Annotated in this window: 46 protein-coding genes (2 of these 46 cut by a window edge); 17 read left to right on the top strand and 29 right to left on the bottom strand. The window is 65.0% G+C overall.

Translation table 11 applies throughout. The features are described from left to right. The 11 genes from IPM18_06175 to IPM18_06125 all read right to left on the bottom strand — a co-directional run. On the bottom strand, positions 1 to 271 hold the beginning of the coding sequence (locus tag IPM18_06175; GenBank protein MBK9119175.1) for a beta-ketoacyl-[acyl-carrier-protein] synthase family protein. Its footprint begins 1,070 nt before the window's first position; 271 of the gene's 1,341 nt are visible here — the first part of the coding sequence; its start codon is at positions 269 to 271; the stop codon falls past the left edge of the window. Next, entirely contained in the window at positions 268 to 756 is a 489-nt protein-coding gene (locus IPM18_06170; protein MBK9119174.1) for a beta-hydroxyacyl-ACP dehydratase, read from the bottom strand. The genes IPM18_06175 and IPM18_06170 overlap by 4 nt, the downstream gene beginning before the upstream one ends. A gap of 11 nt (positions 757 to 767) precedes the next feature. After that, positions 768 to 1,166 (bottom strand): acyl carrier protein, encoded by a 399-nt coding sequence (locus IPM18_06165; GenBank protein MBK9119173.1) that lies wholly within the window; start codon positions 1,164 to 1,166, stop codon positions 768 to 770. A 40-nt stretch (positions 1,167 to 1,206) separates the two neighbouring features. Further along, positions 1,207 to 1,704, bottom strand: coding sequence for a beta-hydroxyacyl-ACP dehydratase (locus IPM18_06160; GenBank protein MBK9119172.1), 498 nt, complete (start codon positions 1,702 to 1,704; stop codon positions 1,207 to 1,209). Between the two features lie 178 nt (positions 1,705 to 1,882). Further along, a complete protein-coding gene (locus tag IPM18_06155) occupies positions 1,883 to 2,833 on the bottom strand; it encodes a lysophospholipid acyltransferase family protein (GenBank protein ID MBK9119171.1) in 951 nt (316 codons plus the stop codon). A 140-nt stretch (positions 2,834 to 2,973) separates the two neighbouring features. Then, positions 2,974 to 4,398, bottom strand: coding sequence for a hypothetical protein (locus IPM18_06150; GenBank protein ID MBK9119170.1), 1,425 nt, complete (start codon positions 4,396 to 4,398; stop codon positions 2,974 to 2,976). 206 nt (positions 4,399 to 4,604) lie between these two features. Continuing rightward, positions 4,605 to 5,267 carry a hypothetical protein gene (locus tag IPM18_06145; protein MBK9119169.1) on the bottom strand — a complete coding sequence of 221 codons (663 nt, stop codon included), beginning with the start codon at positions 5,265 to 5,267 and terminating at the stop codon, positions 4,605 to 4,607. A gap of 114 nt (positions 5,268 to 5,381) precedes the next feature. After that, entirely contained in the window at positions 5,382 to 5,963 is a 582-nt protein-coding gene (locus IPM18_06140) for a hypothetical protein (protein MBK9119168.1), read from the bottom strand. 115 nt (positions 5,964 to 6,078) lie between these two features. After that, entirely contained in the window at positions 6,079 to 11,010 is a 4,932-nt protein-coding gene (locus tag IPM18_06135) for an ATP-binding cassette domain-containing protein (protein MBK9119167.1), read from the bottom strand. A 129-nt stretch (positions 11,011 to 11,139) separates the two neighbouring features. Then, positions 11,140 to 14,268, bottom strand: a complete 3,129-nt coding sequence (locus IPM18_06130) for an efflux RND transporter permease subunit (protein MBK9119166.1) — start codon at positions 14,266 to 14,268, stop codon at positions 11,140 to 11,142. Continuing rightward, positions 14,265 to 15,449, bottom strand: coding sequence for an efflux RND transporter periplasmic adaptor subunit (locus IPM18_06125; GenBank protein ID MBK9119165.1), 1,185 nt, complete (start codon positions 15,447 to 15,449; stop codon positions 14,265 to 14,267). Before IPM18_06125 ends, IPM18_06130 begins: the two co-directional genes overlap by 4 nt. Before the next feature lie 362 nt (positions 15,450 to 15,811). Between IPM18_06125 and IPM18_06120 the strand changes: the two genes are divergently transcribed. Together IPM18_06120 and IPM18_06115 are read left to right on the top strand one after the other, a co-directional pair. After that, on the top strand, positions 15,812 to 17,668 hold the full coding sequence (locus IPM18_06120) for a TolC family protein (GenBank protein MBK9119164.1): 1,857 nt from the start codon (positions 15,812 to 15,814) through the stop codon (positions 17,666 to 17,668). After that, the gene (locus tag IPM18_06115) at positions 17,649 to 19,817 is read left to right on the top strand and encodes a tetratricopeptide repeat protein (GenBank protein MBK9119163.1); all 2,169 of its coding nucleotides are present in this window, start codon (positions 17,649 to 17,651) and stop codon (positions 19,815 to 19,817) included. Before IPM18_06120 ends, IPM18_06115 begins: the two co-directional genes overlap by 20 nt. Before the next feature lie 14 nt (positions 19,818 to 19,831). On the opposite strand, the gene IPM18_06110 is transcribed toward IPM18_06115, so the two are convergent. The 4 genes from IPM18_06110 to IPM18_06095 form a co-directional block, all read right to left on the bottom strand. Further along, on the bottom strand, positions 19,832 to 20,575 hold the full coding sequence (locus IPM18_06110; protein MBK9119162.1) for a hypothetical protein: 744 nt from the start codon (positions 20,573 to 20,575) through the stop codon (positions 19,832 to 19,834). Further along, complete coding sequence (locus IPM18_06105; protein ID MBK9119161.1) at positions 20,572 to 21,885, bottom strand: ABC transporter permease; 1,314 nt, start codon at positions 21,883 to 21,885, stop codon at positions 20,572 to 20,574. The genes IPM18_06110 and IPM18_06105 overlap by 4 nt, the downstream gene beginning before the upstream one ends. Positions 21,886 to 21,909: 24 nt before the next feature. Further along, positions 21,910 to 22,242: a DUF3467 domain-containing protein gene (locus IPM18_06100; GenBank protein MBK9119160.1), complete on the bottom strand. Its 333-nt coding sequence runs from the start codon at positions 22,240 to 22,242 to the stop codon at positions 21,910 to 21,912. A gap of 153 nt (positions 22,243 to 22,395) precedes the next feature. Beyond that, positions 22,396 to 23,763 carry a trypsin-like peptidase domain-containing protein gene (locus IPM18_06095; protein ID MBK9119159.1) on the bottom strand — a complete coding sequence of 456 codons (1,368 nt, stop codon included), beginning with the start codon at positions 23,761 to 23,763 and terminating at the stop codon, positions 22,396 to 22,398. A 196-nt stretch (positions 23,764 to 23,959) separates the two neighbouring features. On the opposite strand from IPM18_06095, the gene IPM18_06090 reads away from it, so the two are divergent. After that, the gene (locus IPM18_06090) at positions 23,960 to 24,688 is read left to right on the top strand and encodes a hypothetical protein (GenBank protein ID MBK9119158.1); all 729 of its coding nucleotides are present in this window, start codon (positions 23,960 to 23,962) and stop codon (positions 24,686 to 24,688) included. 179 nt (positions 24,689 to 24,867) lie between these two features. Then, on the top strand, positions 24,868 to 25,701 hold the full coding sequence (locus IPM18_06085) for a ribonuclease HI family protein (GenBank protein ID MBK9119157.1): 834 nt from the start codon (positions 24,868 to 24,870) through the stop codon (positions 25,699 to 25,701). Positions 25,702 to 25,769: 68 nt separating this feature from the next. On the opposite strand, the gene IPM18_06080 is transcribed toward IPM18_06085, so the two are convergent. Then, entirely contained in the window at positions 25,770 to 26,216 is a 447-nt protein-coding gene (locus IPM18_06080) for a hypothetical protein (GenBank protein ID MBK9119156.1), read from the bottom strand. A gap of 327 nt (positions 26,217 to 26,543) precedes the next feature. On the opposite strand from IPM18_06080, the gene IPM18_06075 reads away from it, so the two are divergent. The 3 genes from IPM18_06075 (at position 26,544) to IPM18_06065 (ending at position 29,918) form a co-directional block, all read left to right on the top strand. Continuing rightward, positions 26,544 to 27,464 carry a hypothetical protein gene (locus IPM18_06075; protein ID MBK9119155.1) on the top strand — a complete coding sequence of 307 codons (921 nt, stop codon included), beginning with the start codon at positions 26,544 to 26,546 and terminating at the stop codon, positions 27,462 to 27,464. A gap of 99 nt (positions 27,465 to 27,563) precedes the next feature. Next, positions 27,564 to 28,763: a 4Fe-4S binding protein gene (locus IPM18_06070; protein ID MBK9119154.1), complete on the top strand. Its 1,200-nt coding sequence runs from the start codon at positions 27,564 to 27,566 to the stop codon at positions 28,761 to 28,763. A gap of 270 nt (positions 28,764 to 29,033) precedes the next feature. Beyond that, the gene (locus tag IPM18_06065; protein ID MBK9119153.1) at positions 29,034 to 29,918 is read left to right on the top strand and encodes a magnesium transporter; all 885 of its coding nucleotides are present in this window, start codon (positions 29,034 to 29,036) and stop codon (positions 29,916 to 29,918) included. A gap of 17 nt (positions 29,919 to 29,935) precedes the next feature. On the opposite strand, the gene IPM18_06060 is transcribed toward IPM18_06065, so the two are convergent. Further along, the gene (locus IPM18_06060) at positions 29,936 to 31,171 is read right to left on the bottom strand and encodes a serine/threonine protein kinase (protein ID MBK9119152.1); all 1,236 of its coding nucleotides are present in this window, start codon (positions 31,169 to 31,171) and stop codon (positions 29,936 to 29,938) included. A gap of 119 nt (positions 31,172 to 31,290) precedes the next feature. Between IPM18_06060 and IPM18_06055 the strand changes: the two genes are divergently transcribed. Then, positions 31,291 to 33,558, top strand: coding sequence for a DUF4159 domain-containing protein (locus tag IPM18_06055; protein ID MBK9119151.1), 2,268 nt, complete (start codon positions 31,291 to 31,293; stop codon positions 33,556 to 33,558). Positions 33,559 to 33,719: 161 nt separating this feature from the next. Here the strand turns inward: IPM18_06055 and IPM18_06050 are convergent, their stop codons facing one another. Next, entirely contained in the window at positions 33,720 to 33,938 is a 219-nt protein-coding gene (locus tag IPM18_06050) for a DUF2934 domain-containing protein (protein ID MBK9119150.1), read from the bottom strand. 372 nt (positions 33,939 to 34,310) lie between these two features. On the opposite strand from IPM18_06050, the gene IPM18_06045 reads away from it, so the two are divergent. Then, on the top strand, positions 34,311 to 35,222 hold the full coding sequence (locus IPM18_06045; GenBank protein ID MBK9119149.1) for a phytanoyl-CoA dioxygenase family protein: 912 nt from the start codon (positions 34,311 to 34,313) through the stop codon (positions 35,220 to 35,222). Between the two features lie 38 nt (positions 35,223 to 35,260). Here IPM18_06045 and IPM18_06040 read toward each other — a convergent pair whose 3' ends face one another. Further along, positions 35,261 to 36,445, bottom strand: coding sequence for an aminotransferase class V-fold PLP-dependent enzyme (locus IPM18_06040; GenBank protein MBK9119148.1), 1,185 nt, complete (start codon positions 36,443 to 36,445; stop codon positions 35,261 to 35,263). Between the two features lie 75 nt (positions 36,446 to 36,520). Then, positions 36,521 to 37,183 carry a hypothetical protein gene (locus IPM18_06035; GenBank protein MBK9119147.1) on the bottom strand — a complete coding sequence of 221 codons (663 nt, stop codon included), beginning with the start codon at positions 37,181 to 37,183 and terminating at the stop codon, positions 36,521 to 36,523. Positions 37,184 to 37,444: 261 nt separating this feature from the next. Here IPM18_06035 and IPM18_06030 point away from each other — a divergent pair, with 261 nt between their 5' ends. After that, positions 37,445 to 39,121, top strand: a complete 1,677-nt coding sequence (locus tag IPM18_06030) for a BACON domain-containing protein (GenBank protein MBK9119146.1) — start codon at positions 37,445 to 37,447, stop codon at positions 39,119 to 39,121. Positions 39,122 to 39,150: 29 nt separating this feature from the next. Here the strand turns inward: IPM18_06030 and IPM18_06025 are convergent, their stop codons facing one another. The 3 genes from IPM18_06025 to IPM18_06015 are packed head-to-tail and all read right to left on the bottom strand — an operon-like array spanning position 39,151 to position 41,836. Then, positions 39,151 to 40,776 (bottom strand): tetratricopeptide repeat protein, encoded by a 1,626-nt coding sequence (locus IPM18_06025; protein ID MBK9119145.1) that lies wholly within the window; start codon positions 40,774 to 40,776, stop codon positions 39,151 to 39,153. Continuing rightward, positions 40,773 to 41,351, bottom strand: coding sequence for a WYL domain-containing protein (locus tag IPM18_06020; GenBank protein ID MBK9119144.1), 579 nt, complete (start codon positions 41,349 to 41,351; stop codon positions 40,773 to 40,775). Before IPM18_06020 ends, IPM18_06025 begins: the two co-directional genes overlap by 4 nt. A 47-nt stretch (positions 41,352 to 41,398) precedes the next feature. Beyond that, entirely contained in the window at positions 41,399 to 41,836 is a 438-nt protein-coding gene (locus IPM18_06015) for a hypothetical protein (GenBank protein ID MBK9119143.1), read from the bottom strand. Between the two features lie 54 nt (positions 41,837 to 41,890). Here IPM18_06015 and IPM18_06010 point away from each other — a divergent pair, with 54 nt between their 5' ends. Together IPM18_06010 and IPM18_06005 are read left to right on the top strand one after the other, a co-directional pair. Continuing rightward, the gene (locus IPM18_06010) at positions 41,891 to 42,997 is read left to right on the top strand and encodes an aspartate-semialdehyde dehydrogenase (GenBank protein MBK9119142.1); all 1,107 of its coding nucleotides are present in this window, start codon (positions 41,891 to 41,893) and stop codon (positions 42,995 to 42,997) included. Beyond that, on the top strand, positions 42,994 to 43,569 hold the full coding sequence (locus tag IPM18_06005) for a GNAT family N-acetyltransferase (protein MBK9119141.1): 576 nt from the start codon (positions 42,994 to 42,996) through the stop codon (positions 43,567 to 43,569). The genes IPM18_06010 and IPM18_06005 overlap by 4 nt, the downstream gene beginning before the upstream one ends. Before the next feature lie 14 nt (positions 43,570 to 43,583). Here IPM18_06005 and IPM18_06000 read toward each other — a convergent pair whose 3' ends face one another. Continuing rightward, complete coding sequence (locus IPM18_06000) at positions 43,584 to 44,147, bottom strand: TetR/AcrR family transcriptional regulator (GenBank protein ID MBK9119140.1); 564 nt, start codon at positions 44,145 to 44,147, stop codon at positions 43,584 to 43,586. 300 nt (positions 44,148 to 44,447) lie between these two features. After that, the gene (locus IPM18_05995; protein ID MBK9119139.1) at positions 44,448 to 45,095 is read right to left on the bottom strand and encodes a lamin tail domain-containing protein; all 648 of its coding nucleotides are present in this window, start codon (positions 45,093 to 45,095) and stop codon (positions 44,448 to 44,450) included. A 792-nt stretch (positions 45,096 to 45,887) separates the two neighbouring features. On the opposite strand from IPM18_05995, the gene rsgA reads away from it, so the two are divergent. After that, complete coding sequence (rsgA, locus tag IPM18_05990; protein MBK9119138.1) at positions 45,888 to 46,955, top strand: ribosome small subunit-dependent GTPase A; 1,068 nt, start codon at positions 45,888 to 45,890, stop codon at positions 46,953 to 46,955. Between the two features lie 305 nt (positions 46,956 to 47,260). Here rsgA and IPM18_05985 read toward each other — a convergent pair whose 3' ends face one another. Continuing rightward, positions 47,261 to 49,207: a propionyl-CoA synthetase gene (locus IPM18_05985; protein MBK9119137.1), complete on the bottom strand. Its 1,947-nt coding sequence runs from the start codon at positions 49,205 to 49,207 to the stop codon at positions 47,261 to 47,263. Positions 49,208 to 49,550: 343 nt separating this feature from the next. Between IPM18_05985 and IPM18_05980 the strand changes: the two genes are divergently transcribed. Genes IPM18_05980 through IPM18_05970 form a run of 3 tightly spaced genes read left to right on the top strand, consistent with a single transcriptional unit; the run spans position 49,551 to position 51,778 of the window. Next, positions 49,551 to 50,921 carry a thiolase domain-containing protein gene (locus IPM18_05980; GenBank protein MBK9119136.1) on the top strand — a complete coding sequence of 457 codons (1,371 nt, stop codon included), beginning with the start codon at positions 49,551 to 49,553 and terminating at the stop codon, positions 50,919 to 50,921. 53 nt (positions 50,922 to 50,974) lie between these two features. Further along, positions 50,975 to 51,448, top strand: a complete 474-nt coding sequence (locus tag IPM18_05975; GenBank protein MBK9119135.1) for an OB-fold domain-containing protein — start codon at positions 50,975 to 50,977, stop codon at positions 51,446 to 51,448. A 12-nt stretch (positions 51,449 to 51,460) separates the two neighbouring features. After that, on the top strand, positions 51,461 to 51,778 hold the full coding sequence (locus IPM18_05970) for a cupin domain-containing protein (GenBank protein ID MBK9119134.1): 318 nt from the start codon (positions 51,461 to 51,463) through the stop codon (positions 51,776 to 51,778). A gap of 26 nt (positions 51,779 to 51,804) precedes the next feature. Here IPM18_05970 and IPM18_05965 read toward each other — a convergent pair whose 3' ends face one another. From IPM18_05965 to IPM18_05955, 3 genes are all read right to left on the bottom strand, one after another. After that, positions 51,805 to 53,412, bottom strand: coding sequence for a NapC/NirT family cytochrome c (locus tag IPM18_05965; protein MBK9119133.1), 1,608 nt, complete (start codon positions 53,410 to 53,412; stop codon positions 51,805 to 51,807). Between the two features lie 215 nt (positions 53,413 to 53,627). Continuing rightward, positions 53,628 to 55,040, bottom strand: a complete 1,413-nt coding sequence (locus IPM18_05960; protein ID MBK9119132.1) for a hypothetical protein — start codon at positions 55,038 to 55,040, stop codon at positions 53,628 to 53,630. Between the two features lie 11 nt (positions 55,041 to 55,051). Beyond that, positions 55,052 to 55,933, bottom strand: coding sequence for a DUF4097 family beta strand repeat protein (locus IPM18_05955; protein MBK9119131.1), 882 nt, complete (start codon positions 55,931 to 55,933; stop codon positions 55,052 to 55,054). Positions 55,934 to 56,182: 249 nt separating this feature from the next. Between IPM18_05955 and IPM18_05950 the strand changes: the two genes are divergently transcribed. Beyond that, positions 56,183 to 57,671, top strand: the start of a protein-coding gene (locus IPM18_05950; GenBank protein ID MBK9119130.1) for a proline dehydrogenase family protein. 1,637 nt of this gene lie beyond the right edge of the window; the window shows 1,489 of its 3,126 coding nt (coding positions 1-1,489); its start codon is at positions 56,183 to 56,185; the stop codon falls past the right edge of the window.

Below are 57,671 nucleotides of genomic sequence, written 5' to 3'. Positions count from 1 at the left end.
CCTTCACCGCGTGATAGGCCGCAACCACGGCGAGCACGATATCACGGGCCATGATCTTGGCGGCTTTGCGGTAGTTCTTCGGCACCGCCTCGACCACGCTCAGTCCGTCGATTTCGCCACCGATCTGGGAGGGAAAGCGCGCCGGATCGAAGGAATGCAGGCGGCGAATGCCGGAACGCTGCTCCAGGAGGGCGTTCCAGTAGTCCGCGACGCCGGTCCCCAGTGGCGTAACGGGCCCCAGCCCGGTGATGACGACACGGCGGCTGCTCAAAACTTGATCCTCTCAGCATTATTGGGCAGGTACGTCTTCAACAGGGCCATGAAACCCTCGTTGAAGACAAAGTTCTCCTCGGGGAATTGTAACCCGCTCGCGTTCTGGTCGATATGCGAGAACACGAGATCGATGGTTCCCACCAGGCGGTCGCCCACCCACACCTCCCCACGGCTGGCCGCCCCGGTCTCAGAAACCTGCTCCAACTCGGCGACGTAGCGTAACTGGTCTCCGGGCCGCACCAGTTCGTGAAAAACGGCTTCCTTCAGCTTGGCGAGGATGACCTTTTCACGAAACCCACGCGCGTGCCCGACGAGTATGCCCGCCGTCTGCGCCATCCCCTCGATCATCAAACTGGCCGGCATCACCGGGAAGCCGGGAAAATGATCATGCAGATGATCTTCCGCCAGCGTGACGTTCTTCACGCCCACCGCGCGCACGCCCGGCACGAACTCCTCGAAGCGGTCCAGCCAGACCCACCGCACGTGTCGGCCTCTCAGTTGGCCGACGTCAGCTTCGACTCCACGAAGCTCACGATCGTGCCGACGGTGAACATTTCCATCACCTTGCCCACATCCGGATCCTGCTCGAACGCGCTCCACTTGAGATCTTTCACCCGCGCCCGGAGCGCCGCAAGACCCGCGGCGTTCAACCGGTTGTTGCTCACGTAATCGGGGTTCTGCAGGATGTCCGGCGGTGCGAGTTCCTCCTGACCTATTTTGATCCCGAACGCCTTCTCGAGCCGGAAGGCAATGTCCAGAATGTCAATCGACTCGGCTCCGAGGTCGCCGGTCAGCGTCGCGTCTTCCGTGACCTCATCTGGATCGACGCTCAGCGCTTGCACCAGCGCTGTCCGGACCTTGTCAAAAATCTCTTCCCGCGACGGTGTGGCCATGAACGGCTCCCTCCAATCGAAGGCACTTGGGGTTATTCAGCTATGGAGCGCTGCCCGGACCGGCGACCGCAGCCGACCAGATCAACGCGAACAGGGCGCGGTGACCCGCACGCAACTGCTCGTCCACTTCCGCATACGCCGGATCCTGCGCTGCCAGCCGCAAGTGCCGCAGCGTCAACGATCCCTTCACGACTTCCTGCCCGTCGATTTGGCCCCGCGCTGCGAAGGTGCTTTCGTCGGCCGACAGCGCCTTGCACTCCGCTTCGACGGTCAGAATTTGGCCGGGGGCCGCAAAGCTCTTATACCTAACGTTCCGAGCGGCTTTCAGCAACACCAAGCTCGGCTCGAAATCCAGCGCCTCGCGCACCAGCCACGCGGCCGCCTGCACCATCGCCTCCACCATCAGCACGCCCGGCAGCACCGGGAACGTGGGAAAGTGCTCCGCGAGGTACTCCTCCGCCAGCGAAACCGCTTTCCGCGCGACAATCCGCCGCCCGGATTCCAGTTCCTCAATCCGATCCACGAGCACAAACTTCACGCGCAGCTACCCGATCTCTCACGCCAAGCCGGCGAACCCGGACTTGCCGGCCACCAGCCCGCCCCGTCAGACACCACGCCGGCGCCACCGTTGGCCCGTCGGAATTGGGGCGAATTGTAGCCAGCGCCGTCCTGCCCCGCCAGTGGTCCGGGCCGCCCCCAATTTTCCGTCACCCCAGCTACACCCGACTCAGATGGTCGGGATGCTCCCGCACGTGCGCTGCAATCCCGTCCGCGTAGCGCTGCATGACCGTCGGAATCAGGTCCGCACTCGCCACGTCATCCGCCCCCGGCACATACAGCGGCGGCTTGACGATCAGCCGGAAATAGAAGTTGGGCCGCGATACGACGAACGCCTGACAGATCAGCGCCTCGCAACGCAGGGCAACCTGTAGTGTCCCGATCAGGTACTCTTTCGTTTGTCCGAAGATCTGCACCGGGCAGGTCTTGAGCGTCACACCCCGCACCCGGCTGACATCCAGCGCGCTGCCCACGACCCGGTTCTCCTGAAAACACCGGTAGATGTCGCGCGGAAAACTGTCCGCGTACAGCATGCGGATCGAGGCATACTCCGGAAACGTCTGCGCATACTTCTCCTGCATGTACCTTCGCAGCGACCCCTCATTCCGGTCACGCACGCCCGCGCACCGGTAGCCCAGCAGCGCCATCAGCACCGCCGCGACATGGTGCGAGCCGTGGTGACTCAGCATCACGTAGATTCCGTGCCCCCGGGCCAACGCGGCATCCAGATGCTGCTGGCCGTGAAACCGGATGCGCCGCATGATCTTCTCCCGCGGCAGCCGGTCGAAGATCAAGTAGAACACCTTGTCACAGCGGGTGCGCAGGAAGTAGTCGCGGATGATTGTGTTTTCCCGCGCCCGGGAAAGGCCCTCGGGAAACACACCGGCCAACTCGCGCCGGTACCGCGCCCGGCGGTTGAAGTTAACCAGGTACTCCACGTATCCGAACCACCGGCCGAACAGGTAGAGCCCCTTCAGACTGAACAGTCGCACCCACCCCGCCAGGAACGCCCGCACGAGTGCAAACTTCAGGCGATCGAGCCCTGAGACCTGCTTCTCGGTCGGGGCGACGGGCGGTGAAACCGCTGTCGAGGGCGCGTGCTCGTGCATGAAACTGATCGCATGACCTCTGGGGATCCGGATCGGCGTTACCGCTATTCACTGTCGCCATTGTGCGGGTTGACTCAAGCCCACGCAATAGGTCGCTCGGCGTCGTTCCGCCGGGCGTAGGCCGTCAGATTCAATTCGGCCTAGGCCGTCGCGCCCCCTTCGGCCACGCGCCGCTCGACCGGTGGAGCTGGCGCCGGGTTCGGCTCCGCTGCCTGCCGTGCTCGCCACGTACGAATCTCCAGGCACAGCCGATTCAGGGCTTGCCGCACCTTGGCGATAAACACGTCCAACTGGCTTTGAATCTGCCCATCCGGGTCGTCGAGGTCATCCAGCAGGGCTTCAAGCTGCAGCATCAGGCCCGTTAGCCACTCCGTGTTCAGTGTCCGGATTTCAGCAACCGCGCGCAGGTATTCCTGCTCCGCCCGCTGGTAGACCGTGTCTTCCGGCGGCAGGCGCTGCGCCAACTGGTGGAAACGCTGCACGACCGCGGCGAGGCGCTTGATCTGGGCGGCAACCGCGCGCTCCTGCGACAGCAAGGCCTGCCGCGCTACACGCGTGTCGTGTTCTTGTTCACCAATGTCGATCGCCGCCAGCAGCTTCTCCAGTTCCTGCTCCGCCAGGATGGTCGGCATGAGCATGTGCAGGGCCTGCAGCCGTCGCGCGATCCAGCCCGCTGCGTCCTCGTCCCCAGCGCGTGCGGCTTGCTTGCCCCGTTCCGCCAGCTCACGGATCTGTCGCTGATAGGTAGCGACTCGCCGCAGCAGTTCATCAAACTGCTCTTCACACTGTTGCAACTCCTGCGCCGCGACATGGACCGGATACCGTCGCCGCATGTCGCGTAGTTTATCCAGGGCATACTCCGCCCTAGCGATGTCGTGCTGCCCCACGGCCGTTTCCAGATCATGTACGAGCCGTTCACGGGCCGCCTGGACCTCCTCCGGAGTGGGATACTCGCACCCGCGCACCCGAAATCCCCCCCGTAGTTTGGATTCCTCCATCCGCAACTGGTGTTGCTCGGTTGGGCTCACGCGGCCGCGCAGCGCCGCATAGCGCTCGGCCACAAAACTTCGGACGAGCCCCGCCAAGATCGAATCCGCCGCTACCTCCGGATGGTTCATCGCCCGGGCGGCGACCGCCTCCAGGGAGCGCTCATCGACGGCCGAGCGCATGATGTCTGCACAGATCTGCTGATACACGTCCTGGCGCCGCTTATCGCGCGCGGCCAGTCCCTGCCCAGGCAGCCCGAAGACCGCCAGCCGCACGACCTCCCGCGAGGCGCCGGAAAACTCGCGCGGGCAGGCCGGACCGTCGAGCAAATCGAAGGGTAACTGTGCGTCGGCAGCCAGCCATCCCAGACGCTCCAAGCGGTGCAGCAACACCGGCCCCACGGGATCCGGGAGCGCACCCGTCACCGTTTGGGCCACTTCTTCCGGTCGTAACTCACCGCGTGCGTCGAGCTCCCGTTGCAGCGCGCAAGCGGCCCGGCGCCACCAACGGGCCCAATCCGGCGGCAGTTGCACTGGCGGTTGTAGCGATAACTCGAGCGGCAAGTTTGAATCGACCATCAGGCCTCCGGAAGACATGGATTGCAATCAGAGGCGTCGTTCATCGGAAGTTTACAACGCGAAACTCGCCTGGGGCAAAAAATCTTGCCCCGCGGGACACAACAAGGGACCGGTATCGCGCACGGTAATCAGTGGTGGAATGACAATCCGGCGGAGGAGCCCTCGCACTTTTTACGTCCAGTGTGGGGTTGCAGGCGTTGCGATCCTTACACGGAGCGGCTCAGGACACCGGTACCCCAGGTGCTGGGGTCCACGTTCCAGCCCAGTTCGTCGTCCACGGTGAGGTGCTGGCTGCCACGTTCGGTATCTTTGATCTTATAAAACAGGCCAATGCGAGGGTGCTCGGCGGGGTCCCAACCGTTCAGGCAACTCGCGGGGATCGCGATTTCCAGTTCGTAGCCCGTGCGCTCGACATGTGCCGCCACGCGGACTTGCCGCACATCGACGGGCGGTGGCGGCTCTTTGGCCCGGCTCATGCGATGGGTACCCACGACCGGCTGCAGGCCACGGTTGCCGCCGCCGAGCGGCAGCAGGTAGAAAAAGTGGCAGAAACGGGTGGCGCGTTTCAGGTCGCGGGTATCGCGCGTGTCGATGCAGAGGCGGAGGCCGTCGCCTTTCCACCAGGAGTCGAGATCGCAACGGGGTTTCGTGCGCCGCTGGGTGACTTGGAAGGCAGCGTAGAAGCCATCTTCGTTCCAGCCCCAGTAAACGTCCGCGATGGGGGGCGTACCCTCGATCTCCACAAGGGGCGGTGCGAGATAACGCAGATTCCACTTGCGGACATGGCCATCCACCCGCGGCGGCTTCTGCAGGTAATGGACCGGGAACTCGAACTGGAAGAAGGCACGACGGCAGAGAGCATCGATCATGATGCCGTGATTGTACGCCTGGTGCGCGGAATGCGTGGTATCGTGAGCGACAACCCGCTCCGCAAATCCCAACCAGTGATGCCCCCCGTGTGTTGCTCTGACCTGGCCGGAGCGTCAGTCCTGGCAAGTGAATGTGCCGAAGCCGCTGCTTGCAGGATTGCCGGCGTCGTCCGTTGTACCGAAGAACAGGGCACCGGTGGTGCCGAGCAGTGTGGCCGTGGTGCTGGTCGGTTGTGCTGCCGGAATCGGCTCTATGGCACCCGTACGCGGGTTGTTGCCAGCAAATGTCGTCATCGCGATCGTGAGCACGCCGGCGGCATCCAACGTGTACGTTCCTTCAGAAATCAGAAGAACCTGGACGCCGGTGGCACCGTTGGAAAGCAGAGACTCCTGACGCACGGTGCCGTTGCTGCGGAAGCGCAGGGCTTCGTAGACGTCCACCGTAGTGCTGGAACCGGAAACAATGTTGTTGAGCCGGACACGTGCCCAGCAACCGACAAGCCGGCCTGCGTCGGTGATCGGTGTAGTGGTGTCGTCCGGAGTATCCGCGAACTGGGCAAACAGGAAGTCGTGGTTGACGACGAAGGCGATTCCAGCGGGCAGCTCCGGGGCCACGAACGGCGCGGGGGTGGGGCACCCCCCCAGGCCGAGTGTCACCAACGTGGTACTGGCGGCGAGAGCAAGCAAATGGCGCATGACACGACCTCGCAGGGCGATCTTCAGGGCAGAATGCGAAAGTTGGACGCTGGTGCGAAACGGTAACCGCCCCGGGTCTGATTGGACAGGGCCACACCGGGCGAATGGCAGCCCGTTATACGCCAGAAGCGGTCAACAGGTCGGCGTAGGCCTGCACCGCTGTGCGAATGAAGCGGCGGAACGCGGGCGTGTCGATCTCCTTGCGGTCATGCACGTACACGACCACCGCGTCGTACCCGTCGCGCCGGGGACGGACGTCCACTCTCGGCCAATCGCCGTAGGTTTCCAGGTCGGTGCGTTCGTCGAGTGTCTTGAGACCGAGTTCGGCATTCAGCGTGGCGGCGTGAAAGACCCCGGGTGCGGATCGGAAGTAGAGCTCGACGAGCCACTCGCCGCCGGTCAGCGCGTGAAGGAACCAAACCGGTGCCTCGACGGCTGTGACTTCAACGCTGGCGCGTTCGCCCCAATGGGTCTCGGTGAAAATACTCGCCGTACCCGGCCGGCGGAGACGCCGTCCTTCCCGCTCCACAAGCTCGATCACCAGTGCGAGGGCGGACGGTTCCCAACGCCGCGGGCGCTCGGATCGGCTGCTGCGTTGTTCGAGGTGCCACTTGCGGCCATCGACCTGCCACGGCATGCGCACTTCGGTGCCGATCCTGCCGAGGCCGGCACGCTCCGCGGCGAGGGTCTCCGCGGCGTGGGTGGCAGGATCGTAAACTTCGCGTTCCGCATGGGGTCCAGCCGCGAGCACGGGCGCGAGGGCGGCGGCCGTATGGCTGGTGGTGCTGGCGATGAGAGTCTCAGGGGGGCCGGCGGCGACAAGGCGGCCTCCACCGATGCCGGCTTCGGGACCGAGATCGATGATCCAGTCGGCGCACTTGAGGACATCGAGATTGTGCTCGACGACCAAGACCGAGTTGCCGAGGTCGACCAGGCGCTGCATCACCGTCAGCAGCTTGCGCACATCGTCGAAATGGAGGCCGGTGGTGGGCTCGTCGAGAATATAGAGTGTTCGGCCGGTGTCCGGCTTACCGAGCTCCGTAGCGAGTTTGACGCGCTGGGCTTCGCCTCCGGACAGGGTGGTCGCGGACTGGCCGAGTTGCACGTAGTCGAGCCCGACATCCGCGAGCGTTTGCAGCATGCGGCGGATGCGTGGCACGTTTGCGAACATCTCGAGCGCTTCGGCGACGCGCAATTCGAGCACGTCGGCAATGGTACGACCCTTGTAGCGAACTTCGAGGGTTTCGGGGTTGTAGCGACGTCCGCGACAGGTCTCGCACTCGACCCAGACGTCAGGCATGAAATGCATCTCGATGCAGCGCTGGCCATACCCCTGACAAGCTTCACAACGTCCACCGGGGCGGTTGAAACTGAAGCGGTTGGCGGTGTAGCCGCGAACCTTGGAGTCGGGAAGGCGGGCAAAGAGCTCACGAATCCAGTCGAACACACCGGTGTACGTGGCTGGATTGCTGGAAGGCGTGCTGCCGATAGGCAACTGGTCGACGTTGATGACCTTGTCGAGGTGCTCGCTACCGAGCAGTTCGTCGTGTTCGCCGACGGTGAGGCCGGCGCGCTGCAAGCGGTTGGCGAGCGCGGGCCAGAGAATATCGTTGACCAGCGAACTCTTGCCGGAGCCGGAAACGCCGGTTACGCAGACGAAGCGACCAAGGGGGATCTCCATGGTAATGTTCGCCAGATTGTGCTGGCGTGCTCCCCGTACCACCAGCCAGCCGGCGGGTTCGGCTGGATCCAACGGCTGGGGCAGTGGCCGGCGCAAGGCAGCGCGAACCGGCCGGCGTGCTGTCTGGCTGCCGCGCGGGCGTTGGGGGCGCCTGGCGCCCGGCGCTGCCGCAGGGCGAACCTCCGGGGCACCCGTGGCGGGGACGGGTCGGCGGTTCGTGGGAATAGCGATCGCCGCCTCGCCGTTGAGGTAGGCCCGCGTAAGCGAGGAGAGCTCCTCCCCCTCGGGCTCAACGCCCGTGCCAGGGGACGGCGGCCGAGCCAGTTCGGCCGGGGTGCCTTGTGCCACGATGCGTCCGCCGAAGCTGCCGGCGCGCGGGCCGAAATCGAGCAGGCGGTCGGCGCTGGCGATCACGTCGCGGTCGTGCTCGACGAGCAGCAACGTATTGCCGAGATCGCGCAAGCGCAGCAACGCTCTTACGAGTCGCCCGGTATCGCGTGGATGGAGACCGATGGTGGGTTCGTCGAGTACGTAAAGCACGCCGGAAAGCCCACTGCCGATCTGGCTCGCGAGGCGGATGCGCTGGGCCTCGCCGCCGGAGAGCGTCGGTGCGGCCCGGTGCAGCGTGAGATAATCAAGCCCGACGTCGATCAGGAAATGCAACCGGTCGTGAATCTCCTTCAGCAGCTCGCCCGCAATCTGCCGCTCCTCGCGTGTCAGGTCAAGGTCGCGGAAAAATGACGCAACCGCATTCAGTGGCAGGTCACAGATTTCGACGATGGTGCGACCGGTGCCTGCGTGTCCGAGTCGCGTCGCGGCGGATTCGGGTCGCAGGCGCCCGCCGTGGCAGGTGACGCAGGGAATCTCCGTCACGATATTCCGCAGCTTGAAGCGGAATGACCACGAGTTGCGCGTGGCCGCATCGATCGTGGGGAAGAACCCGTTCCAACGGAAGCGGAGGCCATCACCGTCGGCGTCGATCCAGCCGCGCGCTCCGCCGCCCGAGCCGGCCGTCCCGAAGAGTAAGGCGCGCTTCTGCGCAGGAGTCCACTCGGACAGCGGGGTCTGGGGTGGGACCCCCAGCGTACCGCACAGCGCGACCAGCAGTCGGCCGAGCGGAGTGCCGGGGCCGATCTTCGACCAGCCGGCGACGGCCCCATCGAACAGGGAGCGCTCAGGGTGTGGGATGATGGCGGCGGCGGGGGCGCCGCGCTGTACGCCGAGACCCTCACAGGTCTCGCACCAGCCGAGTTGGCTGTTGAAGCTGTAGTGATTCGGACCGATCTCCTCGTAGCTGGTGCCACAGCGCGTACAAACCAGCCGTTGCGAGAAGAGGAACTCGCGCGCGGGCGTCTGTTGCACTCGGTACGCCACCGGCGCCGCTGTCCCGTCCCCCGGGACGGTTTCCGTGTCAGGGGCCGTGTCATCGTGCGGTTCGTGCGTTTCGACCGCTTCCACCAGCAGCGTGAGCAGGCCGTTGCCGAGGGCCAAAGCATGTTCGATGCTCTCTGCGAGGCGACTGCGACCGGCCTGGCGAACCACGGTGCGGTCGACCACGATCTCGACGCGGTGCTTGCGGCGTGCATCGAGGGTGGTGGCCTGGGCGGTCAGGACGATCTCGCCGTCGATGCGGACGCGCGTGTAGCCCGATGCTTTGAGCCGCTGGAACAGGCCGGCATACGTCTCCCCATCTCCGAGTTGCACGGCTGCCAGGATGATGATGGGTGTGCGTTCGCCGAACTGCAGCACGCGCTCGACGATCTCGTCCGCGGTTTGCGTGCCGATGGGAACGGCGCACTTCGGGCAATAGCGCCGCCCGGCCCGGGCCCAGAGAACCCGCATGTAGTCATAAATTTCGGTAACGGTGCCGACCGTCGAACGCGGGCTCTTGCCGGCGCTGCGCTGCTCGATGCAGATTGCGGGTGAAAGCCCCTCCACATGCTCGACGCGCGGCTTGGCGAGTTGGCCGAGGAACTGGCGGGCATAGGCGGACAGGGATTCGACGTACCGGCGGTAGCCCTCGGTAAAGACCGTGTCGATGGCGAAGCTGGTCTTGCCGGAACCGGAGACGCCGGTGCAGACAGTCAAGCGCTCGCGGGGGAACGATACGGAGAGGTCGCGCAGATTGTGCTGCCGCGCGCCGACGACCGTGACGGCGGTATGTGCGGGCGGTGCAGGCGATCGAGGTGCTGCGGCCGAATCCGGAGCGGACGTGCTCTCGGGGGGATAGCGGTCCGGCCATAGCACCGAGCGGAGTGCGCGGCCCGTGTCGGAGGCAGCGCAATGGGCCACGTCTTCGGGGGTGCCGGTGATGACGATGTGGCCGCCGCCTTCACCGCCCTCCGGACCGAGATCAATGACCCAGTCGGCCGTCTTGACGACGTCAAGATTATGCTCAATCACGACGACGGTGTTGCCGGCGTCGACGAAACCGTGCAGAACGGCGAGCAGGCGGCGGATATCGGCGAAGTGCAGGCCGGTGGTGGGTTCGTCGAGCACATAGAGCGTACCCCCGGTGGGTTTCTTGACGAGTTCACGCGCGAGCTTGATGCGCTGGGCCTCGCCGCCGGAGAGCGTGGTGCTGGCCTGACCAAGCTGGAGGTAGTCCAGGCCGACGTCATGCAGCGTCTGGAGCATGCCGCGAATGCGCGGCACGTTCTCGAAGTGCGCGAGGGCCTCCGCGACCTCCATATGCAGCACATCGGCGATGGACTTGCCCTTGTGCCGCACCTGGAGTGTCGCATGGTTGAAGCGCTGTCCCTCGCACACGGGGCAGGTCACCCAGACATCGGCGAGGAAGTCCATCTCGATTCGATTTGCGCCATTGCCTTCGCAGGCCTCACACCGGCCGCCCCCGCGTGCGGCGGGCACGTTGAAGCTGAAGCGGCCGGGCTTGTAACCGCGCAGCTTGGCATCGGGCAGCTTGGTGAAAAGCGCGCGAATCTCGTCAAAGACCTTGATATAGGTCGCGGGATTCGAGCGCGGTGTGCGACCGATAGGCGTCTGGTCAATCGCGATGACTTTGTCGAGGGCGTCTTTCCCCTCCACGGCCGTGTGCAGACCAGGTTCGAGCGAAGTCGCGGCGTTGAGTTCCCGGGCGAGAACCTTGTACAGAATTTCGTTGACCAGCGAGCTCTTGCCGGAACCCGAAACCCCGGTCACACAGGTAAAGCGCCCCAGCGGAAATCCGACGTCGATGTTGCGCAGGTTATTCTGTCGCGCACCACGAATGGTGAGCCAGCGCACGGAACCGCTGGTGGGCGTAGCAGCCGACCCGGCGGCAGTGGGTCGAACCGCGCTCGGTGCAGGAGAAGAGCCGGACCGTCCGGCGGCGGGAGCCGGCTTGGAACGTGGTGACGGTGGCATGCGCCGGGTGATCCAGGGCCGAAGGCATCAGGATGTTCGCCACACCACGGTGGCGAAACGAGGAATAATAGCACATTGTGGCGGGCGCACGCGAACCGGTGGGAGTGGGCTGTGGTGGGCCGCCCGATGTCAACCGGAAGTCGGCCCGTGGACGGCGTCCGGTGTGCCCCCGGACAGCCGCCGGAGAAAATGTGTGGCACGCATCAGCATGACATAGAGCGTTGGCACGACCACCAGTGTGAGCAGCGTCGCGAAGGCGAGCCCGTAGATGACCGCGATCGCCATGCTGGCCCACCATTGACTCGACTCGCTCCGCAGGTTCCAGGAAAGTTCGCGGAAGTCGAAACTGATCCCGACGGCCATTGGGATCAGGCCCAGAATCGTCGTCACCGCCGTCAGCAGCACCGGCCGCAGGCGCGTGGCCCCGGCTTGTATCGCAGCAGCGACCAGCGCGATCCCCTCGGCCTGGAGCTGGCGCGTGTAGGCGAGCAGCACGATGGCGTTGTTGACGACGACGCCCGCCAGACTGATGACCCCGACCCCGGTCATGATGATGCCGAAGGGCATATGGTTGATCAGCAGGCCGGCGAAGACGCCGATGAGCGAGAGCACCACCGTCATGAGAATGATGAACGGGACAATCAGCGTGTTGAATTGCGCGACGAGAATCAGCAGGATCAGGAAGACGGCGAGCAGGAACGCCTGGGACAGGAAGGCCGCCGCCTTGTCCTGCTCCTCCTTCTCACCGGCATAGTCGAGGCGGTAGCCCGGCGGAAGCGACGCGACGAAGGGCTCCAGGGCCTGCTGGACGTCCGCGAGCACGTCGGTGGAGAGACGGCCTTCGGCATCCCCCAGAAGACTGATGACGCGGCGCTGGTCGATACGGCGGATCGTGCCGAAGCCGCCGGTATACTCGAACTCCCCGAGCGAGCTGAGGGGAATCGAAGCGCCCCGCAGGTTGGGAACCCGTAGCCGGAAAAGATCATCGATCTGGGTGCGCTGCGCCTCGGGCAGGCGGATGGTGATGTCATACTCGTCGTTGAACTGCCGGTATTTGCCGACCTCCGAACCGAAAACCGCGGTCTTGAGAAAATTCCCCACAATCGCGGTGTTCACACCGAGCAGCATGGCCCGCTGCCGGTCCACGCGGAAGGCCAGCTCCGGGCGGGCCTTCTCGTGATCGCTCCGCAGGTTCACCAGGCCGGGCACGTTATCAATCCGGGTGCGGGCGGTCTCGCTCAATTCCTCCAGCAATGCGAAGTCGCGGCCGCTGATGCGCACCGTGACGGCGGCGCCGGTGGGCGGTCCTTCCTCTTCCTTCTCAACACGGATTTCGGCACCGCTGAGATCGGCGAGGGCCGTGCGGATTTCGGCGAGGGCCTCGGCCGAGGGGCGCGGACGGTGCTCGTACTCGTGGAAGATCAGTGTGATATTCGCGAGATGCTCGCCGGAAGTGCTCCCGAAATCCGCGCCGCCGCCGCTGAAGCCAACGTTCGCCACGACATTGACGAGGTCGGCCGCGAAAGGTTCGAGCCGTCTCTCGATCTCCCGCACGAGTGCATCGACCTCGGCAACATTGGTGCCCTGCGGCGTCCGGACACTGATGCTGCCCCGCCGCGGGTCGAATTCCGGAAACAGCTCCACGCCGTAGTCGCGTTTGGTGTAGAGCATGGCAATCGCCACCAGCACCAGCAGCACGGTGAGAATCGTGGTCATGCGGTAGCCCAGTACGCCGGAGAGGACCCGGCGGTAGGTGCGCAACAGAAGCGGCTCCTGTCCGGTACGCCGCCGCGGCGCCCGTGCGAGGAGAGCGCTCAGCACCGGCGTGATGACCAGCGCGATCAACAGCGAACTGAGCAGCACGATGATCAGCGTGATGGGAAGGTACTTCATAAACCCACCCATGATGCCCGGCCAGAACACCATGGGCGCAAAAGCCGCCACCGTCGTGAAGGTCGAGGTGATGACGGGCCAGGCGACCTCGCGTGTGCCGATCAGGGCCGCCTGCAAACGCTGCCCGCCCAAGGCGTAGTGTCGGTCGATGTTCTCCACGATCACGATCGCGTTGTCGACCAGCATGCCGACCGCCATGATGAGACTGAAAAGCACGATCATGTTGAGCGTGTAGCCCAGCAAGTCGATGACGATGAAGCTGAGCAGCATGGCCGCGGGAATGGCCGTGGTGACGACCAGGGCCGGCCGCCATCCCATGACCAGCACCAGCACCACGACCACGAGCAGCATGCCGGAGAGCAGACTGTTTTCGAGGTCGCGCACCATCGCTTCGACATCCTGAGACTGGTCGAGCGTCACCGCGACGGAGATGCCGGGCGGGGCCAGGCGCTCGAATTCGGCCAGCACGGCGCGCACGCGGCCGGCGATTTCGAGGATGTTCGCACCGACGCGCTTCTGCACCGTCAGCGTGACGGTGTCCTGCCCGTTGAGGCGCGAGAACTGGGTGCGATCCTTGTAAGTATCACGGATTTGCGCGACGTCGGTCAGGTAGATCGGCCGGCCGTCGCGGATGGCGAGCATCAATCCGTCCACATCACCCGGATCGACGAACTCGGCCGGCACGCGGACATTGAACCGCACGCCGGGTGTCGCCAGTCCACCCGCCGAGATGTTGACGTTTTCGGCCGGTACAAGGCCCAGAATCTCGCTGAGCGTCAGATCATAAGCCGCCAGGCGATCCTGATCCGTCTCGATGCGAATCTCGCGCTCCGGGGCCCCGAGAATCTCGACACTGAGCACTCCGGGGATGGCTTCGAGTTCTTCCTCGAGGGCGTCGGCGAGCTCCTTGAGTTGCAGCGGCGGTAACGACCCCGAAAGATTGATCATCATGATCGGAAAGTCGGCGAAGCTGACCTCCGTGATCGTGGTTTCTTCCGCGGTGTCCGGCACATCCCGCCGTGCGCGATCCACCCGGTCGCGTACGTACTGCATCGCGTCGTCGACGAGCACGTCGGGCAGGAACTCGATGGCGATGGTCGAGAGCCCCTCCGCGCTCGTCGAGGTCATTTGCTTGACACCCTTCAGACCGGCCAGCTCCTTCTCGATCTTGAGCGTGACGGCCGTTTCGATGTCGGCGGGCGCAACCCCCTCATAGGGTGTTGAAACGATGATGACCGGAACAGGCACGTCCGGCGACGCCTCACGCGGCAGTCCGATGTAGGCCTGCAAGCCGAATACGAAGATCAGCAGCGTGAGGACGCCGACGGTCGTACGGTTGTAGAGCGCGGCATCGGACAGAATCACGGCGCCGCACTCCCGACCCATTCCGTCGCCGGTTCGCCCCGTTCCGTCGGCGCGGGGTGCGTCGCGGTGATCTGCACCGGCTGGTCCGGCCCCACGTAGCGGTGGCCGCGGACGATCAGTGCCTCGCCGCCGTTCAAGCCGGCCAGGATCTGCACGCGTGTGCCCTTGATGAAGCCGAGTTCGACGGTGCGGCGGATGGCGACACCATCCTCAACCACGAAGACGATGCGGGCGTCATGGAAAGGAATCACGCTCGCGAGTGGGATCATGACCACTTCGTCCAGGACGCGGCGGGTGAGCTGCACGCGGACGATCTGCCCGCTGCGCAACCGTCCTGTGGGGTTCGGCAGCAGCAATTCCATGCGGGTCGTGCGGGTCTCCGGGGTGGCCAGCGCATCGATGTAGACGATGCGGGCCGTGGGTATGACGTCGGAGGGCAGGCCGAGCAGGGTGGCCGGGCCGCCGGTTGAGAACCAGCCGACTTCTCGTTCCGGCACATCGACGAGAATGCGAACGGGGTCGATCTCGACGATCTCGGCGACGAAATCACCGATGTTGGCATACTCACCAGGTTCGAGCGGCAACTTGTTGAGCACGCCGCTGCGCGGAGCATAGAGGGTGGCCCGGTCGAGGGCCCGCTCGGCTTCAGCGAGGTCGGCGGCGGCGATATCACGGCGGGTGCGGGCATCGTCGAGTTCGGTGGGGGAGGTGGAACGGCGCTCGTACAGATCCTGCAGACGGCGGAACTCACGGTCGTCGAACTCGAACTGCGCCTGGGTCCGCGCGAGACGGGCCCGCAGTAGCTCGTCGTTCAGATAGACCAGGGGCTGACCCGCGATGACGAAATCGCCTTCGATCAGCGGCGGCGCATGGGGTTCGGTGCTGCGTGGTGCCCAGCGCTCCACGCGTGCGGGTATTTCCGACGAGACCCGCACCACCGCGTTGGGGGCCACGATGCCGGTCAACTCGAAGCTGTCCGGGAAATCGCGCTCCCGCACCACCGTCAGCACGTCTACGTTCACCGGTGGTCGCGCTGTGGCGACGACCTCCGCCTGCTGTCCCGGAATCCAGGCCACCAGCACGACCAGTGCGACAGCGGCGCCGAGCACCGGAACGGCCACGCGGAGGCGGTGGAGGAATCCGCCCGCAGGTGGAGTGCCATCCTGTTGTCTTGCCGACATCAAACCCGTCCTGAACCCCGCGCGGCTTGCCATACCACTGCCGCGCAATCGCGCCATTCTACCATGCACCCGACGGTACTGCGCGGGCGATGGACAACGATCGACAAATTGCCGCTCGCAGGCCGGAAGGGACGATCCGGCCGCCCGTTCACAAGGCCCTCCGGCGGTTCCGCGGGTGTTCCCAAGCGTCCACACGGTGTGTTACAGCCCCCGGGCGACACAACGTGGTCCGTTTGACACGCGCGCGCGCGGCTCTCTATCATTGCCCCACGATTCGTGGCCCGCGCGGATCAGCCGGCTGTGGGCACCGCAGCTTGGGCGGCCGGTACGTCGCATAACCACGGGAAGCAAAGGCAGAGGGTATGAGCTGGATGCGTCTTGCAACCGTTGCCGCCGCACTGCTGCTGCTGGGATGCCAGCAATCTCAACCGACCGAGCTCGACGGATCGATCGCGGCGTACCGTGATCGCATGCTGAGCGAACACGCGCAGCACGCGCCGGCAGAGACCGCGCGGCGGCCCGCCCGGGCTCCGGTGGCCGTTCCGGTTACCTGGCAGGAGGCCTTGGGCCCGCGCGAGGCGCTGCTTGTGCAGCCGCAGGTCGATTACGTCCCGCGCCCCACCGAGGTGCTGTTTGAACTGCCCGATCCGGCCGAAGCCCGCGAAGTTTTTCGCGTGCGGCTGGAACGCCTACGGGACGACCAGGCCGGCCGCCGCGATCAACGGATCGTGCAGATGTTCGAGCGTGTGGTGCAGAAGTCGGAAGAGTACCTGCAGAAACTCGACCGGCCCGGGACGGCTCGGCCGCTCAGTCTGGCGGAATGCCTCCTGCGAACCCTGGAGCACAATTACGGGATTCGGATCGAAGCGTACACCCCCGCGATCAGCCAGACGCAGATCGTCGAGGCGGAGGCGCGTTTCGACGTCGAGTTCTATCTCGATACCGCGTATGCCCTGCGCGACCAACCGACGGCGCAGACCTTCGCCGCCGGGCAGGCGGATACGCGTTCCATTGAGGCCGGGTTCCGACAACTACTACCGACCGGGGCGCAGGCGTCGGTCGCGCTGGGTCAGGCGCGGTCCAGCACGAACCTGCCGGCGCAGTTCCAGTCCATGAACCCCACCTACGATACGACCTTCACCGCGCAGTTGCGGCAACCGCTGATGCGCGGCTTCGGACTGGATCTGAACCGCGCGCAGATCGAGATCGCCCGACGGGACTACAACGTCAGTCGTGAGCAGTTCATCCAGCGGGTGCGGGACACCCTGTTCGAAGTCGAGCAGGCCTACTGGCAGCTTGCCCAGGCCCGCCGCCGCGTAAGCATCCTGGCGGAAACGGTCGCGCAGAATTTCGTGACCAAGGAGAACATGGTCGAGCGCCTGCCGCACGATGCAACCGAAGTTGAGGTGCAGAATGCCACCTCGAGCTGGCGCACTTCGGAAGTGCAGTTCCTCGAGGCCGTGAAGCTGGTCAAGGACGCTGAGGACCGGTTGAAGAACCTCATGAACGATCCCGAACTCACCCTGGCAGCGGACATCGAGTTATTGCCGACCGAGGTCCCGTATGTTTCTCCGATGCTGCTGGATCACTTCGCCGAGGTGCGTACGGCCATCGACGAGCGCAGCGAGATCCGCCAGGCGCGTGAGCGCATTGAACAGGCGCGTATCAGTACGTCGGCCGCGAAAAACGCGATCCTGCCGCAGCTCGACCTTAACTTCACCTATCAGGTCCAGGGGATGGGCGGCACGGCGGATAACTCGTTTGACAACCTGACGACCAACCGGTTCATCTCTTACTCCGTCGGTGTGCAGTTCGCCTACAACTTCGGCGAGCGCCGGGCGCGCGCCGCGCACCAGCGCGCCCGCCACCAGGAAGCACAGTCGGTCGTGGCGCTGAATCAGATCGTCGATTTCATCGTGGAAGAAGTGAACCAGAGCGTGCGCACGCTGACCGTACGGTATTCGCAGTTGCCGCCCGCCCTGGGCTCGGTGCAGGCGGCGGTCGCGAACCTGCGGGCGCTGCAGGCGCGGACGGCCCAGCTCGATCCGAATTATCTCCAAACCGAGCTGACCGCGGTCGAAAACCTGGCCGCCCGGCGGTCCACGCTGCTGCAAGTCATCATCGAGTACAACATCGCGCTCGTTCAGCTCGAAAAGGCCAAGGGCACGTTGCTGCACTACAACAACGTGACGGTGGTCGATGGGCAGAAGAGCCGCTGAGCCGCTGTCGGAATCGGCCGGCAAGCCAGCAGTCTGGCTGCGCCGACTGCGATCACCGTGGCTGGCCGTCGCCCTGGGCGTGCTCTGCTACCTCAATTCCCTCGGCAACGGCTTCACCTACGACGACAAGCCGATCATCGAGGAGCACCCGCGTACGCAGCAGCACCTGGCCGCGCGCGAGATTTGGCTGCGCGACTGGTGGTATCCTCCCGAGGGTCGCTCGGACATCGCCCCCCGTCGCGACTGGCTCTACCGTCCGTTGACCGTTTTCACCTTCGTCTTGAACCATGCGGTCGGTGGATTGCGGCCGTTCGGCTTTCACCTGCTGAACGTAGTGCTGCACGCGACCGTGTGTGGGTTGGTCTGGTGGTTTGCGCGACGATTGACAGGAGACGCCACTATCGCGGCCCTCGCGGCCGTACTTTTTGCCGTACATCCAGTGCATGTTGAAGCGGTGGCGAACATCGTCGGTCGGGCTGAAGTGCTCACCGCGCTGTTCCTGCTCGCGGGCCTCGTGGTGCTGCTGCCCCCCGGACAGGCGCCGAGTGTGCGCCGCGGTTTCGCTGCGGCCCCGTTCTTCCTGCTTGCGCTGCTCGCCAAGGAGACGGCTGTTTGCTATGTCGCCCTGGCCGTCCTCGTGCTGCATCATCACACCCGTGTGGCACGCCCGCGCCTGGATTGGTGGGCACGGCAGGTTGGCGTGCTGGTGCTGCCACTGGTGGTCTATTTCCCACTACGGTTCATCGCGCTCGAGTACCGCCTGCTGCGTGAGCACCCACCCACCCACTGGTTCAACCCGCTGGTCGATGCGCAGTGGCCGGAGCGCGTTCTCGCCGCGTTCACCATCCTGGGCCATTACACCCGGCTGCTGATCGCCCCGGCGAAACTGAGCAGCGACTACGGTGTCGCGATCGTCGATCCGCAGGCCGGTTTCAATGCCATGACCGCGGTGGGCCTGGGGACCACGGTCGCCCTGCTGATCGGTCTCGCCGGCTATCTGCGAAAAGACGGGTTATGGCGACTGATCGCCGTCCTCGTGGCGTTGACGCTCGCCAGCTACGCCCTCATTTCAAACACGGTCCTGCTGATCGGTGTGACCGTCGCCGAGCGGTTGGTGTACTGGCTCTCGGTACCGGTGCTGATCCTTTTTGCGGCCGGAGCCGTTGCGTTCTGGCGACACCAGTGCGCGCCCGGCCGGCCATTGGCCCATCGTGCGCGGCTGCTCGCGACACTCGGTACCCTGCTCATCGCCACGTTCGGGCTGCGCACCGTCTTGCGCAACTCGGATTGGGTGGACAACGCGACACTGTTCGAGCGTGATGTCGCGAACTGGCCCCAGGGTTTGCATCTGAATGTCGGGCACGCGGAGACACTGCTCGATCGCGCGGAGACACTGACGCGCCCCGGCAGCGAGGAGCGGATTCAGTTGCTGCGGCTGGCGCTGCAGCATTGCAACCGGGCGCTCGAGGTCGATCCGGCGAATACGGGTGGTCTGCTCGCACGGGCGCGGACTTGGGCCCTGCTCGGCGACCTCGAGGCGGCAGCACGCGATGCAGAGACGGCTCTCGTGTTGAATCCCGAGAATCGTGACGCCCGCAAGTTGGTCGACCTGATCGGGGGAACCGACGCGGAGACCACCGCGCGGCGCGCCGCACTCGAGGCCCGCCTCGCGGTCGAGCCAGAGGATTGGGTGGCGCTGCGCGCGTATGGCTTGTTGATGCTGGACCTGGGTCGGCCGGAACTCGGACGCGAGCCGCTGGAGCGCGTGGTGGCTGCGCATCCGACGGACCTGTCTGCGCGCCGTGCGCTGGGGCAGATTTACCAGGGCCTGGGTCGAACTGCGGAAGCCCGTGGTGCGTACGAGCAAGTGCTTGAACAGGATCCGAATGACTGGATGACGCACGCGAATCTTGGGTACCTGCTGGTGTCCGTCGCCCCGGAGCGGGCGCTCCAGCATGCCCGACGGGCCTACGAATTGATGCCGAGTGATCCGCGCACGGGCCTCAACTACGCCGAAACGCTGGCAGCCGTGGGTCGGCGGAACGATGCCATTCGCATCCTCGAACAGACCCGGCGCAACATCCAGCCCGATTCACCCCTGCGTACCGCGGTGGACGGCCGCATTCGTGTCTTGCGCAGCCAGCGCTGATCGCGGTCGTGTGTTTACCGGCGGGTGACCCAGGCCGGATCCGTATATCGCACCCGCCGGAGAGCAATATCTGCGAGGTCTTCAGGGCGCCAGGTGGCTGCTGCCGTCGGGAGGCCGAGGATGGTTGCCAGTTCCGAGATGAAGCGCTCGGTCCAGCGATTCACCTGCTCCGGTGCGGGTGTTCCGAGATCCGCACCCGGATGCGCCGCGAAGCGCTGCGTGAGCAGGAGCGAGCCATGTTGCAGGACTCGGCCGGTGACGCGGCGCTGCGCGCTGCCGAGCAGTTTGTCCGAGCCCACGAGCAGGTCGGTGCGTCCGGGTTTGGCAAAACAGAAGAACGGACCCGTGCGCGGAGTCGGCAGCGGAAAACTCTCGGGCGCGAGCTCGGTCTTGATGCCGTCGGCGCCCAAAGCAGCCCGCCAGCACGCATGCACGTGGGTGTAAAGCGCGATGGGGGCTTGGCGGGCCAGGGGTTGGGTCGCGTCGAGGGCCAGGCAGTAGGTGATCTCGCAATCATGCAGGATCGCGCCCCCGCCGGTAAGCCGGCGCACGGTCGTGAGAGCGCGCACCTCGGGTGGCAACTCGGCGAGCGCGGCGTGTGGCTGAAAGTAGCCGAGGGAGAGGGTCGGTGGGTTCCAGCCGTAGATCCGCAGCGCCGCGGGACGGGCGTGCTCGGCGTAGAGCAGGTGCTCATCACGGGCCATGTTCGTGGGCCCGTCGAGCGCACCATCACGGTAGATCAGCAAGCGGGCGGTCACGCGACACGGGCGGCGGAGTTGAGTGCCTCGATCGGATCGAGCCGGGCTGCCGCCCGGGCCGGATAAAGACCGAAGACGATCCCGATGAAGGCGGACACGCCGAAGCTGAGCAGCACTCCCCACAATGGAATGATCGTTTCCCACTCGGCGATCTGCGTCACCAGGAACGCGAGCGCGATGCCCAGGATGATGCCGAGCACGCCGCCGAGCACACTCAGGATCATCGTCTGCACGAGAAACTGCGCGGTGATGTGGTGACGCTTCGCCCCCAACGCGCGACGGATGCCGATTTCGCGGGTGCGCTCCGTCACCGAGGCGAGCATGATGTTCATGATGCCGATGCCACCCACTAGCAGCGAAATGCCCGCGATGCTGCCGAGCACGATCTGCCGATTGCGCTTCGCCTGCTCCGCCTGCTGCAGAAGTTCGAGCGGCACAGTCATGGCGAAATCCTGCGCATTGCGGCCGATCTGAAGTGTGCGATCGACCAGCCGCGACACCGGCAGGACCTGCTCCTCCGGCTCGATGTGCAGGTACACATCGCTGAATTGCACATCCTTGATCTCGCGCGAGAAGCCGCGAAACGTTACCCGCCAGTCGCCGTAGCGCAGGTCAGCCGTGCCGAGCGGAATGTAGACGTCCCGATTGATGTTCCGCGCCGCCAGCCCCTTGGCGGGATTGCCCGCCGTCCGCACGCCCGCCAACACGCCCACGACCGTGTACGGCACGGAACCGGTGGTCCGGCTCTGTACGGCTACGGTTTGTCCCAGGGGATCCGCATTCGGGAAAAGATTGTCGGCCACGTCCCGGCCGATGACGCACACCTTGTCGCGCTGTTCGCTGTCCAGCGAAGTCAGTGGACGCCCGCGGGCAACCTCGATATTGACGATCCGGAAGAAGTTCTCCGTGGTTCCGAGTACGGCACTTGCGTACTGGCGTGCGCCGGCCACGACTTCGTCCGCGACATCGCGCATCAGCACGATGTCTTCCACATGGGCCAGGGCCCGCAGTCGCGTGACGTCCGTTCGGGTCAGCCCGAACTTCTGAATCGCGTCCTGCGCCTCGGTGACGGAATCTGACCGCGGCGGCTCCACGCTGCGCAGAATGATGTTCTGGCTGCCGAGCATGCGAATCTGTTGGAGTTGATCGGCGGAAGCGCCCTCCCCGATGCTCAGCATGCAGATCACGGCCGCCACTCCGAAGATCACCCCCAGGGCCGTCAGCAGGGAACGCAGCTTGTGAGCCCGCAAGTCGCGCACCCCCAGCGCGATCAACTCGGGGGAAAACAACGTCTTCAACAGCTTCCACACGAGATCGACGACTCCGCTCGGGGACTACGAGTTGGAACCCGGTGGACGCTGCGGCGGCGGCAGCTCGATGGGGCCGAATCGGTCTTCGTGGGCCTTGACGGCTTGTTGCAGGGCGAGCAGCAGCCGCTTGGCATTGGCCGGCAGCAGCATCAGGCGGTGCGAGACCTTGATAACCGGCTGGGTGACGTTGGGCAGCGGCGAGTTGGCGCCCAGGTAAATCACCAGCTCCTCTGCCGAACCCGCCAGCGCGAAGAAATTCGCGTAGAGGGTGTCCATCTGGTTCATATCCAGGCGGATCTGCTGCTGAGGGTTCGATTGCGGCCCGCGGGCCTGTGAGTCCTCTTCACCGAAGATCATGAGCGCGACTCCTCGCGTATCAAAGCCCCCGGCGCACCCGTCTGCGCCGACCGCGGGTCCGTAGGTAACCGCCTGGTCAAGCACGTGCGGGTCCGCATCCAGTTTAGCACCGCACCGCGGAGGCGGCGAGCCCGTGGCGCAGCGCACGGAGGTTTACGATCGTGGCACCGTGGAGCGCGTCGGCATCATCAGGGTCCAGAAGAACGGTGGGTTGGCATCGATCCGCAGCCCTTCGATCCGCAGACGCTCCCCGGGCTTGACCTGTTCTAGAACGAGCCCGAGTTCCTGTAGACTCGTCACGGGCACCCGCTCCACCCGCAGAATGAGATCCGACGACCGCAACCGGGCGGACTGGGCAGGGCTGCCGCGCTCCACTTCCGCGACGATCAGGCCCGCGTACGCGGGTAAATCGAACCGGCGCCGCACGTCCGGTGTCACTTCTACCAGTAGCACTCCAAAGAGCTCGCGCGCGAGCCGTTCACCGTCCGGTAGCGGAATGGCCTCCAGCTTGACCGTCACGGCGCGGGTCACATCGCCACGACGGACGTCGAGCCGCAACTCCGCCTCCGGCTGCTGGTCGAGCAGTGCCACATAGTAGTCCATGCCGTTTCGCAGGGGATGTCCATTGAAACCCACCAGGCAATCACCAGGGCGCAACCCGGCTGCGGCGGCGGGACTCTCCGAGCGCACCGCGGTCACGACCGCAGCGGTACCGTCGACCGTGAGGCCCAGGCGGACGCGCTGGCGGCGTTCGATGTCAAGCATGTTCGGCAGCAATTCGCCCAGGCGGTCCACGGGGATGGCGAAACCTATGTTCTGCGCGTCCCCACGGATCGCGGTGTTGATGCCGATCAATTCGCCGTTGACGTTGAGCAGTGGACCACCCGAGTTGCCGGGATTGATCGGGGCGTCAGTCTGGATCAGGCCACGGTGGACGACGTCTTCCGAAATTTCGAGGGTGCGATCGAGGGCGCTCACGATGCCCTGCGTGACGGTGTGTTGCAGGCCGAGGGGGTTGCCGATGGCGATGACGGTCTCCCCGATCATGATGTCATCGCTACGACCCAGGGGTTGCACCGCCAGCGGGCCGGGGGCCTCCACCTTGAGAATGGCGAGATCATGTTCCGTGTCGACGGCGATGGGGCGAGCAGGGCGCTCCGTGCCGTCGGCGAAGGTGATGCGGACATCGCTGGCCTGGGCAACCACGTGCGCGTTGGTCACAATCAGGCCGGATTCATGCACGACCACGCCCGAACCGACGCTCTGCACGCGGCGGTTATTGATCGGTGGCAGGCCGAAGTAGAAGGGGCTGTCGAAGGCCGACCCGCGCAGCGAACGGTAGCTGATCACGCGGGTCGTGCTGATGTTGACGACGGCGTCGCGACACTTCTCGAAAACGATCACGACGGGTGAACGCCGCCGATCCCGGTCGGGGTTATCCGCCCGGGCGGCCTGGCTGGTGACGGCCACGCTGACGATGGCAGCCATGAACAGGAGCGGTTGAATTCGGCTGGCAGGCATGGTTGTTCCTCACGAAGCACCGGTATTGTACCTGGCAGTGTGCGGAGGGAAGATTGTAGCGGCGGTGGCGCGGGAGCAGGCGGTGGCCGGCTGTCCGAATGTCCGTACCGGCGATACGCTTGCCCTGCGGCGCGCCTGCCGCAATAATGCGGGACTGGAAAGAACCGACTTGAAGCCGACCCGCCGGAGGATCTGAATGGGCGCTGTGCTCGAATCCTTGCTCGCCCTTCAGGACATCGAGCTGCAGATCGTGGACATCCGGCGCCAACTCGCCGGACGGGAGCGTGCCGTCAGCCGACAGCGCGACAAGGTCAAGGAGGCGGAAGTCGCCCTCGCCAGTGAGCGCGAAGACCTGATGCACGCGCAGGTGCAATGGGACCAGGTGAATGTGAGTCTGAAGGCCCGCGAAGCCGACCTGGCAAAGCTCCGCGACAATCTCAACAGCGTCCGGACGAACAAGGAATACGCCGCAATACTTTCGCAGCTCAATACCGAGAAAGCCGACAAGACCCGTCTTGAAACGCGCGGCTACGAGCTGATGGAAGAAGTCGAGGCCAAGAAGAAGGCGCACGCCGAACACCAGGAGGGGCTCAAGCAGGAAAAGGCGCGTCTCGACAACCTGCAGATCCAGTATGAACAGGCCGCCGGCTCGTTCCGCAGCCGGTTGGATGCCCTCGAACAGCGTCGTGCAGAAGCGACCGAGCACCTCGATCCACAAACACTCCAGTTGTTCGAACGGTTGTCGGAGCGTTACGACGGCGAGGCCATGGCCAAGGTCGAGCAGGCGCACCCGCGGCGCCAGGAGTACAGTTGTGGCGGCTGCTTCATGAGTCTGGCGGCCGAACGCGTCAATGCCCTCCTGAGTCGCGGGGATGTCGTTTGCTGCGACGCCTGCGGACGCATCCTGCACATGCCGCGCAACTGAAAGCCGCACCGCACGGCCTTCAGGAACCCAGCCGACTCATCCCTTGCGATGTCGTGGCAGGGCTCCGCACCCGCTCGATGGAGCGTGCCGGCTGCGCCGGAGTTTGTGCCTGGGAGCGCGCTGGTTACAATCCCGCCACGGTTTTGCGGCACCCGCGCCGTTATGCGAGTGAGATCCACTTGACGCTCAAGGTACACATCGACGGCGGGTCACGCGGCAATCCGGGCCCCGCCGGGGCCGGTGTGGTCATCCGTCGCGAAGACGGCACGCAGTTTTTCGAGGCGGGTTATTTCCTGGGACACCAGACCAACAACGCCGCCGAGTACCACGCGCTGATCCGCGCCCTCGATCGCGTCATCGCCGCCCGGGTGCAGGCGGTGGATCTGCATTCCGACAGCGAACTCCTGGTGAAGCAGGTGACCGGCGAATACCGCGTGAAGAATCCGGGCCTCGCGCCGCTGTTCGAGCAGGTCCAGTTGCGGTTGATCCGGGCCGGCCGCTGGACAATTCGCCATGTGCGGCGCGAGCAGAATACGCGCGCCGATGAACTCGCCAACCTGGCGATGGATCGGCGGGCGGACATCGTTGTATTCGATGCGGAGCAGGGTGGGACGCTCGACACGGACCCGCGGAACTTGGGCCATGATGGTCAAACCGGCACCTCGGACGGTTCCGCACTCCGCGCGCCGGTGGCTGGCCCGACCCAACCCGAATCCGCCGCCTACCCGATCGGCACCCGCTGCGTGCGCATCGCGGCCGTCCGGGCTCCCGACGTGGAGCATTGTCCTGCCCCGGGCTGCGTGGCGGAACCGCTGCATGTGGCGTACACGTTGCCCGCCGGGCTTTGTGTGCATGCTGCCCACGCCCTGTTGCCCACGTTGCTGGGCATGCTCAATACGGCGCCCGAAGAGTTCGGGGCAATTCCCACCATGTCGATTCGCTGTGACCGGCCGGGCTGCCGGGCCGAGTTTCAGCTCTCACCGGTATGCTCGGGCAACGGGCAATCATGTTGAACCCGCCCCCCACGCAGGCCGATCCGGCGTCCCGCCACTGAGCGGCGTCAGCACCGGCCCCTGCGCAATCAGTCGTCCTGTACCACCACCCGGATGAATGGATTGACGTAGTCGTACAGCAGGCAGTCGTAGTACGCGAACCAGCGCACGCCCACATAAACTTTGAAGGTGAACAGGAACCAACAGGCGAGTTCCGCCACGGTGTGTCGGCGCAGCGCGAGCAGGATCAGGGTGCCGACACCCAGCAGCCCGAATTTGTAGAGCATGACGTGGTGGACCGGACCCGCCAACACCCGGTCCGCGACGGGATTCAACTCCACGAACTTTTCGGTCCCATACTCGTTCAGCGTGAATGCGAGATCGAAGATCGAGATCACCCAGATCGCGGACAACAGGAGCAGGATCCGCCGTGACCGGTTGAGCCAGCGGAAGCGGCTCGCGTGACTGCCCGTCAGCGGACTGCCCGCCGCGGGGGCACCCGGCACCGGTTCCCAAATGTGGGGAGACGATTCCACGCCACGAATATCGACCAGTGCCTGGGCGGCCTTTGCACAACAGGTGGAATCAGCTTCAGGCGCTTCGCAACGTCCGGGAAACAGGCGCCATGATGCTGCAATTCAGTACTTGCGACCGGGGGTGTCCGGACTTGGGGGGCTGGTTCCGGGCTACATAGATGGATCTCGTGATACCCGCACGGATTGTGACGTTGCGTAACAGCAACGCTCCCCCCGCGGCATGGCCCCCGCTAAATGGCTATACTGGTACATAACTCGATCAACTGTCCCGCCCGTGGGTGGCGCTGGCCGGTAATGCAGGATGAGAATTTCGATGGAGATGCGACCATGAAAACAGTGCGATGGACCTGCGGCCTCTTGCTGGTCGGCTTCCTGCTGTTGGCGCCCGGCGCCCAGGCCGCGGATACCCCCGAGCAGCTCAGCGAAAAAGGCGCTGCCCTGCTGTCCAAGGGCGACTTCGACGGAGCCCTGCGCGCCTTCGTTGCCGCCACGAAGGCCGAGCCGACCAGCGAGACCTATCGGCAACAGGCCACGTTACTCCAGCGCGTCATCCGGCTGCGGGCGGAACTGGACCGCTACGAAGGTGCCGCATGGCTCGCGCGCGCCGAAAGTCTGCACACGTACTATATCGAGCACCAAGTCCTCGACGAGGCGCTGTCACTGGCGGAGCAGTTGCATACCCGGGCACCGTCCGCAGCATCGGTTGCGCGTCGCGCGCGGACGCAGTTGGCCGCTGGTCGGGAGGCGGAAGCGGCCGGCCTGCTGCGCGGCTTGAACGCCGATCAGAGCAGTCCCGAGACACGCGCGCTCTTGGGCTTGGCGCTGGCACGGCTGGGAGAAACAGCGGCCGCACAATCGGCTATCGAGGGACTGGCGAGTGCCGATGAGGTGAGTGGGGCGCTGCTGTTCGACCTGGCGTGTGTCCGTGCGCGGACTGGGGATTGCACGGAGTCACTGGCGCTGCTGCAACGCAGTTTGGAGCAGACACCCCCGAGTCAACTCGAAGCGATGAAGTCCCGCGCAAACCAGAGTGTCGACCTTGCGTCCGTGCGGAGCAGTGGCGACTACCCCAAAGTGCTTGCGGCGACGTCGAAGGTGCCGGAGTCGAAATGCAGCACGGGAACCTCCTGCGGAGCTTGTCCCAGTCGGACGAGTTGCGGCGACGGCGACAAGGATAAGTCGGACCCCGCGCCGCCCGAGGCCAAACGTCCGCCGGCGAATCCGGAACCCGGTGCGACCCCGAAGTGAAACGGCACTCTCCACGGTCACACGCCACCTGACAACTCCGTTGTGCGGTGCGTGGTGCTCCCAACAGCGCAACTACCAGAGCAGGCCCGGAGCGGACCTGTGCAGCGTGTTCAGGCCACACTCACCCGTCGCGTCGTCCAGTCCGGATTTGTTGCGCTTACGCTGGTGGGAGTATTCTTCGTCGGGGGCAACGCCGAGCGGTGGTGCCCGTTTGGCGGGATCGAGACCTTCTACGCCTACGTACGCGATGGCAACCTGATCTGCTCACTCGGGATTTCCAACCTGTACATCCTGGGTGGCGTTCTGGTCATGACCGTGCTGCTACGGCGGGCGTTCTGCGGCTGGGTATGCCCGCTGGGGGCTTTGTCCGAGTGGATTCAGAGCGCTGCGCGGCGGCTTGGCTTGCGGCCGCGGCGAGTACGGCCGGTGCTCGACAAGATCCTCGCGCTGCTGAAATACGGTGTTCTCGCGGTGATCCTCGTTTTTACGTGGCGAACCAGCGAACTGGTCTTCCGCGGCTACGATCCCTGTTATGCCCTGTTGAGCCGGCACGGGGAGGATATCACCTTCTGGGCATATGTCGTCGCGGGTGCCATCGTGCTTGGCTCGGCGTTCGTCGTCATGCCGTTCTGTCGCTGGCTGTGTCCGCTCGCGGCGGTGTTGAACCCGGTGGCGCGTTTCGGGGTCACGCGAGTGCACCGCGACGCGGAGCGCTGCATCGGCTGTACGGCCTGCGCGCGGGTCTGCCCCATGGAGATTCCAGTCGACACGGTCGATCACGTGGCGCATGCCCGCTGCCTGGCGTGCCTGAACTGTGTGCGCGCCTGTCCGCCGGTCGGTGCGGGGGCGCTGCGTTGGGGGCCCGCCGGCGGCGCGCGCGGCTGGTCGCAGGGTGTGCTGGTCGCCGCACTGCTGCTGTGCGTCGGTGTCGCGGTTGCAGCCAGCTACGCGTTTCCGCTGCCATCTTTCGTACACACCCGCGGCGTACTTCCGCCACAGACGGCGGAGGTCGAATTGGCCGTGTACGACCTGACCTGCCGGGGGCGCGCGTCCCTGCTCGTGTACCTGCTGGAACGTGACGACGACCTGGCTGTGCCTGGAGCGCTGCGGATGGAGGCCTGGCCCGGTCCGGGTCCAGCCCGTGTCCGGCTCCTGTACGACCCCGCACTTGCGGATGAGGGCTTGATCAAAGCCGCACTGACGGAGGCATATTACGACCGTGGTGCGCGTTTGTGGCGACCTTCGCCCTTCCGAATCAAGGGCTACGACCCCTTGGCGGACCTGTGGTCAGATCCGTAGGCCGGCCCGCCACCAGCCCTGTGCCAGGCCGCGCACGGCGACGGTAAGCTGCGCCGCATCTCTCTGTCCCCCTTTTTGTTATAGTGCCCACCCAGTTCCGCCGCGGGCGGGGCGCCCAGGTCTGTTTCCACCCATGGTCTCGCTATGCCGGATGCCACCACCAGGGACAAACTCGACCGTCCGGTGCTCGACTTCCTGCGCAAGGATTATGTCGCGCTACGGGCCGACCAGACGGTAGCCGAGACGCTGGCAGGTTTGCGTACCCAGAGTCTGGGCGAGCGGGTGGTGTATTTTTACGTGGTCGATGCCACCGACAAACTCGTTGGGGTCCTGCCGACACGTCGGCTGCTGATGGGCGAACCGGAACAACGGCTCGATGCCCTCATGCACAAGAACGTGATCTCGCTGCCGCAGAGCGCCACCCTCCTGCTTGCGTGCGAGTTTTTCGTCATGCACCGACTGCTGGCCTTTCCGGTGGTCGATCCGAGCGGGCATATGCTCGGACTGGTAGATGTGGGCCTGTTCACGGACGAAATCTTCGACCTCACCGAGCGACAGTCGTCCGATGACGTCTTTCAGCTCATCGGTGTGCGGTTGGCCCAGACGCGTACGATTGCTCCGTGGGAAAGTTTCCGCCAGCGCTTCCCCTGGTTGCTCTGCAATGTGGCCGGCGGAACGATCTGCGCCCTGCTCTCGGGACTTTACACCGGGCAACTGGATGCGGCGCTGGTGGTCGTGTTGGCGCTGTTCATCCCGGTGGTGTTGGCCCTGGCGGAGAGTGTGAGCATGCAGTCGATGACGCTCACGCTGCAGGCCCTGCATGAACAGAAATGCGACTTCCGGTTCATCCTGCGCGCCACCGGACGCGAGTTTCTGACAGCCCTTCTGCTCGGGACGGGTACGGGTGCACTCGTTGGCCTGGTGGCGCTGGTCTGGCATCAACAGCCCTGGGTCGCTCTGACCATCGGCAGCACCATTCTGCTGTCGGTCGCCACGGCTTGCGTACTGGGGGTCCTGCTGCCGACGGCGATTCGGATGTTGCGTGGAGATCCGCGCATCGCGGCCGGGCCGATCGTGCTGGCCACGGCCGATGTCGTCACCCTCGTGCTCTATTTTTCGCTGGCCGGCCTGCTGGTGCGCGGGATGTCAACCTGAAAGCGGCGCCCGAGCGTTCAGCGGGTGACAAGCAGGATGAGGTTGATCAGTACGCTCAGCGCGAGGACGCCCGCGAGCACGATCACTACAACCGCCGGCACGCCGGGGTCGGACGCGTTCTGCAGCGCACGGCTCGGCTCGGAGGCGATCGCCTGCCCGGAGGAGAGCTGGTCGAAGGCGTCCGCGGAAACGTGGTGCTGCGCGTGCCGCATCGGCCTGCGGTGCGCCAGGCACTCCAGGTCCGTGAGCAGTTCCCGGGCGCTCGGATAGCGATCGTCGCGGTTCTTTGCGAGGAGCATTTCGATCATCGCACCGCAGCCCGAGGAAAGTTGCGTGTTGATGTGGTCCGGAGGGACGAGCGGCTCGCGCAGGTGCTTGTGCATGACGGCCGACGGCGTGGGCCCTTCAAAGGGAACGCGACCGGTGGCCATGTGGTAGAAGGTTGCGCCGAGCGAATAGAGGTCGACGCGATGGTCAATGTCGACCTCGCCACGGATTTGCTCGGGGGCGATGTAGTAGGGGGTGCCGTAGGCCCTTCCGGCTTCGGCCAGGGCCGCCTCGTGATCGGTCGCTTCGCGAGCGAGACCCATGTCGGCGAGCTTTGCAATCCGCTCCGTCGTGAGCATGATATTCTTGGGCTTCACATCGCGGTGAATGAAGCCGCGCGCGTGGGCGTGCGCCAGCGCCTTGGCGATCTGTGTGATGATCTCAATCGCTTCCTGCTCGCTGTAGACTTTACCGTCGGCGATTTCGTCATAGACCGTGCAACCCTCCACGAACTCCATGACGAAGTAGTGGAAGCCGTTCGCCTCGCCGACATCGATGGCCTGCACAATGTTCGGGTGATTGAGCTGGGCGGCCGCCCGCCCCTCGCGGTAGAAGCGGTCCACGAATTCCGCGTTCTTGCTGAGCCGTTTCGGCAGCACCTTAATGGCCACCGTGCGGTCCAGACTGAGTTGCTTCCCCCGGTACACGACCGCCATGGCCCCCGCCCCGCATTTGTTCACGATCTGATAACCCGGAATCTGCTGTGCCGGCCGACCGCCCGAGTCGTCGTTCGTGCCGTGCAACCGGAGCAACTGCGTGCGCGTGAGAAATCCGAGATCGATCAGCACGTCGATGAGCGGCCGTTCGCGTCCCCCACGAACCAACTGCCGTTGTTGGTCGACCGCGGCGCGCAGCTCTTCGGCTGTTACCAGTTGGCGCTCTACCGCCAACCGGCAGATTTGGCTATCTTCCAATCCGTCTGCCAAGGAGCGGACTCCGCTTACCCGCGGTGGTCGATCGGGACAGGTAAGTATCAGAACTGCGGATTTTACGCAGCCACCAGGGTGGAAGCAAACCGCGCCCGCCCCGCCGGGAGAACCCGCGCATGCCAAAGCGACGCTTGCCCGTCACCCGTCCGATCATGCACGGCCTCATTCTGGTCAGCGTGGTCACGGGTCCTGTCGCCGTTGCCAGCGACCCCACCGTTACCGATGCCCGGGTGGAGGATGCGGTTCAGCGCGCGGTCGCTTGGATCAAAAGCAAGGCGACCGGTGAATTCTGGGAGCAGCATGACAAGGGGCATCAGCACTACGGCGGCGATACCGCTCTCGCCCTGCTTGCGCTGCTGTACGCCGGCGAGGACCCGCGCGGCGATGAAATCGGCCGCGCCCTCGGTTGGCTGAATTCACAAACGCTCAAGAGCACCTACGCCTTCGGTACCCGGGCCCATGCGCTCGCACTGTTGCCCGATCGCATGCATCGCTCACGGCTCGAAGCGGACGTCACCTGGCTGGTCAGTGCCATGGGACGCCAAGGAGAGGGCGCGGGTGCGTACGACTATCTCGCGGCCGAGGATGGCACGTTGCGGCGCTGGGACAATTCCAACAGCCAGTTTGGCGTACTCGGCGTGTGGATGGCCGCAGAGGCCGGCGTTGCCGTACCCGACAGCTACTGGGACCTGGTCGGGCGATATTGGCTCCGCAGCCAGAATGCGGACGGTGGCTGGGGGTATATGGAACGAGAAGACAGCACCGGCAGCATGACGGCCGCGGGAGTCGCGTCGCTGTTCGTGGTGCTGGATCAGCGCTTCACGCGCGACCCGCGCGAGGGCGCGGAAGTTCAGGCCGCGGTGGACACCGGGCTGCGCTGGCTGGGGCGCAGCTTCGACCCCGAGCAGGCCGGGAATGAGTGGCATTTCTACTATCTCTACGGCATTGAGCGGGCGGGCCGGGCGAGCGGGTACAAATCCTTCGCGGGCAAGGAGTGGTTTCGGGCCAGCGCGGCATGGCTCCTGCGGCAGCAGCGTCCGGGTGGCTCGTGGGAAGGCACCGGCGGCGACATGACCGAGTTCCGCAACACGGCGTTTGCCCTGATGGTTCTGTGTCACGGGCGTGCCCCGCTCACGTTCAACAAGCTCGAACACGGCGCGGGCTGGAACGCGCAACCGCGTGATGTCGCTGGCCTGACGCGCTATTTCAGCCGCAGTTTCGAACGTTTGATGAACTGGCAGATCGTGAAGCTCGACAGCACGCTCGACGAGTTGCTGGAAGCGCCGGTGTTGTACCTGTACGGCACCGGTCGCACGGAATACACGCCGGTGGAGGCGCAGAAAATCCGTGAGTACTGTCTGCGCGGGGGCCTGGTGTTTGCCGTCTCGGGTGATGCCAGCGGAACTTTCCGGCGCAGCATTGAAGAGCTGGCCCGGCAGGCGTTTCCGGAACTCACGCTGCGACCCGTGTCGGCGGAGCACCCGCTGCTCTCTGGCGTCGTACAGTTCCCGCTGGAAGGCGACTACCCACTGCTCGAGGTGGCGAACGGAGTGCGTACCCTGCTGCTGCTGCTCGATCGCGACCTGGCACAAACCTGGAGCCGGGCGGTGCCGCGCGGGGCTCAGCTTCGCGATTTCGAACTGGCGGCGAATGTGTTCCTGTACGCGACTGACAAGGTCTTTTCGCGCAGTCGCCTGCAGACGCCCAACATCGCACTCGAGAACACGGCGCCCACCCGCACCATTGCCATGGCGCGGATCGCGTACGACGGCCCGTGGGATCCGGAACCATACGGCTGGACGCGTCTGCGTGCGCACCTCCACAACAGAGTTCGCACCAACCTGCTTGTGACGTCCGGCATCCGCTTCGACTCGGAGGTGCTGAGCAACTTTTCGATCGCCCACATCACCGGCACCGGCCCATTCACACTCTCTGATGAGGAACGCCGCGGACTGCGCCATTTTCTCAACTCGGGCGGTACGCTCCTCGCGGATGCCGCCGGCGCAACGCCGGGCTTTGTAGAAGCGCTCGAATCCGAACTGCGTGCCGCCACACGGTCCGAGCCACGCGCCCTCCGATCGACGGATTACATCGTGACAGGAGCCGGTATCCCCGATGCGGTGGACCTCAGCACGGTGGCATTCCGACGCAATGCGCGTCGCATGGCACGCGGACAGACGTTTCCGCCCCTGCTCACCTTCGGGACCCGGCGACGCCTGCAAGTCATCTATTCGCCGCTGGATTTGTCCGCCGGCCTGCTCGGTACGCAAGTGTATGACCTGGTCGGATATGAGCCCGAAGCCACCCTGCGCATCATGCAGAACCTATTGCTCTACGCGGCCCTGCCGACCGCCGAGAAGGCGACCCTCGCCCGCGAGGATTGAGGGCTGGACCGGGTAGCTTGCACCACGGCCCCGACGCCGGCTGTGGCCCGCCATGCAAACTCCCCACCCGCGCGGCGCCACGCGCACGGGTGGGGAGTCGGCTCTGGATCACTCGCACCGGCGGCAACGCGCCGTCGCTCACCGGCGATTCACCGTCCTGGCTACGGTCGCCCCAGCAGCGCAAAGCGGGCCCGGAGTTCGAGCTCGGCTTGCTGCCAGTCCCATTCCGGGTTTCCCGGGGTACCTCCCCGGGAGATGAAAATCTGGTAAGCCCGTTCTCGAATCTCTTCCTCGGTTGGTCCGCTGAGGGTCGGAATCAGCTCCTCAACCGGCTTGCTGCGAGGGCTGGAACGGGATCTTCGGGTAGCGGTAGCCAACATCGGTTGAACCTCCACATGGGCTCGGCAGCGGATGTGAGCCCCGCCTGCCGTCGGTTCCATCGGTTGGTTCTTCGAACTACCTGAGGATGACTGCGCAGATTCCGTCGGGTCCGAAAAATCTTCCCCGAGGAGGCCTCCACGGCGCGCACACCCCCTTGGGGGCCGCATGTGGAAGCTCGGCGAAGGGGGGAGTTCGCGCGGCTCCCGCGCGACCGGCAGGAGCGTGCCCGCTACCCGGTTGCGGTTCCGCTGGTCTGGCGGGTCGGGGGGCAGAGGCGCGGGAACCGTTGGCATTCCGCCATCGTTGGACTATCCTCACTGAACGGGTTCAGGCACCGCATTCTCCGCGCTCGATCTCAGGAGTTGTTCGTTATGCTTACGCCGGATCAAGTTCGCTTTTTTCATGAAAACGGCTTTCTCATTATGCGGGGAATCATCCCCCAACGTGACCTTGACGCGATGCGTGCCGCGGCCGATCGCCTTCAGGCCGACGCACTCGCGAAGGTTCAGCGGGCGGGCTACCTCGATCAGGCCAACCGCGTCAACAAGGACTGGATCGAACACCCCGTCGATCATTACGTCTATCGCGAGAAGGACGACGGTGCTTTCTCTTTCCACCGTGTCGAGCGCCTCTACTCCCAGGATCCGATCTTCGCCCAGATGGCCGTGGCCGAAACCTTGCTCAACAACGCCTGGCAGATCCTCGAGCGGCCGTTCTGGCCGCGGGGCGGCAATCTCGTCTACAAGCTGCCATACGAAGGGGCGGCTGTGCGTTGGCACCAGGACATCCCTTATCTCTACTGGTCCAGCGGCGGGCACACGAACCGAGGACGGTCCACCACGCACCCGATCCCGAACTTCACGACGGACATCTACCTGGAGCCGTCCAATCGCGACAACGGCGGGCTGTTCGCCATTCCCGGGACACACCGTAATGGCACGGTCGACGTGGACAAAATGGTCGCTGAGCACGGCTGGGACCTGCCTGGTGCAGTGCCGCTCGAACTGGAACCCGGCGACGCGATGTTCCACCATGTCGCGGTCGTACACGGCTCCAAGGAGAACAAGTCGGCCAGCAGGCGCCGCACGTTCTACATCCACTACCTAACCGACGAGACAATTGCCGATGCCTACTCGGATTGGCCGGACCTGTTGAGTGCCGAAGAAAACACGGCGAAGTGGGGCCAGGCGCTGCAGGACCGCTCTGCATGGACACAAGGGCAGTTCCATGAGCCGCTGCGCTTCATGCCGACACCGCAGGGCCTGCGGCCGACGAACGGGTAGCGCCGGGCAGCGGTGGACGCGGCAGGCAGCAGGTGCGTTCAGTTGCCGGCCGATGCCAGCACCGCGCCGCGTGTGATGCGCTCCAGAGCGATCGCGGCGCTCTCGATGTCGTCGGGAGTGGTAAACGGTCCGGTCGACAGGCGCGTGGTTCCGCCGAGCGTAAGCGTGCCGATGGCTGCGTGTGCCAGCGGGGCACAATGCAACCCGCTGCGCGAGAGGATGTCGAACTGCTCCTCGAGCAGGGTGGAGAGTTCCGCGGGTTCGAGCCCGGCGATGCGTATGCTGAAGACCCCGACACGCTCACGGGCATCGCGCGGGCCATACCAGGTCAAACCGTCGATCGCGCTGAGGCGCTCCTGCAACACCCGGCTAAGCTCCAGTTCGTGCGCGCGCAGTGCGGAGACGCCCCGCTCCAGCAGCCATTCCACGGCCGCCAACAGGCCCGCGAGCCCCGGCGCGTTGTGGCTGCCAGCTTCGAAGCGGTCCGGCCAGATGTCGGGCTGCACCGGGAGCTCGCTGGCGGAGCCGGTCCCGCCCTCGCGCACGGTGCGCAGCTCTGTGGCCACCTCAGCGCCGATGAGCAGTACGCCGGTGCCCAGCGGCCCCAGGAGCCCCTTGTGTCCGGGGCACGCCAGCAGATCCACGGGTAGCAATCCAAGGTCGATCGGTAGGTGCCCCGCCGACTGAGCCGCGTCCACCAGCAGTCGCACGCCCCTCCGCCGACAGATCTCGCTGACATCTGCGAGCGGCTGCACGACCCCTGTTACGTTGCTCGCGTGATTCAGCGCCACCAGGCGTGTCTCCGGTCGCAGGGCCTGCTCAAGGTCTGCCGGATTCAGCTGTGTAGTGAGTGGATGGACCGGGACGGTGGTCCACTCGACGCCGCTCTGGGCAGCGAGTGCACTGAGGGGGCGCAGGACCGAGTTGTGGTCCATGACCGTCGTTACGACGTGATCCCCTGGCCGCAGCAGTCCCTTGAGAGCGAGATTCAGTGCGTCCGTACCGTTCAGGGTAAAAACAACATGCACGTCCGGCGCACAGCCGAACAGCCGACGGAGGGCGTCACGGCAGCGCTGCAGCAGGCGCTCGGAAGCAAGCGCTTCGCGGTAGGCCCCGCGACCGGCACTGGCGTGGATGTTCTCGCAGTATTGCACCACGGCGGCAAGCACTTGCGGTGGTTTGGGATGGCTGGTGGCCGCGTTGTCAAAATACCTTCGCATCAGTACGCCCGTGCGGGTCGCAAAGTCGAAGAACGGTTCCGCCCGGCGGCCCGCGCCGCCTTCCGTCCTGCGCGCATGTTAGTCGCCGCCCCGGGCGCGCGACAATCGCCGCGCGGCGGCATGTTCGGCCTCATCCCGTGCCTCGTTCCGGATGAGTCGACCGAGGTGCAACCGCAGCACCACTTGGGGGGGATACTTCGTGAGGGAATAGAAGCCGGGCGGGCAATCGGCCCCGAGACAGTAGACCTCCTGTCCTGCCAAGCGCAGGCGGTACACCGCGAAGAGCTGCGCGCCGGTGTCGAAGAGTCCGGCGAGTTCCTCGCGCTCGATCACGATCCCGGGATTGCAGGTGCTCACCAAGTGCTGTAATGCCCGCCGGGCGGTTGCGGGCTCCCGCTCAGACGCCACTCGCGCCAGGCCCACGCCGAGGGCATAACGCGTCCCGATGTGAAAATCGTACGCCCCCTCCGAATCCTGTTCGTAGGCCGGGAAGTAGTTGGGTTCTGTGCATCCCACCACGACGTAATGTCCGGTGTGCTCCTTGGCACAAGTGCCCCCGTCCGGCGGTAGATCGAAGCGGAAAAGCGCGACCGAGCCCTCGCCCTCCAGGGGCTGCTCTTCAAACGCCGCTGCGAACTGGAGCACCGTCGGCGCACGGGTGCCAAGCTCAGAGGCCAAGTAAGTGCGCGCCTGCTCGGCATGTGCTGCGATCGTGGTTGCGGGCCAGTCCACTGTGTGCATATGTACCTACATCACGAAAAAAGACCGGCGCGTCGGCTAACCGCCGTGGCCGGGCGATTATAGTTCCATGCCATCGTGTGTCGGTCCGGAAATCAGCCCGCCCCAAACCGTTTCAGCTTCCACGGTTCCCCGCGCCAACTTATCGCCTTGACCCAGCTTACCCCGTTTTCCAACCTTCCTATGGACTGTCGGAGCTTCAGTCGGCCGACAGAGGGTCACCGTGGGAGGGTGCCGTCCGACGACTGAGAAGGAATCCGAAGGATGATCAAGCTTTCCACGCGCCCCGTCCGCTCCCTCCTGGTGCTCTCAATGCTCCAGGTATTCCTGGCGGGTGCCATCCTCGGCGGTTGCGGAGGCGATCTCAGCAACGTCGTTGACCCTGTTGTGCTGGATACCTGGGATCGGCCGCAGAGCGGGTCGGACCCGGCCCCAACGGGCAGCGGTACGAACAATCCACCGCCACCCCCCAACGGTGATTCAATTGCGCATGTGCCGCAGGTGGTAACGAATCCGATCACCCCGATTGTGCGCGGAGACGTGCAACAGCGGGAAGATACGCCGATTCTGTACGTGGATGTCATCGAGCTCAACTTCGGTGCGCAAGCGGCCGCTGGCGGCTTTGCCGTTACGAACGTCGGGACGGGTACGCTGAACTACACCGTGGCGACCGACGTGACGTGGGCCACGATCAGTCTTGCCGGGGGTTCGAGCACCGGCGAACCCGATCCGGTCGTGGTGTTCGTGCAGCGCGCCAACCTGCCGCCCGGTGTGTACGTCGGGTTCGTCAACATCTCTGCGAGCAATGGCGAAAGCCACATCGTCAACCTGATCATGACCGTCCCGGTGCCGGATGATCCGGATGAGCCCCCGCCGCCACCGGCACCGACTCTGACGCTGAGCACGGACACCGTTCACTTCGGCCCCGACGGCTGGACGCGCGGATTCACGCTCGCGAACACGGGATCGGCCTTTGACTTTACTCTAGCGGTCGACCAGCCGTGGCTCTCACTCAGCACGACGAGCGGGACGCTCGGAGCCGAGACGATCACGGTGACCTTGACGGCGGAGCGGCTCGAACTCGTGACGGGAGACCACACGGCGAAGGTTACGATCGGGACGACGGCCGGCTTGTCAGCCAGCGTGACGGTGCACCTGGAAAAGCCGTTGACGACCCCGCTCATCATTCCCTGGCTGGAAGTGAACGTGGCCGACGAAGCCCAAATCGAGCACTGCGTGGCTGGTTTGCAAAAGTGGCGCCGAGTGACTCATACGGCGGTGGTCACGACGAACACGGGGCGGGAATGGCTTTACACGACGCTCAAGCAGCGTGTCCCGGATATGCAGATCATTCCAGGTATCAAGACGGCCCCGCGACTGGGTACGAACTCCTTTGACAATCTCCTGGGTTGGGAACGCATTGCGACCTCCGCAGCGCTGATGGTCGCCAACGCCGGCGTCAACCAACTCGTGCTGGAGAACGAGACGGCGCTCATGTCCTACTGGTTCGGCGGCGCCACGATCAACTTCTCGCAACTGGCCGCCGGCCTTTCAACGCTGCCCCCGCACATCGAGTACATCTGGTTCCCCAGCGTTCACAGCCGGCAGGCCTGGCTGCAGCAACGTTCGGCCGACCTATGCGCGTTCGTAAACGGTGTCATCAATACGCGCTTCGTCGATCAGAGCATTTGCCACCCCCTGTGGCCGAATGACCAGGCCTGGATCCAGAACCGCGCCACGCTCGAGGCGCTTTCGAGCAATCCGATTCTGCCGCTCATCTACTTCGGCTGCTCGGGCGACACCTGCTTCTGGACTTATGACGGCATTCCGCGCGCCCTGGGATTGCTTTCGCAGCGGTCGGATGTTCTCTTCTACACCGGCAGCACGCTCTGGATCGAAGCGGCCGAGCAGACCGACGTGCAGCTTTGGCAGCGTCCGTAGCCGTCCGCCGCATATCTAGCGGCGGACTTCTAGCGCAGCGCTTCCAGCTCGCGCTCCACTTCCTCGCGCTCCGGTAACTTGAGCACCCGCGCGATGTCCAACGCCTCCCGCAGCGCGTCCGCCGCCTCGCGTCGCTGCCCAACGGCCGCACGTACCTCGGCCAGCTCGCGCAGGCATACGAACTGGCTGGTCAGATCGTCCCCGTCCCGGAGCGCCGCATAGGCGGCCTCGTACTCGACCAGTGCCTCGCGCGGTCGGTCCGTCGACCGGTACACCGCACCCATGGCCATACGCACGGCCGGTCGCGTGCCTTCCTCCGCCAGTTCAAAACACTTGCGCAAAGCCGCGAGCGCCTCCGGCCACTGCTCATGCCGGCGATGCCACTGGCCGAGGTACAGCCAGGCCGTGGCCTGGTGCGCGCGGGTGCCGACACGCTCGGCAAGGGCCAGCGTTTGCTTGTGCCGCGCCTGCGCTCGTTGCGCCTCGTCCAGCCGGTCGTATATCAGGCCCAGCTTGTTGATGGCCGGCAGTGCTGCGAGGAGGTCTCCGCGTGCTTCGAGCATTCGCACGAGAATGAGCTGCCACTCCACCGCCCGCCAGGCGTGGTACCGCGCGAATCCGGCCCGTTGATCGACGGTCAGCGTGTCGTCCGCGGGAAACGGGCGTAACAGGTGTGCATCGCAGAGCGCGGTCAGCGCCGTGAACTGGCCGTAGACATCGCCGGACTCCTCGGCCAGGGCCAGCGCGGTTTCCGCGCGCTGACACGCCGCCTCGAAACCGCCGACAGTCTGAAGCAGCAGACTCAGGCCCAACTCGGCGCGGACGCGATCAAAGGGATCGTCCGCGAGTCGTGCCAGATCACTCAACACCCGCAGCCGCCGCGTGGCATCCTCGCGCCCTTCCGGACCGACCTGTGCTTCGAGCTGCGCGCGCAACAGAAGTGCGGCCCGGAAGCGCCGATCGGCATCCAGCGCCAACCCGCTCCAACGCAGCGCTCCAGGCAGATCGTTGGACCGCGCCGCCTGCACAGCCAATGCGTAGTATTCCACAGCGCCGGGTCGCCGCGCAGCGGGCTCGGTCAACATCTCCCATTGCGCCTCGGTCAGATCCGTGCCCACCCCCAGCGCCACGAGGGTCCACCGTACGGCAGCCGCCAACTGGTCAAAGAGGCGACCCGCCGGGAGCCGCACTTCCGTTACGACCTCCGGATGACGCAGGTCGTGCAGGAGCAGCTCGATCGTAAGCTGGTCTCCAGTTCCGCTGCACGTTGCGCGGAGCCAATGTGTCGCACCCAGCAACTCCGCCACGGAACCCCAATTCGGTGGCTCGTCACCCGTCAGTGACAGTTCCCTCCGGGCCTGCTGTAGCCGCAGGGTTGGAACGACCACCACCCCCGGCGCACGCACCAGTCGCCGGGCGAGCAGTTCTTCGCAAGCGATCGGAATCCACAGATCGCGTTCATCGCTCTCGGGTGCGGCCGTGAAGCCCATGATGGCCAGCACCGGCCGTGGGTCAGGCGGTGGCGTCCAGTTCTCCAAATCCACGATCTGCGGCTGGGCGCCCGCCGACCCGCTGACGAAGCTCAGAAGCAACACGAGTGCCTTCGCGGTAAGCACTTTGTGGCGGCCGCCCTGCGTGTGTTGCGAGGCCTTCATCCTTCGGACACACTCCAGCCCAGGGCGGTCAGTACACGGTGCAGGAATCGCAACTGAGCGCGTTCGTCGTCCTCCACTTCCCCATCCTCCAGGATGAGTCCCAGGCACTCGTGAAAGACGGCGGCATGCACGAACCGCAATTGCGAGAGGAGAATGCCGCGTTCGAGCGCGAATTGCTGGGCGCTGAGGCGTTCTTCTTCGGTTAGTTTTCCGTCGGCCAGCGCGTCGTAGATCAAATCCCGATAGGCCCGCAGCTCAGGTGTCCATGGGGAAGAGGTGGCAGGGGCCTCGGGGAGAAACTCTTCTGTCGGCAGGTGGATTCTACGGCGCGGCTGAAACGCCTGTCCGCCGTCCTCCACCGCGTCGATGCGGGCAAGTCGCAAAAAACGCCATCCGGCCTCGGGTTCGTGCTGATAACAGCGCAGCACGATGTCGTTGAAATGATGGGCGAAACTGTACGGTTCCACGATGCGCCGGTCCGGCCGGAGTGCGGAGAGACTCCGCCGATACGTCAGGCGGACCATGCGCCTGAGTTCGGCGAGTTCGACCAGTGCTCGGACGACATCGGTGTTCATCGTGGAGGGATCCTCATGGGCGGGTGGCGCCCCGTGCCATGGAGCCGTCAATCCAGCCGGTAGCGTTCAGTGCCGAAATCGGCGACGGCGGTCGGAACGCTCCAGAAGTACACGATCCCGAATCCGAACAGTGCGGCTATCGCCGAACCGCCGCAAATGTACGCCGCCAGGGTCACGCTCTCGGAATAGAGCACGGCGGCCACAACACTCAGCACGACCCACACGATCAGGAGCCAACCGCCAGCGGTGGCTCCGGTCCCGCGGATGGAACGCCCCCCCGGCACGGGCAGCACCTGGGCGAAGGCCCCCTGTGCGCCAATCATCAGCACCTGGCACTGGACGGCGACCACGACGGCCAGCACCGCCACGCGCAACCACTGCTGGACCGGCTCCATTGTGCCGAGTCCAGCCCGGATCGTGTCGTTGACCAACAGTACCAGGATGACGCCGATCAGCAACGGTGAATAGTACGTCCAGCGTCCCATGCTTCACTCCCGTGGGCTGCATGCCCGTCAGTTCGCACGACGGTGCGCCGGAAGATGGTATCATGCCCACCGGTTGCTGGATACGTCGTCGCACCGGACCGGAGGAGAGCACCTCCCGGCCAGGCCCGGTGCGCAGATTTCTGCAGGATCGGAGTTGTTGCGGTGCGGACAATCGCGATCGTCGGCGCTACGGGTGCCGTGGGGGCTGAATTCTGTGCCGTGCTGAGCGCAAGAGGGTTTCCGGCGCAGGAGGTGCGCTACCTTGCCTCGGCGCGCTCGGCGGGTGCCAGCATCGCCGGTGTTCACGGTCCGGCGCGGGTAGCCGAAGTATCTGCGGATGCTTTCGTGGGTGTTGATTGTGCATTCTTTTCAGCGGGTGCCGGTATCAGCCGGACTTTTGCCCCCCTGGCTCGCGCGGCCGGGGCCCTCGTCATCGACAACTCGTCGGCTTATCGCATGGATACGGATGTGCCGCTGGTTGTGCCGGAGGTGAACCCTGCGGCGGCGCACGCGCATCACGGTTTGATCGCCAACCCGAATTGTTCGACGATTATCGCGGCAATCGTCCTGTGGCCGCTGCATCAGTTGGTGCCACTGCGCCGGGTCGTAGTCGCAACGTATCAGGCGGCCAGCGGTGCCGGAGCTCGCGCCTTGGCTGAGCTCGAAGCCCAGACCCGCGCCGTGCTTGCGGGGGAGCCGCCGCGCCCGGAGGTTTTTCCGGTCCCGTGCGCCTTCAACGTCTTCAGCCACAACAGTGCGGTCGGATCGGACGGCTACAACGTGGAGGAAACGAAGCTGATCTGCGAGACACGCAAGATCTTCGGCGACGCGACCCTGCGGATCGCACCGACGTGCATGCGCGTGCCGGTAAAGCGCGCCCACACCGAAGTCTTTGCGCTCGAGTTTGCTGCTCCGATGACCGTGGAAGCCGCCCGCGCGGTGCTGGCGCGCGCCCCGGGGGTGAGACTGGTGGATGAACCGGCGGCGAATCGCTTTCCGACACCACTGGAGGCCAGTGGGGCAGACGACGTACTCGTCGGCCGTTTGCGTTGTGACCCCAGTGTGCCGGATGGCCGGGGGCTGCAACTCATGTGTGCCGGTGACCAGTTGCGGAAGGGCGCCGCCCTGAACGCGGTGCAGATCGCGGAGCTCCTGCTGTGACGACGCCGATTCATTTCGGGTGGGAGGGTGAGAAAGTGCGCCTGGTGCCGCTCGACCGGGACCGGCATTTTCAGAACTGCGTCCGGTGGGTCAACGATCCTTATGTCACCGAATGGACACTGGTCGGTGATTTTCCGATCACACGCTTGCAGGAAGAGGCGTACTTTGAGCGTCACGCCCGGCAGGCAAGCCCATCCGACGTGGTCTTCGCAATCGAAACGCTGAGCGAGGAGGAGGAACATATCGGCTTGGCGTCTCTACATCAGATCGACTACCGGCACGGGACCGCCCAGACAGGCACTCTCATCGGTCGGCGGAAATTCTGGGGACAGGGTTTCGGGACCGATGCGATCCGGGTGCGTACGCGCTACGCCTTCGAGGTGCTGGGTTTACGGCTATTGCTGAGCGAGGTCATGGCGCCCAACGTGGCGTCGCTGCGCGCGCTGGCGCACGCCGGCTATCGTGAGGTCGGCCGCATCCCGGACCGCCACTGGAAACGCGGCGCGTATCGCGATGCGGTCCTGCTGGCCCATCATCGCGAACGATACGCCTGCGAGCCCAACGTTCCGTAGCAAGCCCAGGGGGTTCACGGCCGCAGCAACCGGTTGAATGCATCGCAAATTTCATCTCCGTATTGACTTACGGGCCCCTGGAGGTCTCCGTACAGCACCCCCACCACCGGTTGGAGCACCAGCCCCAGCAGCAACTGAAGCCCGAGTCCAGGCGGAACAGGTCGGAAGGTACCTTGTTCCACGCCATCCCGCAGGACGCGCTCCACCATGGCCCGTACACCGAATTCGGTCGGGACCGATCGCGCCAAGTCGTGCTGACTCAGCAGGAGGAAGCGCAGCACGAGGGGATGCTCGTCTGCGTAGGACAGGAAGGCCCGTACGAGCAGGGCGAGCCGTCGAGACGCATCGCGCTCGGACAAGGCCAAGCCGGCCAACCGCTGTGTCAGCGCCGCGTAGTTCTTGCGATAGACCTCTACCGCGAGATCGTCGCGGCTCTTCCAATAGCGATAAAGCAAGCCGGGAGAAACACTTGCCGCTTCCGCGATTTCCTGGATCGTGGACCCCCGCAACCCTTTCCGGGCCACGACGGTCAACATGCCGTGCTCGATGTGTTCCCGTTTCTCGACCGGCCTGGCCATTCCCATCCTCCACGACTGCGATCAATAATGAATATCTATTCACTCATTACAGATTGCATGGGGTCGAGCTCGAAGTCAAGGGGTGTAAGTTCGTTACACATGGCTCCGACACGTTTCGACGGAACCCCCGCTGAGCACCAGCGCCGTTGGGCTGGCGCGCATCGCTGGCCCCGGTGCGGTGGCGCGCAGAAAAGCACCGCCCGCTGGACCTGGAATCGGTCCTTACGGGCGGTGTTGCATCGATCCCCCCCATTCCATCTCAGGGGCAACGCAGTGCGCCGCCCACCCGCTTCTGATTTCCTAGCGACGGCGAAGCAGGCCTGCGGCTAAAGCAAACAGCACGAAGGCCGCCGGCTCCGGAACAAAGTAGCCGGGGTTGCCGAGGTCGTTGCTGACGGAGCGGTACGAGCCGTACTCGTCCCCCTCGAACGAGAGCACCCATAGGTACGGGTCGTTTGCGCCGAGCGCCGCCGGCGTGAGCGGATTCCCGCTGATGCGCTGTGTGCGAATACTGCCCGGGAACGCCTGATCGCCGTAGTCCAGCCGATCCGCGATGTTGTCATTGGCGTCCAGCAGGATGATGCTGTCGGCGCGCCCGATGTTCCAGCCGTTCTGGTTTGCGCCGAGCAAGCCAACCACCTTGATCGCCGGATCGAGCGCCCAGGCGGAGCGGAAGTCACCTTCGGCCGCTTCGGTCAGCACCACCGCCTCGCCGGGCTGTACGTTTCCGAAGCCCGAAAGATCAAAGCGTCGCTCCAGATTCGGGTAATTGTTGTCCACGAAGCCCCAGCCGGTGAAGTCGACCGGCGCGGCGCCCAGGTTCGTGAATTCGATGAACTCGCCATCCTGTCCGTCGTACATCCACTCGGTGATGTAGATCCCCGCGAACGCGGTTGAAGCCACACCCGCCGCCAATGCCAACACAAGACCCTGCTGCCACCACTTCATCATCGCCTCCTGATTATCGCTTGATGATCCGGACCGCCGCTCTTTCCCAGTGGTACGCTCCCCGCTGGCGCGGCCCATACAAGCCAGCGGGGTCGAGCGGCTGAAAATACCCGCAGCGCGTTCGCCTATGACGAGCAACAGGTTAGGTTTTGGTGAATCGGGACGATTCTCCAAACAGGTTATCTGAGCGTAACAAGTGGGGCAGGTAGGGTTCAAGCGAAATCCGGATTCTCTGATAGAACGGTGATAAGACTGCACGAGCGCGTCGCGGCACGTGCCCGGCCACAGCCCCTCTCTCCTGCCAGGGCCGAGAAATACGTTCCCGCTGCCTTGTCCGTCGGATCTTGCGCTGGGCAGAAACTATCCATGCGCACACCTTGCTGGACACCGCGGCGAGATGCAGGTAATCCGGCGATCCGTGCTGCACCGCAATCGAGTTGACGTGTATGGCGCCGATCGCTAGTGTTTCTCATTGAGCGTTGACTGTATTCATGCTGTTCCCCCCAGTGGAGGTACTGCCGGATGACTGCCGATCATGCGATCATCGTCGTGGTGCGCCCCCGGTGGGTATCGGCCTGACGCGGACCTGAACGCTGCCTTGTCGCCCGGTGACGGCCGACAAGCACTACCCGTCTGAGTTTCCCACCCGAGGCGCCTTCCCCGTTCCAGTTTCCGTGCCGATTCCGCGCGCACTTGCTGTTCCTGTGCGCAGCATCGGTGTGGTATCCGTTTGAATCACAATCCGCGGTGTGCTCCCTTGCAGCGAGCGCCGCATATGAGGTTTTCCCCACGATGGATAGGACATCCTTGGGCTGGTCTGAATACTGGAAATTGCAGTTTGACGAATTCGCGCCGCCGGGCTGCACCCCGGCGCGCATCGCCCGCGAAGAGCGTGCGGCGTACTTCATTCTTACCGACATCGGTGAGCAACTCGCGCGGGTCAGTGGACGGCTCCGTGCCGCTGCGACGCGCCGGGCTGATTTTCCCGCGGTGGGCGACTGGGTCGCCGTCTCCTCCGTGGAGGGTGAAGGCGCCGTGATTCAGAGCGTGCTGCCGCGCCGGACGCTGTTCTCCCGCAGGAGCGTGGGAGAGGGCGCTGCGGATGAGCAGGTGATCGCCGCGAATCTGGACACGGTCTTCCTGGTCAGTGGCCTGGACGGAGATTTCAACCCACGCCGTATCGAGCGCTACCTGACGCTCGCCTGGGAGAGCGGCGCCGCACCTGTCGTGGTGCTGAACAAGGCCGATCTATGCCCGAACGTCGCTGAACGGGTCGCCACGGTCGAGGGGCTCGCACCCGGCACCCCCGTGCTTGCGGTGAGTGCGGCTGCGACACGCGGAGCCGAGGCGTTGCGCCCGTATCTTGGCCCAGGGACCACGACCGCGCTCCTGGGATCGTCCGGTGTGGGCAAGTCGTCACTCATCAACGTGCTACTGGGTACGGAGCGGCAGCGCACCGCTGCGGTGCGCGCGGACGACCAGCGCGGTCGACACACAACCACACGGCGCGAAATGCTCCTGCTGCCCACGGGCGGCGTGCTCATCGACACACCGGGCATGCGCGAGCTCCAGCTCTGGGCGGACGCCGCCGCTCTTGACCAGGTATTCGCTGATGTGACCGCCCTCGCGGAGCAGTGCCGCTTCCACGACTGCCGGCACGAGGTTGAGCCGGGCTGCGCGGTGCGTGCGGCGCTCGCCGCCGGCACACTGGCCCCCGCACGTTACGCGAGCTATGTGAAGCTCGGGCGCGAGCTGAGCTACCAGGCCCGGCGCGACGATGTGCGGTTGTGGATGGCGGAGCGTGAAAGGTGGAAGAAGCTGGGTGCCCTTGGCCGGGCACGTGCACGTCGGAAGCTGTAGGCGGGTACGCCGGTGGGACGGAGCATCGCTCCGTCCCACCACGCCAGCGCGCTATCGTGCGCGTGGCCGCTTCAGGAGGACATCCATGTAATGCGACATGCCATAGAGTTGATTCGTGTCGAGCACCGCCACCACTTCCCCACCCGCATGACCTGGCGTGTTGAGCTCCGAGTCGAGTTTGTGCATATCGACGTTGCCGCTGAGCCAAGAGCTGGGCGCGAATTTGAGCGTATGAGATTCCCACGGGGGGCATGTCGATCAGCCAACCGTGGCACCGCATGGCTCGCTGAATGGCAGTGAGTCTTTCACGCGCCAGGAGGGTTGGGGGAAAGCTGGCTCCGCGATCCGCCCGAAGCGCCCGCGAAGCCGAGCCCCCGCAAGGCCGTCCGAACCTCGTCGAGCACGGACAAATCGTCGATTGTCGCCGGGGTCTGATACGGCTGTCCGTCGGCGATGCGCTTCATCGTACCACGCAGCACCTTGCCCGATCGGGTTTTGGGCAGTCGCGGCACAATGGTCACGAGCTTGAACGAGGCCACCGCCCCGATCCGATCGCGGACCATCTGCACGAGTTCGCGTTCCAGCTCCGCCGCCGGACGCTCGACGCCCGCCTTGAGCACGACGAAACCCAGCGGAAGCTCACCTTTGAGCTCGTCCTGCACACCGATGACCGCGCATTCCGCAACGTTCGGATGTGCTGCGAGGACTTCCTCCATGCCCCCCGTGGACAGGCGATGGCCCGCCACGTTGATGATGTCATCCGTGCGGGCCATGATGTACACGTACCCGTCCTCGTCGATCAACCCCGCATCGCCCGTGAGGTAGTAACCCGGATAGGCGGCGAGGTAGGAATCCACGAAGCCCGCATCGTTCTGCCACAACGTTGGCAGACAACCCGGCGGCAACGGCAGACGCACCACGATGCTGCCCAGCTTCCCGGCCGGCAGTGCTGCGCCGCACTCATCCAGCACCCGCACGTCGTAGCCCGGTGTCGGACGCGTCGGTGAACCTGGCTTGATCGGCAGTGGCGCCAGCCCGAGACAGTTGGCGGCGATCGCCCAGCCCGTTTCTGTCTGCCACCAGTGGTCCACGACCCGCACGCGCAGGTGCTGCTCGGCCCACTGCAGTGTGTCGGGATCGCAGCGCTCGCCCGCGAGGAACAGGGCCCGGAACCCCCGCAGGTCATAGCGCGCCCGGTGCAGACATTCGGGATCTTCCCGCTTGATGGCGCGCAGCGCAGTCGGTGCCGCGAAAAGTGCTCTTACCCCGTGCTGAGCGATCACGCGCCAGAACGCACCGGGGTCGGGGGTACCCACCGGCTTGCCTTCGTACAGCACAGTCGTGCAACCATACAGCAGCGGACCGTAGACGATGTAGGAATGTCCCACGACCCATCCGAGGTCGGAAGCGGCCCAGTAGACTTCGCCCGGCCGCATGTCGTAGATGGCATGCATCGTCCATTGCAGCGCCACGGCATGCCCGCCGTTGTCGCGTACGACGCCCTTGGGAATGCCCGTCGTGCCGGAGGTGTACAGAATGTAGAGCGGATCGGTCGCGGCCACCGGCACGCAGGCCGCCGGCTCGGCCGTGGCCACCTCTTCGCTCCAATCCAGGTCACGACCCGGCACCAGCTCGGCGTGCATCTGTGGCCGCTGGTACACGATGCACTTGTGGGGTTGGTGCGCAGAGATGCGCAGCGCCTCGTCGAGCAGTGGCTTGTACGCGATGACCTTCTTGCCCTCGATGCCACACGAGGCACTCAGGATCAGCTTGGGCCGGGCATCCTCGATACGTTTGGCCAGTTCCTGCGGTGCAAAGCCCCCGAAGACTACCGAGTGAATTGCGCCGAGCCGCGCGCAGGCCAGCATGGCGCATAGTGTTTCCGGGATCATCGGCATGTACACGATCACACGATCACCCGCGCTCACGCCGTGTCTCCGCAAGACACCCGCAAACCGCGCCACCCGGTCGCGCAATTCACGATACGTGAGCACTTGCACCGTGCCGGTCACCGGACTGTCGTAGATCACCGCGGGTTGCGCGCCGCGGCCGGCTTCAATGTGCCGGTCGATCGCGTTGTAGCAGGTGTTGAGTTCCCCCCCGACAAACCAGCGGTAAAAGGGCGGCCGACGGTCGTCCAGCACGCATTGCGGGGCTTTGAACCAATGGATCTCCTCGGCGGCACGACCCCAGAACGCGGTCGGATTGTCGAGGGACTCCCGGTACATCCGGTCATAGGCGGTGGAATTCATCTGCGCCCTCGCAATGAGAAGTGTTGTACCGCAGCGTATCGTACGCCACAGGCACCCAGCAACAGGCCTGCTGTGGTGAATGCTGAATCCGGTTGCAGGAAGGATGAACTTCCATGGGTTGCCACGCTGTATCCCGTTGCAGCACTGAAACTGCGCGCCTTCGAATGCTTTACCCCATGCCAGGCACCCGGTAGACTCACTTTGAAGCTTCTCAGCAGACAGATCATGTCACAACGCTCCGTCCGAAGGCCTGTCGTCGTCCGACCGTTGCCTACCCGCGGTCGCAACCCCTGCTCACCCGGCATCCGGCCGGGCTTGTTCACCCTCATGCGAAAGGTGTGCGATGATCAAGTTCGGCCCGGGCAACTTGCGCATTCCGCGGTTTGAACGGCCCGTTTTCCTCGTGGCGGGGGGGCTGACGGACTTCCGCAAAAAATACCCTGAGAAGAATACCTGCCAGCTCTGCACCGAGGCGCTGCGGATGGCCGTCGAGGAGAACGACCTCAAGGTATCTCCCGAGGATGTACGCCGCAGTGTGAATTGGGTCGTCTATTCCCAGTTTGCGGATCACTTCGGAGATCAACTGCTGGCGGCTGCCAAGGTACACGACTATCTGGGTTTTGATCCGCTCGGCAACATCGAGGTGAAGACCGGCGGGGCGACGGGGGGGTCCGCTGTGCTGGCGGCGGCGCAGGCCATCGCCTCAGGTTACGCGGATTGTGTACCCGTGGTCGGGTGGGAGCGCATGGACGAGGTGTCGACCAAGGTGGGCAACAGCTACATCGCCAGTGCGGCGTGCAAGGACTTTGAGAGCGAGCTGGGCTGGATGTATGCCAGCTACTACGCCCTGATGGCGCAGCGCTACCAATACGAGAACGGTGTTTCTCGCGAGACACTGGCGAAGATTGCCTGCAAGAATCACGAGTACGCCCGCTGTTCGCCGTTCTCGCAGAACCCCGGCCATTACACCGTGCAGGACATCCTCGACAATGGCATGGTGTCCCACCCACTCTCCTTTCTGGAATGCTGCGTGATGAGTGTCGGGGCGGCCGTACTCCTGCTGGCCGACGAGAAAACGGCCTACCGTCTTACCCCACATCCGATTCGGCTCAGTGCGATTTGCGGCGGTACACACACTCTGCGTACCGCCGACCGCCGCAATATGCCGATCCTGCTCCTGCCGCACGAGAGCGAGGAGACTTATCGCGACTTCTTGACGGGACGGCGTGACGCGTGGCCCGGGTTCAGCTCGTTCCTCGCAGCACGCATGGCGGCCTACCTCGCCTATCACATGGCCGGCATCCGCGACCCGCTGCGTGATTTCGACCTGCTCGAAACCCACGATGCCTTCACGATCAGCGATGTGCAGACGTACGAGGACATTGGCTTGCGGCCCTACGGGCGCGGGCGCGAGTTCATCGAGTCCGGGGATGCCTATTTCGAGGGGCGGCTGCCGACCAACCTCTCGGGTGGACTGATCGGCACGATGCACGCCGTCGGTGCGACCGGGATTTTTCAACTGGTCGAGCTGCTCTGGCAGCTTCAGGGGAAATACGACCGGTTCCACGGCACCCCACAGCTGTGGGAGCGTTACGGCAAATCCCGGCCTGCGGACTGGCGCAGTTTGCAGGTCAAGAACCCGCAACGTGGCTGTGCGATCAGCCATGCGGGGACCGGTAGCCACGTGACATGTGCAATCCTGGAGCAACCGTAGCACGGCGGGCGACTCCGCGTGATGACCAGCGGAAGCGAGAAAGGAAGGCGGCGATGGCGATCGACTGGCCCACCACGCAATTGAAAGTTTGGAACGAGGAGCCGCTGGGTGTCCGGAATCCCAAGACCTGGGAGCACTTCCACACGTACGGTGGCTGGGGTCGGTTCTTCCGGGGCCTGCAACAGGGGCAACTGCTCGCGACGCGCTGCCCGAACACGCAGTGCATGGAGCAGCGCCTGTGGCTGCCGCCGCGATGCGAGTGTCCCGACTGCTGGCATGAGATGGAGTGGATCGCAGCGCCGACTGTCGGTCGGATCTATACCTGGAGTATCGTCCTGTACCCCGGCGAGCTATTCCGCCTGCCACCCGAGACCCCGCTGATCAGCGTGGAACTGGACGGCGTCTGCACCAGGTTAATGAGTTGGCTCAAGGAGGGCCGACCGGAGATCGGCCTGCCGGTTCGGGCGGTCTTCAACACGCAGCGGCCCACGAACACGATCCTCGACCTCGCCTGGATACCGGCATAACAGGCCCCAGTGATGGACGCCGCCTTTCCGGATTTTGTACGAGCGCTGCCGCCGGTGGACACCGCCGTGGCGGGCCTGCGCGGCTGGCAACTCGTCGGTGCCGGCATCGTCACGCTTTTCATGCAGGCCGACCGTGACGTGGTGATCCCCCCGCATCGGCACGGCGCACAATGGTGTTGTGTGCTCGCCGGTTGCATGCGGGTGACGATCGCCGGTTGCCCCCGGACCTGCGGCCGCGGCGACACACTCCTGTTGCCCGCTGAAGTCGAGCACGAAACGGCACTGCAAGCCGGCTGGCGGGCGGTCTATTTCTGTTTGCCGGATGAATGACGCACGTCCTGACCGCGGTCCGGCGCTCAGTGTGTTGGGCGCAGGCGACCTTCGTCATACCACGCGTCAAGTCCGCGTAACGAAGAGTGACAGTCGCGGCACAGCAGCAGTGGCCCCCCCAGGTGGCACTGCTCGCAGCGCAGATTCTGGTGCATTTCCAGACTCATCGAGTGCTGGAAGGCGCCTTCGAGCAAGAGTCCCGGCTGATCCGGTACCGGGTTCAGGAAAGTGTGGCAGGTGATGCAGTCGGAAGAAATCGCTCGCCCCACGGCGTCGACATGCCGCCCGTCATGACAGCGGAAACAGCCCGCTGAGAACATGTGACCCACGTTCTCCGGGTAGGTGCGCCAATCCACCTTCATCGCCGGGAAGAAGTTGCGTCGGTAGGCGTCCCGGGTTGCCGCGATCGCCTGTGCCACGGCCTCCGCCCGTGTTGTGAGCAGTTCCGGGTAGTGCTCCTCGTAGAACGCCGTGAGCCGCCGCCCGATCTCCGCCTCCGCTGTCGCGACGTCCGGGTAGTCCCCCACCAACGCCGCCACTGCTTCGCGCTTGATGTAGGGCAGTGTCGCGTCGATCCGGCCGGCCTCGAGTTGCAGGTCCACAGCCGAAACGGGTGGGCGGAAATGATGCGCGCCGCGATTGTGGCAGTCCATGCAGTCGATCGTGCGGGCGATGCCGGTCGGCGGCGGCGCCGTATGCGCCAGCCCGTCAGATCGGTAGATCGTCTCGGCGCCGTCCGCGGTCACGTGCCGCACCCAGGGGATTTCCTGCAGGTGCTCATCGAGAGCGACGTAATCGATACGCCCCGCGACCATCATGTGCATGTGAATGCCTTCGACGCGGCCGATCGATTCGTCCGCACCGCCGATCTTCAGCAGCATGCGCACCGCCCGCCGCGTGTTCTGCTCATCCGGTGCGAAGTGGACAACCTCCTTCAATTTGGAGCCGTGGAATTTATCCGGCCAGTGGCAGTGTTCACAGGTGTCACGGGCGGGTCGCAGTTCCGTGATCGCCGGTGGAATCGGTCGCGAAAACGTGTCGAACGCAACCGCAAAGACCTGCCGCGCGCCGGAAAGCTTGGACTTGACGAACCAACCGGCGCCTTCGCCGATGTGACACTCGGCGCAAGTCACGCGTGCGTGGGGGGAAGTCGCATGGGCCGTCCCCTGCGGCTCCATGACGGTGTGGCAAGCCGTCGCGCAGAAGGCCGTGGTTTCGGAATAGCGGTAGGCCTGGTAATTGGAGCCGACAATCAGCGGCAGCACCACGAAGAACGTCAGCAGCATGAAGACCAGCAGCGCGCCGAGAGTCGGCCGGTCGGTGAGATCAAGGTGCAGGTGGCGCGGCAACGGCTGGCCCTGGGCGCGGTGCACCCGGTATTGCTTCCACAGGGCCCCGATCGGCACGATCACCAGGCCGAACAGGAACACGCCCGGCACCACGAGGTAACCGATCACGTTGAGGTAGGGGTTCGCAGTTCCCGAGGTTAGCGCCAGCAGGGCGAACGCCACCAGCGTGGTGGCCGACAAAGCGACGATGAACAGCCCGAATAGACTGACGACATTGTTGCAAAGCGACAGGAGCTTGCGCACCCCGGCGCGGACGGTGCTGGGCATGGCTTCGGCGGCCGGCATGCATCACTCCCTGCAGCCCCCGCGTCACGATCCACACGAATTGCGCAGTAATCCCGCACGCGGGAGCACCAAGTCAAGCCCCGCACCCACCGCGGAGTTCCACGGAATCTACGACATTCGGACCTTTGTGTCAAGCATGCAGCACTTTGGTCGTAGTTGGAACATGTGGTGCGCGGGCCGAGTTCCCCTGTCCCCGCAGCAAGCGTGGACCGAACTCAATAGTTGCTCCACCGAATCGCCTGTCGAATCCGCTCGTACCGCAACGTTGCACCCGCCAGCCACAGCAGCGACAGTCCCCCGAAGTTCGCAAGCAGCAGGAACTCGAAGGGGATCAGTCCGCTGGCCTCCAATGGGTCGCCGAACACCACCAGTAAAAGCAGGCCGGGGCCGACCATCAGAGGCCAGACATGCAGCCAGGCGGTCTCGTACGCCATGCAGCGCGCCAGCCAGCGGGCATCGGGCAGAGCCCTGGCGAGGTGCCAGGCCGTAAAGATCAGTGCGCCCAGCGTACGGTGCAGTAGCCAAGCCAGCAGCGTGAGGATGGTTAGCGCCGTCAAGAACACTGCAATGAACGTGGGAATATCGCTTGTATTGGGCAAGCCGCCTTCATTAACCACCGCGATCAGCGTCGCGAGGCCCAGCCAGCCGGCGCCGTGCAGCCAGAGCAGCGGATACGTCCAGCGGGCAAAACGCTCGGCTGCGTCGTCGCCGGTCCGCAGCGGCAGCCGCGCGTAAAAGCGCTGCGGCGAAATGACAATCGGCCGCAACAGGCGCCACCACGTTCGCAGACCCAGGCGGGTTGCCGCGGAAGCTGTCACACCGAAATGCACCAGCCCGGGGCGCACCTCGGTCGCAACCAGCGAGGTGCGAATCAGCCGACCGCACTCGGTGCAGAGTGCGTCAAGATTGGGGTTGTACAATTGATAGCCGCAGCCCTCACAGCGCGGCGGCAAGTCGGACAGATCCGGGGGCGGCGGTGCGGCGGCGGTGGTGGCCCGGCGGGTCCAGACGAGGAATACCACTCCGAAGACGGCCAGCAGAAAAGGCAGGCAGATCCCCGGATCGAAGAAGAACCGGGGGAATTCTTGGTTCAGGTAGGCAAGCGGCAGAAGAAGTACGAGCAAGCCCACCGGCAATAGCAGCAGCAGCACGCTGGCGGGCCACGCGCACACGGTTGCGAGTGCCACGGCGCGGCGCCAGGTGGGTAGCATGGGACCACGACTATGCAACAACGGCTGGTGCAGCCACGCGAAAGCGAATGTGGCGGCCAGCGCGGCGCCTAATGCCAGCGCCAGAACCAGGTGCAGAGCGGTAACAGCACCGTTTACATGGGTTGCGGCCAGCACGGCCAGCGGTCCATCGATCGTGAACATCTCCAGCACACGCGCACTCGAGAAGTCCCAATACAGGTCGATGATGCGCGGCGCGACGAGAGCGGCAAAGCCGGCCGACGCGATCAGTGTCGGGACCGTGACCAGGTAGAAGGCCACCAGTGCCGGTGTGGGTGTCGCCAACACCGCCCGGGCCGCAGCGCGCGGCCGGAAAAGGTTGACCAGCGGGCTGACCAGCAACCACCACAGCGGCGTCGGGCGTCCGGCGCGGCCCGCGCGGTTCTCAGCATCCGCCATACGTTGTCCCCTCAGCGTTCCGTCACCAAGATCGAACCGTTGGACGAGCGCATCAGCACCGGTACCCCGCCGCCGTTAAGCTTGCCACGCAGAGCCATTCGGCGGCGCGCTGCTTCCTCCATCGTGGCGCCCGCAATGCGCACGTCGACGCTGCCGTTGCTTGTCTGCAAATCGAAATCAGCGGCAAAACCAACCGGCAGCGCGGCCCGGATACCACCGTTGGTGGTGTGCAGCGCGATGCTCCCCGTGCTGGCCGTGTCGGCGCCGAAATCAATACTGCCATTGGTCGTCGCCAATGCCACGGGCCCGCGAATCTTTCGCGCCCGGATGTTCCCGTTGCTCGTGCGCGCCTCGGCGCCTTCGGTCACGCCTTCCAGCACGATGCCGCCGTTTGAGGTGGCGGCTGTCAGCGGCCCGTCAATCGCCGTGGCCACGATGGCACCGTTACTCGTGTCGAGGTACACGGACCCGACGAGCCCGCGAACCGTGATGGGTCCATTCCCGGTAGTCACGCGGGCGGCACAGGGGACCGGCACTTCGATCTTGAGTTGCGCGCCGACCCCGCGACTCGCTAGTTCGGGAGGAAAGCGCAGCTCCACCCTCAGCGTGCCCGGTTCGTCACTGGCGGCCGCCGTGTGGATCACGACGCGCTCAAGGTCGGCGGTGGCGGCCGAAAGTGTTGGACCGCTGACCTGCTTGGTCCCGGAAATACGGACATCCTTACGGTCGCCAATGCGAACGTCGATGGCGCCATTGTGACTGGACACGACGACTTGCTGGTAGGGCGCCCAAGGGACGTGCTGTTCGAAATCAGCGGTCGCGCGGATCGCCGTGGTGCAACCCGCATTCAGGAGGAATAATCCTGCGAAGACCCAGACCATACGCGTGAACATGCGGTGCTCCTTGCATGGAATGCGCGGCACCGGAAGCGGGCCGCCGACGGAAGCATAAGCGCGAAGGGCCTGCTGGGGTTAGGATACGATGCCCGCCGCCGTCAGCCCGGTTGTTTAGGATCCTGTGCGGTCCGCCCGTTGCCGAATTTCGGACCGCTGGGTAGGATACTGGCATCGGCGGGTGCGGGCGGTCCGCAACGTCGTTGCTGGGGGTTCTGTGCGTCGGCTGAACGGTTTCATGGGTGCCGGATGACCGCCTCGCTCGATGCTCCGCAAGTCGAATCGCTCACGCAAAAGCTCGGCTTTGAGATGTTCGAACGCATGCGCGCCGCCGCGCCGCACTGCTTCCAGTTCGCCTGGTGGCAGGAGCAGATGCTCAAGATCTGCATGCAGGACGAATGGTTCAAGGTCCAGGCCTTCCGCTTCATCGACGTCCTCCCCATGATGAAGACCTCCGAGGAGGTGGCCCGCCACCTCCGCGAGTACTTCGTCCTCCCGCCGCACGAACACGCCGGACACGGGACCCATGTCCACGGGCATCACCATGCTGACGGGGGCGCCGACTTGCGCGAACTGGCCCCGCCGCCCGCCGGTCGCGCCTTGGTGGAGCTGGTCTCCCGGTTGCTGAACTTCCGCCGGCTGAATACCCCGTGGGCCCGACTGATGGCGGCCGTTGCCCAGCGGGGGGCGGGATGGATGGCGGGCTCGTTCATTGCCGGTTCCAACATCCACGAGGCCGTGCGGACGATCCGCTGGATGCGTGACCGCCAGATGGCCTTCACGATCGACGTGCTGGGTGAGGCGGCGCTCTCCGCCACCGAAGCACACGCCTACCACGAGACCTACGAGGAGTTGATCGGCAATTTGCCGCAGCATGCGGCTGAGTGGCCCGGCGTGCCGGCGGTGGATGAGGCGGACGGCGTGGCACTGCCGCGGGTGAATGTGTCGGTGAAGCTGACCTCTCTGTACCCGGGTTTTGATCCGATCGCGCCCGAGGCCTGCAAGGCGCGGGCGAAGGAACTGCTGCGGCCCCTGCTGAGGCGCGCGATGGAGCAGCGTGTCCATGTCCACATCGACATGGAGCACTACGCGATCAAGGATCTCACGCTGGAGCTGTGCGAGGAGTTGTTCCTCGAGCCGGAGTTTCGCGACTACCCGCACTTCGGCATCGTGCTGCAGGCGTACCTGCGCGACGGCGATGCGGACGTGGAGCGGACGATCCGCTACGCCCAGGCGCGCGGCACCCCGCTGTGGGTGCGCCTGGTGAAGGGCGCGTACTGGGACTCGGAAACCGTCTGGGCCGCGCAGCGTGGCTGGCCCGTCCCCGTCTGGGAGCAGAAGTGGCAGTCGGACGCGTGCTATGAACGCATGTCGCGCCGCCTGCTCGAAAACTACCGCGATACGCATGCGGCGTTCGCGAGCCACAATGTGCGGAGTCTGGCCCACGCCATGGCGCTGCGGGAGGCGCTTGGCGTACCAGGGTGGGCGTTCGAGCTTCAGATGCTCTATGGCATGGGCGACCCGATCAAGTACGCCGCGATCCAGATGGGCCAGCGCGCCCGCATCTACACGCCCTACGGCAACATGCTCTCAGGCATGGCCTACCTGATCCGCCGCCTGCTGGAGAACACCGCCAACGAGTCGTTCCTGCGCCAGTCCGGCGATGACGCGAACGAAGGCGAACTGCTGGAGAATCCGCTGGTGACGGGCGCGGCCACCCCGCCCCCCGAGCCGGCCG

The sequence above is a fragment of the Phycisphaerales bacterium genome, from assembly GCA_016716475.1.
Classification (GTDB): Bacteria; Planctomycetota; Phycisphaerae; order UBA1845; family Fen-1342; genus JADJWG01.
This window is presented reverse-complemented; position numbering and strand designations above follow the sequence as displayed.

Bases quoted from the DNA above. Each gene is read 5' to 3' on its own strand.
- IPM18_06165 (MBK9119173.1), bottom strand. From the start codon at position 1,166: ATGGCCACACCGTCGCGGGAAGAGATTTTTGACAAGGTCCGGACAGCG.
- IPM18_06155 (MBK9119171.1), bottom strand. From the start codon at position 2,833: ATGCACGAGCACGCGCCCTCGACAGCGGTTTCACCGCCCGTCGCCCCG.
- IPM18_06150 (MBK9119170.1), bottom strand. From the start codon at position 4,398: ATGGTCGATTCAAACTTGCCGCTCGAGTTATCGCTACAACCGCCAGTG.
- IPM18_06145 (MBK9119169.1), bottom strand. From the start codon at position 5,267: ATGATCGATGCTCTCTGCCGTCGTGCCTTCTTCCAGTTCGAGTTCCCG.
- IPM18_06140 (MBK9119168.1), bottom strand. From the start codon at position 5,963: ATGCGCCATTTGCTTGCTCTCGCCGCCAGTACCACGTTGGTGACACTC.
- IPM18_06135 (MBK9119167.1), bottom strand. From the start codon at position 11,010: ATGCCACCGTCACCACGTTCCAAGCCGGCTCCCGCCGCCGGACGGTCC.
- IPM18_06125 (MBK9119165.1), bottom strand. From the start codon at position 15,449: ATGTCGGCAAGACAACAGGATGGCACTCCACCTGCGGGCGGATTCCTC.
- IPM18_06120 (MBK9119164.1), top strand. From the start codon at position 15,812: ATGAGCTGGATGCGTCTTGCAACCGTTGCCGCCGCACTGCTGCTGCTG.
- IPM18_06115 (MBK9119163.1), top strand. From the start codon at position 17,649: ATGGGCAGAAGAGCCGCTGAGCCGCTGTCGGAATCGGCCGGCAAGCCA.
- IPM18_06100 (MBK9119160.1), bottom strand. From the start codon at position 22,242: ATGATCTTCGGTGAAGAGGACTCACAGGCCCGCGGGCCGCAATCGAAC.
- IPM18_06095 (MBK9119159.1), bottom strand. From the start codon at position 23,763: ATGCCTGCCAGCCGAATTCAACCGCTCCTGTTCATGGCTGCCATCGTC.
- IPM18_06090 (MBK9119158.1), top strand. From the start codon at position 23,960: ATGGGCGCTGTGCTCGAATCCTTGCTCGCCCTTCAGGACATCGAGCTG.
- IPM18_06075 (MBK9119155.1), top strand. From the start codon at position 26,544: ATGAAAACAGTGCGATGGACCTGCGGCCTCTTGCTGGTCGGCTTCCTG.
- IPM18_06055 (MBK9119151.1), top strand. From the start codon at position 31,291: ATGCCAAAGCGACGCTTGCCCGTCACCCGTCCGATCATGCACGGCCTC.
- IPM18_06050 (MBK9119150.1), bottom strand. From the start codon at position 33,938: ATGTTGGCTACCGCTACCCGAAGATCCCGTTCCAGCCCTCGCAGCAAG.
- IPM18_06045 (MBK9119149.1), top strand. From the start codon at position 34,311: ATGCTTACGCCGGATCAAGTTCGCTTTTTTCATGAAAACGGCTTTCTC.
- IPM18_06035 (MBK9119147.1), bottom strand. From the start codon at position 37,183: ATGCACACAGTGGACTGGCCCGCAACCACGATCGCAGCACATGCCGAG.
- IPM18_06030 (MBK9119146.1), top strand. From the start codon at position 37,445: ATGATCAAGCTTTCCACGCGCCCCGTCCGCTCCCTCCTGGTGCTCTCA.
- IPM18_06025 (MBK9119145.1), bottom strand. From the start codon at position 40,776: ATGAAGGCCTCGCAACACACGCAGGGCGGCCGCCACAAAGTGCTTACC.
- IPM18_06020 (MBK9119144.1), bottom strand. From the start codon at position 41,351: ATGAACACCGATGTCGTCCGAGCACTGGTCGAACTCGCCGAACTCAGG.
- IPM18_06015 (MBK9119143.1), bottom strand. From the start codon at position 41,836: ATGGGACGCTGGACGTACTATTCACCGTTGCTGATCGGCGTCATCCTG.
- IPM18_06010 (MBK9119142.1), top strand. From the start codon at position 41,891: ATGGTATCATGCCCACCGGTTGCTGGATACGTCGTCGCACCGGACCGG.
- IPM18_06000 (MBK9119140.1), bottom strand. From the start codon at position 44,147: ATGGCCAGGCCGGTCGAGAAACGGGAACACATCGAGCACGGCATGTTG.
- IPM18_05995 (MBK9119139.1), bottom strand. From the start codon at position 45,095: ATGAAGTGGTGGCAGCAGGGTCTTGTGTTGGCATTGGCGGCGGGTGTG.
- rsgA (MBK9119138.1), top strand. From the start codon at position 45,888: ATGGATAGGACATCCTTGGGCTGGTCTGAATACTGGAAATTGCAGTTT.
- IPM18_05985 (MBK9119137.1), bottom strand. From the start codon at position 49,207: ATGAATTCCACCGCCTATGACCGGATGTACCGGGAGTCCCTCGACAAT.
- IPM18_05980 (MBK9119136.1), top strand. From the start codon at position 49,551: ATGATCAAGTTCGGCCCGGGCAACTTGCGCATTCCGCGGTTTGAACGG.
- IPM18_05975 (MBK9119135.1), top strand. From the start codon at position 50,975: ATGGCGATCGACTGGCCCACCACGCAATTGAAAGTTTGGAACGAGGAG.
- IPM18_05970 (MBK9119134.1), top strand. From the start codon at position 51,461: ATGGACGCCGCCTTTCCGGATTTTGTACGAGCGCTGCCGCCGGTGGAC.
- IPM18_05965 (MBK9119133.1), bottom strand. From the start codon at position 53,412: ATGCCGGCCGCCGAAGCCATGCCCAGCACCGTCCGCGCCGGGGTGCGC.
- IPM18_05960 (MBK9119132.1), bottom strand. From the start codon at position 55,040: ATGGCGGATGCTGAGAACCGCGCGGGCCGCGCCGGACGCCCGACGCCG.
- IPM18_05955 (MBK9119131.1), bottom strand. From the start codon at position 55,933: ATGTTCACGCGTATGGTCTGGGTCTTCGCAGGATTATTCCTCCTGAAT.